54 protein-coding genes (1 of these 54 only partly in view) are annotated in these 57,077 nt (G+C 61.9%); 25 read left to right on the top strand and 29 right to left on the bottom strand.

What is annotated here, in order from left to right; all coding sequences use genetic code 11:
• On the top strand, positions 1-334 hold the 3' portion of the coding sequence (locus QQL24_RS08200) for an MFS transporter (RefSeq protein ID WP_284311481.1). It extends 1,127 nt beyond the left edge of the window; only the last 334 of its 1,461 coding nucleotides appear in the window; its start codon lies beyond the left edge, outside the window; it ends in the stop codon at positions 332-334.
• A 194-nt stretch (positions 335-528) separates the two neighbouring features.
• On the opposite strand, the gene QQL24_RS08195 is transcribed toward QQL24_RS08200, so the two are convergent.
• Positions 529-693, bottom strand: a complete 165-nt coding sequence (locus tag QQL24_RS08195) for a DUF1127 domain-containing protein (RefSeq protein ID WP_284311480.1) — start codon at positions 691-693, stop codon at positions 529-531.
• 334 nt (positions 694-1,027) lie between these two features.
• On the opposite strand from QQL24_RS08195, the gene QQL24_RS08190 reads away from it, so the two are divergent.
• Together QQL24_RS08190 and QQL24_RS08185 are read left to right on the top strand one after the other, a co-directional pair.
• Entirely contained in the window at positions 1,028-1,789 is a 762-nt protein-coding gene (locus tag QQL24_RS08190; protein ID WP_284311479.1) for an ROK family protein, read from the top strand.
• Positions 1,786-4,182, top strand: a complete 2,397-nt coding sequence (locus QQL24_RS08185; RefSeq protein WP_284311478.1) for a glucan 1,4-alpha-glucosidase — start codon at positions 1,786-1,788, stop codon at positions 4,180-4,182. Before QQL24_RS08190 ends, QQL24_RS08185 begins: the two co-directional genes overlap by 4 nt.
• Positions 4,183-4,318: 136 nt before the next feature.
• On the opposite strand, the gene copD is transcribed toward QQL24_RS08185, so the two are convergent.
• The 7 genes from copD to QQL24_RS08150 form a co-directional block, all read right to left on the bottom strand.
• Positions 4,319-5,203 (bottom strand): copper homeostasis membrane protein CopD, encoded by an 885-nt coding sequence (gene copD / locus QQL24_RS08180; protein ID WP_284311477.1) that lies wholly within the window; start codon positions 5,201-5,203, stop codon positions 4,319-4,321.
• Entirely contained in the window at positions 5,200-5,568 is a 369-nt protein-coding gene (copC, locus tag QQL24_RS08175) for a copper homeostasis periplasmic binding protein CopC (protein ID WP_284311476.1), read from the bottom strand. Before copC ends, copD begins: the two co-directional genes overlap by 4 nt.
• Positions 5,569-5,598: 30 nt before the next feature.
• On the bottom strand, positions 5,599-6,387 hold the full coding sequence (locus QQL24_RS08170) for an anti-sigma factor family protein (RefSeq protein ID WP_284311474.1): 789 nt from the start codon (positions 6,385-6,387) through the stop codon (positions 5,599-5,601).
• Positions 6,384-6,935, bottom strand: a complete 552-nt coding sequence (locus tag QQL24_RS08165) for a sigma-70 family RNA polymerase sigma factor (RefSeq protein WP_284311473.1) — start codon at positions 6,933-6,935, stop codon at positions 6,384-6,386. The genes QQL24_RS08170 and QQL24_RS08165 overlap by 4 nt, the downstream gene beginning before the upstream one ends.
• 4 nt (positions 6,936-6,939) lie before the next feature.
• On the bottom strand, positions 6,940-8,382 hold the full coding sequence (locus tag QQL24_RS08160; protein ID WP_284311526.1) for a YncE family protein: 1,443 nt from the start codon (positions 8,380-8,382) through the stop codon (positions 6,940-6,942).
• Positions 8,383-8,406: 24 nt separating this feature from the next.
• Positions 8,407-8,814, bottom strand: a complete 408-nt coding sequence (locus QQL24_RS08155; RefSeq protein WP_284311472.1) for a DUF305 domain-containing protein — start codon at positions 8,812-8,814, stop codon at positions 8,407-8,409.
• 383 nt (positions 8,815-9,197) lie between these two features.
• Positions 9,198-10,073, bottom strand: coding sequence for an aldo/keto reductase (locus QQL24_RS08150; protein WP_284311471.1), 876 nt, complete (start codon positions 10,071-10,073; stop codon positions 9,198-9,200).
• A 323-nt stretch (positions 10,074-10,396) separates the two neighbouring features.
• Here QQL24_RS08150 and QQL24_RS08145 point away from each other — a divergent pair, with 323 nt between their 5' ends.
• Together QQL24_RS08145 and QQL24_RS08140 are read left to right on the top strand one after the other, a co-directional pair.
• Positions 10,397-11,647 carry an aminotransferase-like domain-containing protein gene (locus QQL24_RS08145; RefSeq protein ID WP_284311470.1) on the top strand — a complete coding sequence of 417 codons (1,251 nt, stop codon included), beginning with the start codon at positions 10,397-10,399 and terminating at the stop codon, positions 11,645-11,647.
• Between the two features lie 368 nt (positions 11,648-12,015).
• A complete protein-coding gene (locus QQL24_RS08140) occupies positions 12,016-12,342 on the top strand; it encodes a hypothetical protein (RefSeq protein WP_284311469.1) in 327 nt (108 codons plus the stop codon).
• Between the two features lie 16 nt (positions 12,343-12,358).
• Here QQL24_RS08140 and QQL24_RS08135 read toward each other — a convergent pair whose 3' ends face one another.
• The 6 genes from QQL24_RS08135 to QQL24_RS08110 form a co-directional block, all read right to left on the bottom strand.
• Positions 12,359-12,925, bottom strand: a complete 567-nt coding sequence (locus tag QQL24_RS08135; protein WP_348536439.1) for a transglutaminase-like cysteine peptidase — start codon at positions 12,923-12,925, stop codon at positions 12,359-12,361.
• A gap of 334 nt (positions 12,926-13,259) precedes the next feature.
• Positions 13,260-14,594: a S41 family peptidase gene (locus QQL24_RS08130; protein WP_284311468.1), complete on the bottom strand. Its 1,335-nt coding sequence runs from the start codon at positions 14,592-14,594 to the stop codon at positions 13,260-13,262.
• A 711-nt stretch (positions 14,595-15,305) separates the two neighbouring features.
• A complete protein-coding gene (locus tag QQL24_RS08125) occupies positions 15,306-15,431 on the bottom strand; it encodes a hypothetical protein (protein WP_284311467.1) in 126 nt (41 codons plus the stop codon).
• Positions 15,432-15,757: 326 nt separating this feature from the next.
• Positions 15,758-16,528, bottom strand: coding sequence for an SDR family oxidoreductase (locus QQL24_RS08120; RefSeq protein WP_284311466.1), 771 nt, complete (start codon positions 16,526-16,528; stop codon positions 15,758-15,760).
• A gap of 33 nt (positions 16,529-16,561) precedes the next feature.
• Positions 16,562-17,407, bottom strand: coding sequence for an alpha/beta fold hydrolase (locus tag QQL24_RS08115; protein WP_284311465.1), 846 nt, complete (start codon positions 17,405-17,407; stop codon positions 16,562-16,564).
• A 262-nt stretch (positions 17,408-17,669) separates the two neighbouring features.
• Complete coding sequence (locus QQL24_RS08110; RefSeq protein ID WP_284311464.1) at positions 17,670-18,365, bottom strand: alpha/beta fold hydrolase; 696 nt, start codon at positions 18,363-18,365, stop codon at positions 17,670-17,672.
• A gap of 162 nt (positions 18,366-18,527) precedes the next feature.
• Here QQL24_RS08110 and QQL24_RS08105 point away from each other — a divergent pair, with 162 nt between their 5' ends.
• Both QQL24_RS08105 and QQL24_RS08100 read left to right on the top strand, forming a co-directional pair.
• A complete protein-coding gene (locus QQL24_RS08105) occupies positions 18,528-19,154 on the top strand; it encodes a CGNR zinc finger domain-containing protein (protein WP_284311462.1) in 627 nt (208 codons plus the stop codon).
• Positions 19,155-19,455: 301 nt separating this feature from the next.
• Positions 19,456-20,454: a LacI family DNA-binding transcriptional regulator gene (locus QQL24_RS08100; RefSeq protein WP_284311461.1), complete on the top strand. Its 999-nt coding sequence runs from the start codon at positions 19,456-19,458 to the stop codon at positions 20,452-20,454.
• A 38-nt stretch (positions 20,455-20,492) separates the two neighbouring features.
• Here the strand turns inward: QQL24_RS08100 and QQL24_RS08095 are convergent, their stop codons facing one another.
• Positions 20,493-21,479: an aldo/keto reductase gene (locus tag QQL24_RS08095; protein ID WP_284311460.1), complete on the bottom strand. Its 987-nt coding sequence runs from the start codon at positions 21,477-21,479 to the stop codon at positions 20,493-20,495.
• Between the two features lie 318 nt (positions 21,480-21,797).
• Between QQL24_RS08095 and QQL24_RS08090 the strand changes: the two genes are divergently transcribed.
• From QQL24_RS08090 to QQL24_RS08075, 4 genes are all read left to right on the top strand, one after another.
• Complete coding sequence (locus tag QQL24_RS08090; RefSeq protein WP_284311459.1) at positions 21,798-22,799, top strand: substrate-binding domain-containing protein; 1,002 nt, start codon at positions 21,798-21,800, stop codon at positions 22,797-22,799.
• A gap of 179 nt (positions 22,800-22,978) precedes the next feature.
• Entirely contained in the window at positions 22,979-24,505 is a 1,527-nt protein-coding gene (locus QQL24_RS08085; protein WP_284311458.1) for a sugar ABC transporter ATP-binding protein, read from the top strand.
• Complete coding sequence (locus QQL24_RS08080) at positions 24,502-25,527, top strand: ABC transporter permease (RefSeq protein ID WP_284311457.1); 1,026 nt, start codon at positions 24,502-24,504, stop codon at positions 25,525-25,527. The genes QQL24_RS08085 and QQL24_RS08080 overlap by 4 nt, the downstream gene beginning before the upstream one ends.
• Positions 25,524-26,507: an ABC transporter permease gene (locus tag QQL24_RS08075; RefSeq protein ID WP_284311455.1), complete on the top strand. Its 984-nt coding sequence runs from the start codon at positions 25,524-25,526 to the stop codon at positions 26,505-26,507. The genes QQL24_RS08080 and QQL24_RS08075 overlap by 4 nt, the downstream gene beginning before the upstream one ends.
• A 66-nt stretch (positions 26,508-26,573) precedes the next feature.
• Here the strand turns inward: QQL24_RS08075 and QQL24_RS08070 are convergent, their stop codons facing one another.
• The 6 genes from QQL24_RS08070 to QQL24_RS08045 form a co-directional block, all read right to left on the bottom strand.
• A complete protein-coding gene (locus QQL24_RS08070) occupies positions 26,574-27,596 on the bottom strand; it encodes an LLM class flavin-dependent oxidoreductase (protein WP_284311454.1) in 1,023 nt (340 codons plus the stop codon).
• 180 nt (positions 27,597-27,776) lie between these two features.
• A complete protein-coding gene (locus tag QQL24_RS08065) occupies positions 27,777-28,934 on the bottom strand; it encodes a substrate-binding domain-containing protein (RefSeq protein WP_284311453.1) in 1,158 nt (385 codons plus the stop codon).
• A 65-nt stretch (positions 28,935-28,999) separates the two neighbouring features.
• Positions 29,000-29,992, bottom strand: coding sequence for an ABC transporter permease (locus QQL24_RS08060; RefSeq protein WP_284311451.1), 993 nt, complete (start codon positions 29,990-29,992; stop codon positions 29,000-29,002).
• On the bottom strand, positions 29,989-31,572 hold the full coding sequence (locus QQL24_RS08055) for a sugar ABC transporter ATP-binding protein (RefSeq protein ID WP_284311450.1): 1,584 nt from the start codon (positions 31,570-31,572) through the stop codon (positions 29,989-29,991). Before QQL24_RS08055 ends, QQL24_RS08060 begins: the two co-directional genes overlap by 4 nt.
• A gap of 124 nt (positions 31,573-31,696) precedes the next feature.
• Complete coding sequence (locus QQL24_RS08050; protein ID WP_284311449.1) at positions 31,697-32,428, bottom strand: DeoR family transcriptional regulator; 732 nt, start codon at positions 32,426-32,428, stop codon at positions 31,697-31,699.
• Between the two features lie 286 nt (positions 32,429-32,714).
• Positions 32,715-33,926, bottom strand: coding sequence for an ROK family transcriptional regulator (locus QQL24_RS08045; protein ID WP_431310656.1), 1,212 nt, complete (start codon positions 33,924-33,926; stop codon positions 32,715-32,717).
• A gap of 209 nt (positions 33,927-34,135) precedes the next feature.
• Here QQL24_RS08045 and QQL24_RS08040 point away from each other — a divergent pair, with 209 nt between their 5' ends.
• The 8 genes from QQL24_RS08040 to QQL24_RS08005 all read left to right on the top strand — a co-directional run bounded on the left by QQL24_RS08040 (position 34,136) and on the right by QQL24_RS08005 (position 42,976).
• A complete protein-coding gene (locus QQL24_RS08040) occupies positions 34,136-35,170 on the top strand; it encodes a sugar ABC transporter substrate-binding protein (protein ID WP_284311448.1) in 1,035 nt (344 codons plus the stop codon).
• Positions 35,171-35,269: 99 nt separating this feature from the next.
• On the top strand, positions 35,270-36,352 hold the full coding sequence (locus QQL24_RS08035; protein ID WP_284311447.1) for an ABC transporter permease: 1,083 nt from the start codon (positions 35,270-35,272) through the stop codon (positions 36,350-36,352).
• A complete protein-coding gene (locus QQL24_RS08030; RefSeq protein WP_284311446.1) occupies positions 36,352-37,134 on the top strand; it encodes an ATP-binding cassette domain-containing protein in 783 nt (260 codons plus the stop codon). The genes QQL24_RS08035 and QQL24_RS08030 overlap by 1 nt, the downstream gene beginning before the upstream one ends.
• Positions 37,135-37,981: 847 nt before the next feature.
• Complete coding sequence (locus tag QQL24_RS08025) at positions 37,982-39,265, top strand: ABC transporter substrate-binding protein (protein ID WP_431310655.1); 1,284 nt, start codon at positions 37,982-37,984, stop codon at positions 39,263-39,265.
• A 55-nt stretch (positions 39,266-39,320) separates the two neighbouring features.
• Complete coding sequence (locus QQL24_RS08020) at positions 39,321-40,253, top strand: carbohydrate ABC transporter permease (RefSeq protein WP_284311443.1); 933 nt, start codon at positions 39,321-39,323, stop codon at positions 40,251-40,253.
• Positions 40,250-41,083, top strand: coding sequence for a carbohydrate ABC transporter permease (locus QQL24_RS08015; RefSeq protein ID WP_284311442.1), 834 nt, complete (start codon positions 40,250-40,252; stop codon positions 41,081-41,083). The genes QQL24_RS08020 and QQL24_RS08015 overlap by 4 nt, the downstream gene beginning before the upstream one ends.
• A gap of 3 nt (positions 41,084-41,086) precedes the next feature.
• Complete coding sequence (locus QQL24_RS08010) at positions 41,087-42,190, top strand: ABC transporter ATP-binding protein (RefSeq protein WP_284311440.1); 1,104 nt, start codon at positions 41,087-41,089, stop codon at positions 42,188-42,190.
• Positions 42,191-42,247: 57 nt separating this feature from the next.
• On the top strand, positions 42,248-42,976 hold the full coding sequence (locus QQL24_RS08005) for an SDR family oxidoreductase (protein ID WP_284311439.1): 729 nt from the start codon (positions 42,248-42,250) through the stop codon (positions 42,974-42,976).
• Between the two features lie 12 nt (positions 42,977-42,988).
• Here QQL24_RS08005 and QQL24_RS08000 read toward each other — a convergent pair whose 3' ends face one another.
• Positions 42,989-43,309: a hypothetical protein gene (locus QQL24_RS08000; protein ID WP_284311438.1), complete on the bottom strand. Its 321-nt coding sequence runs from the start codon at positions 43,307-43,309 to the stop codon at positions 42,989-42,991.
• A 222-nt stretch (positions 43,310-43,531) separates the two neighbouring features.
• Between QQL24_RS08000 and QQL24_RS07995 the strand changes: the two genes are divergently transcribed.
• Entirely contained in the window at positions 43,532-43,804 is a 273-nt protein-coding gene (locus tag QQL24_RS07995) for a hypothetical protein (RefSeq protein ID WP_284311437.1), read from the top strand.
• Positions 43,805-44,379: 575 nt separating this feature from the next.
• On the opposite strand, the gene QQL24_RS07990 is transcribed toward QQL24_RS07995, so the two are convergent.
• The 3 genes from QQL24_RS07990 to QQL24_RS07980 form a co-directional block, all read right to left on the bottom strand.
• Positions 44,380-44,559 (bottom strand): hypothetical protein, encoded by a 180-nt coding sequence (locus QQL24_RS07990; RefSeq protein ID WP_284311436.1) that lies wholly within the window; start codon positions 44,557-44,559, stop codon positions 44,380-44,382.
• Positions 44,483-44,767: a hypothetical protein gene (locus tag QQL24_RS07985; RefSeq protein WP_284311530.1), complete on the bottom strand. Its 285-nt coding sequence runs from the start codon at positions 44,765-44,767 to the stop codon at positions 44,483-44,485. The genes QQL24_RS07990 and QQL24_RS07985 overlap by 77 nt, the downstream gene beginning before the upstream one ends.
• A 557-nt stretch (positions 44,768-45,324) precedes the next feature.
• Positions 45,325-45,624 (bottom strand): hypothetical protein, encoded by a 300-nt coding sequence (locus QQL24_RS07980; protein WP_284311435.1) that lies wholly within the window; start codon positions 45,622-45,624, stop codon positions 45,325-45,327.
• Between the two features lie 281 nt (positions 45,625-45,905).
• On the opposite strand from QQL24_RS07980, the gene QQL24_RS07975 reads away from it, so the two are divergent.
• The 5 genes from QQL24_RS07975 to nadC all read left to right on the top strand — a co-directional run bounded on the left by QQL24_RS07975 (position 45,906) and on the right by nadC (position 52,032).
• Positions 45,906-47,450: a Ppx/GppA family phosphatase gene (locus QQL24_RS07975; protein ID WP_284311433.1), complete on the top strand. Its 1,545-nt coding sequence runs from the start codon at positions 45,906-45,908 to the stop codon at positions 47,448-47,450.
• A gap of 190 nt (positions 47,451-47,640) precedes the next feature.
• On the top strand, positions 47,641-48,558 hold the full coding sequence (locus tag QQL24_RS07970) for an NUDIX hydrolase (protein ID WP_284311432.1): 918 nt from the start codon (positions 47,641-47,643) through the stop codon (positions 48,556-48,558).
• 57 nt (positions 48,559-48,615) lie between these two features.
• Positions 48,616-49,599 (top strand): quinolinate synthase NadA, encoded by a 984-nt coding sequence (gene nadA, locus QQL24_RS07965; protein ID WP_284311431.1) that lies wholly within the window; start codon positions 48,616-48,618, stop codon positions 49,597-49,599.
• Positions 49,596-51,152, top strand: a complete 1,557-nt coding sequence (locus QQL24_RS07960; protein WP_284311430.1) for an L-aspartate oxidase — start codon at positions 49,596-49,598, stop codon at positions 51,150-51,152. Before nadA ends, QQL24_RS07960 begins: the two co-directional genes overlap by 4 nt.
• A 1-nt stretch (position 51,153) precedes the next feature.
• A complete protein-coding gene (gene nadC, locus QQL24_RS07955) occupies positions 51,154-52,032 on the top strand; it encodes a carboxylating nicotinate-nucleotide diphosphorylase (protein WP_284311523.1) in 879 nt (292 codons plus the stop codon).
• A gap of 437 nt (positions 52,033-52,469) precedes the next feature.
• Here nadC and QQL24_RS07950 read toward each other — a convergent pair whose 3' ends face one another.
• The 4 genes from QQL24_RS07950 to QQL24_RS07935 form a co-directional block, all read right to left on the bottom strand.
• Positions 52,470-53,303: an alpha/beta fold hydrolase gene (locus QQL24_RS07950; RefSeq protein ID WP_284311429.1), complete on the bottom strand. Its 834-nt coding sequence runs from the start codon at positions 53,301-53,303 to the stop codon at positions 52,470-52,472.
• Between the two features lie 159 nt (positions 53,304-53,462).
• Positions 53,463-54,983: a bifunctional AfsR/SARP family transcriptional regulator/alpha/beta hydrolase gene (locus QQL24_RS07945; RefSeq protein ID WP_284311427.1), complete on the bottom strand. Its 1,521-nt coding sequence runs from the start codon at positions 54,981-54,983 to the stop codon at positions 53,463-53,465.
• A 223-nt stretch (positions 54,984-55,206) separates the two neighbouring features.
• The gene (locus QQL24_RS07940; RefSeq protein ID WP_284311426.1) at positions 55,207-56,652 is read right to left on the bottom strand and encodes a sensor domain-containing diguanylate cyclase; all 1,446 of its coding nucleotides are present in this window, start codon (positions 56,650-56,652) and stop codon (positions 55,207-55,209) included.
• Between the two features lie 190 nt (positions 56,653-56,842).
• Positions 56,843-57,070: a hypothetical protein gene (locus QQL24_RS07935; protein ID WP_284311424.1), complete on the bottom strand. Its 228-nt coding sequence runs from the start codon at positions 57,068-57,070 to the stop codon at positions 56,843-56,845.
• Positions 57,071-57,077 lie beyond the last annotated feature (7 nt).

Below are 57,077 nucleotides of genomic sequence, written 5' to 3'. Positions count from 1 at the left end.
CCCGCTCACCACCACGGTGATGACGGCGACTGAAGACGCCCTCGCCGGCACCGCCTCCGGCGTCAACAACGGCGTTGCCCGCATCGCGGGGCTGTTCGCGGTGGCGTGCCTCGGTGTCGTGGCCTCCCTCGCCTATCGCCTCTGCATCGATCCGGCCTTGGTGCCGGGCGGCTATGGCGAACCGATGGTCCCGATGGATCCGGCGGCACTGGTCATGCGCACATCCGCGCTGATCACGGCCTTCCTCTCGGTCGCGCTTTCAGCCGCCCTGCTGAGCTTCCTCAGTGCCTATATCGGCTGGCGCATGCTGCCCACCAAAGCAAAGCGCAGTTAGGCCTGAACGCGGTGAGGGGCGGGTCTTCAGACCCGGCTCCTTGGTGGCGGGCGCGGTCAAGAGCCGGGTCTGAAGACCCGCCCCCCGAATGCGCCGCTTCCGGCACGTGCGGTAATTCCTAAAGGTCAACAAAGAAAAGACCGCTGAGGTTACCCCCAGCGGCCTGACTTTCCGGTGCTCCGAAGAGCAAATTCTTAGCGGGCGGCGCCGCGAGCGATCTCTTCAATCCGGCCGCGGAAAATACCAAGGTCCGAAAGCTCACGATCATCGAGAGCCGAGAGAGCCTGCAGGGTGCGGCGATAGTTACGATAAGCAGTGAGACGCGAAGTGATCGCAGAGATGAAGCCGAAGAGAACCATGACTTTTACTTTCCAAGTTCGATTGATTTGTTGGGAAGGCTTATACCCCGAATCCGCACCGAACGGTAAAAAATCGCACGCATAAGTGCGTATGCCGGCTATGCGGCGCCTGCATGGATTTCGTGCACGTCGCTTAATAAAAGAGCAACAATCCGCCCCAATTGAGTGCAGGCACCATGGTTAACAACCCTGGGTTTAATGAAAAGCGCCCTGCGCGTAGCATTCCGGCGAATTCGGACGCCCTCTTGCGCTTCAACACAAGTCAGCCACAATTGGACAGTCCCATCGTCACGGAACTGTTACGTAATGGCAGCCTAAAAAGGGGAACGCGGAGTTGGCAAGCGCAAACACGGATATCCTGGCCATCGATATCGGCGGCACAGGCCTCAAGGCGGCGATTATTGACGCTAACGGCAAGATGAAGGGCGACCGCGTGCGCGTGCCCACCCCGCATCCCTGCCCACCTACCCTGTTGGTCGACACGCTGGCGCAGCTCGTCGCGCCCCTGCCCGCCTATGGCCGTGTCTCCGTCGGCTTTCCCGGCGTGGTCCGCCACGGCAAGATCCTCACCGCCCCCCATCTCAGCCCCGAAGGCTGGGACAATTTCCCGCTCGGCGCCAAGCTCTCGGCCAAGCTCGGCAAGCCGGTGCGCGTGATCAACGATGCCGAGGTGCAGGGCCTCGGCCTGATCAAGGGCAAGGGCATCGAGCTCGCCCTTACCCTCGGCACCGGTGCCGGCACGGCGGTGTTCCGCGATGGCGAGCTGATGCCTCACATGGAGCTGGCGCATCACCCGATCACCAAGAACAAGACCTATGACGACTATATCGGCGAGGCCGCGCGCGCGAAGATCGGCAGCAAGCGCTGGAACAAGCGGGTCAAATATATCACCGAGGTGCTCTTCACCCTCTTCCACTTCGATCATCTCTATCTCGGCGGCGGCAACACCAAGCATCTCAAGGTGGAGTTTCCCAAGAACATCACCGTCGGCTCCAATGACGCCGGCCTCGATGGCGGCGCCGCGCTGTGGCGGCTGAAGAACTATTGGTCAACCGAGGAAGCCCCGCCGGCTCCCGCCAAGGGAGCCAAGGCATGAGCCCCGGTGATGTGCCGCCCGGCGCTCCGGGCCTGCAACCGCGCTGGACCTCCGCGGCCAAGAGCGGCATCGGCACCGCCGGCTCCCCCGCCAGCCGGGTGTGGTTCGCCCTCAGCCACGGCATTCTCAACGAGGTCTATTATCCGCGCATCGATCGTGCCTGCACGCGCGATTGCGGCTTCCTCGTCACCGCGCCGGACTATTTCTCCGAGGAGAAGCGCGACGCCGTCTCCGACATCCGCATGGAGCAGGACGGCGTGCCGGTCTTCAAGCTGGTGAACACCGCCAGCGATGGACGCTATCGCATCTCCAAGACCATCCTTGCCGATCCCTTCCACGAGAGCGTGCTGCAGGATATCCACTTCGAGGCCCTGATCGGCGAGCTCGCCGACTACAAACTCCACGTCCTGCTGGCACCCCACATCTTCAACCAGGGTGCCCACAACAATGCCTGGGTTGACGACTACAAGGGCTATGGACTGCTGTTCGCCAGCGGCACCAACAATGTCTCCCTCGCCCTCGCCGCCTCGGTGCCGTGGAGCGCTCGCTCGACCGGCTTCGTCGGCACCTCGGATGGCTGGCAGACGCTGCATCGCGGCCAGGGGCTGGTTACCGACTGGCAGCGGGCCAGCGACGGCAATGTCGCCCTCACCGGCACGCTCGACCTCTCGGACAGCGATGGCCATGCCCTGGTGACGCTCGGCTTCGGCCTTGGGCCCGAAGAGGCCGCGCTCAACGCCATCGCCAGCCTGCAGCAGGGCATCGAGGCTGCTCGCAGCCGCAGCCGCGAAATCTGGCAGGGCTGGCAGGGCAGCCTCCAGGCGCTCGATAGCCAGAGCCTCGGCAAGACCACCAGCTACCGCACCTCCACGGCCATGCTCGCCGCCCATCGCACCGGCGCCTTCACCGGTGGGGCCATCGCCAGCCTGTCGACGCCCTGGGGCTTCAACATGGGCGACAACAATCTCGGCGGCTATCACCTCGTCTGGCCGCGCGATCTCGTCGAGACGGCCGGCGGCTTCCTGGCAGCCGGCAGCCCGGCGGACGCCCGCGGCATCCTCGATTATCTCGCCGCCATCCAGGAGGAAGACGGGCACTGGTCACAGAACAACTGGATCGATGGCCATCCCTATTGGGATGGCATCCAGATGGACGAGACCGCCTTCCCGATCCTGCTCTACGACATGCTCAAGCGCGAAGGCAGCATCAGCGAGGCCGACCGCACCCGCTTCCAGCCCATGCTGGAGAAGGCGGCGAGCTTCGTGCTGCGCAACGGCCCCGTCACCGACGAGGACCGCTGGGAAGAGGACGCCGGCTATTCGCCCTTCACGCTCGCGGTGGAGATCGCCGCCCTTCTTGCCGCAGCTGACGCGATGGACGCAGCTCACAAGCCGGCGGCCGCGGCCTTCCTGCGAGAGACCGCCGACGGCTGGCATAGCGAGATCGACGACTGGACCTTCGCCACCGGCACGGACCTTGCCGCCAAGCTCGGCATCGAGGGCTATTATGTCCGCATCGGCCCCGGGGACGTCGAGGACAGCGCTGGCCTCAGCGAAAATGTGCCGATCAAGAACCGTTCGGCGCAGGAGGCCGTGCTCAGCGCCAAGATGCTGCTGAGCCCCGATGCACTGGCGCTGGTGCGCTTCGGCCTGCGCGAGGCCAATGATCCGCGCATGGTTGCCACCGTGAAGGCGATCGACGATCTCCTCAAGCTCGATCTGCCCAACGGGCCCTATTGGTACCGCTACAACAATGACGGCTATGGCGAGCATGAGGATGGCTCGGCCTTCGACGGCACCGGCGTCGGCCGGCTCTGGCCGCTGCTGACGGGAGAGCGCGCCCATTACGAGATCGCCGCCGGCCGCCAGGAGGAAGCCCGGCGCCTGCTGAAGGCCCTGGAACTTTCGGCCGGCCCCGGCGGCATGCTGCCCGAGCAGATCTGGGACAGCCCGGACCAGCCGGAGGACGAGCTCTTCTTCGGCAAGCCCTCAGGCAGCGCCATGCCGCTGGTCTGGGCTCATGGCGAACACATCAAGCTCTTGCGCTCGCTGCGTGACGGCAAGGTGTTCGACACCCCGCCCCAGACGGTGGAGCGTTATTGCAGGCAGAAGGTCACGAGCAACAAACGCTTCTGGCGCCTCAATCACCAGCGCAAGACGATCGCGCCGGGCGAGGTGCTGCGGGTGGAGTTCATGGACCTCTCTTCCGTCCGCTGGAGCTTCGACAAGTGGGCCAGCCATGACGAGAACCACACCAGCGATCCGGGGCTCGCGCTGCATTACCTCGACTTGCCGACGGCGAACCTGCATGCCGGCGCTGAAATCCACTTCCGGGTGACCGAGATCGGCGAGCCCTGGCCGGATACGGATTTCGTGGTGACGGTGAGGGGATAGGGGCGACGCGCTCCAAGGGAGACGCACTCGGGGGCGGGTCTTCAGACCCGGCTCTTGGCTGTGCCCGCCCCACAAGGAGCCGGGTCTGAAGACCCGCCCCCCGAGTGCGCCCGCTTCCACCTCAGAATTTCACGTCCTAAGCCGGCTCCAGCAGGCCGAAGACCGCCACCAGGGCCAGCACGCTCCCACCCAGCAGGATCTCGACGACAGTGCCGCGCGCAATATTCCTCAGCGCGGCCTCTCCATTTCCGCCGATGCGCGGCGTGAAGACATAGCGGTTGACCAGAGCGGTCGCCGCCATCAGGCCGACCAGCGCGATCTTGGTGGCGAGCAGAAGCTGGTAGAGCGAGCTCCAGTCGAGCGGCCATTGCCCGAGGATCAGCCAGACATTGACGATGCCGGTGACGAGCACGACCGCCACTGCGCCATGGCCGACGCGGGAGAAGCGCTTGAGCGCATCCATCGCCTCCGCTCGAGAGGCACGGTCCCGCAGGGCCGTGAGGGTGACGAGCAGCGGCGGCAAAGACCCCAGCCAAAGGCTCGCGGCGAGGACATGGATCATATGGTTCGCCATGTGGAACCAGCCGATCAGGCCTTCCTGCATGACGGCATGGCCCATGAGGGCGAGGCTGGCGAGCAGCAGCGTGGCAATCGCGAAGGGGCCGGAAGGCCCCGCCAGTCGAAAACAGAGCCAGATCAGCAGCAGTCCGGCCAAGGCGATGCGTGCGACCCAGACCAGCCCGATATTGGGGATGGCAAGGAGAACCGTCAGCGTCGAGCTGTCGACCGCGCCGCTCCAGTCCCCGTCGATCGTCGCGGCCAGAAGAGGCAGCGATGCCGCAATCGAAAGGACGGCCAGAATGGCGGCAGGCAGGATCGGCCGCCGGAACCTTTCCATGACCAGGCCTCCGAGACTGCCCCGCGCAAAGATCACCGGGAAAGCGAAGGCGCCGAACAAGAAGACGAGGGGGGCGTAGAGCCCCAGCCTCGCTGCGGCGGACGCCCAGTCGAGGCCGGTCACGGCTTGACCGTGAAGGTGTAGGCGCCATGCGTGGCATGGGTGTCCTTGGCCACGGCGTGCCATTCGACCGTGTAGGCGCCGGGCCCTAGCGGGCCGGTCAGGGGCACCGTCATCACCTTATCGTCCGTCGGCGAGAGAGCCGGCGTCCCCGTGCTCACGGCCGCGCCGCCCGGGCCGGTGACCTTGACGCCGCTCAGCTTGAGCTCCAGCCCTTCGGAGAAGTCGAGCGTCAGGCTGGCGGGCGCCGCCTGGACTGTGCCGTTGGCGGCCGGCACGGTTGCCTGGAGACGAGCATGGGCGAGTGCGCTGCTCGCAAGGGCCACGCTGAACAGGGCGCCGAGGGGGATTGCTTTTGAAGACTTCATCGCGACTCTCCTCGTACGACTATGAAGCGATCAGATCGCCGCGTCGATCTGCCGGCGGGCATCGTCCGCCAGCGGATGCAGGAGGGCTGGTGGCGCCGGGCCGACCAGGCCATAGCCGAGCCCGTCCTTCGACCAGGCGATGCCGCCGGTGCCGTCGAGGTCGTGCTCGGTCATCGCCGCGTTCTTGTCGACCTCCATCGGCCGCACCAGCATGGCAAGGCGCGTACCGCGGTCGTCGTCATAGAAGAACAGCGCGGCCGGGCCATGCGCCGTCGCCACCAGGCGCCCACCCATGAAGCGATAGCCGGACGTGCTGAGATCCGGCACGGCGATGGGCCGCTGCAGGCGATTGGAGACCCATTTGACCAGTTCGTCGCGGGCATCGGCCTTGAGCTCCACCGGTCGCACATGGTCGGCGCCATAAACGGCATAATTGTCGGCCGCCTCGCGCGCCAGGGCGGCGATGCCCCCGCTCTCGCGCACCGGCACACCATGCAGGAACCAGCCCGAGGCGCCGCCGGCGAGCAGCAGCACAAGGCCCGCGGCCATCGCCCGCCAGTCGGCGAACCAGGGTCGCCTGCTCTCCGCCTGCCCGGCCGCGACGATGCGATCGAGGTCGAGCCGCGGCGGCACCTTCTCTTCGGCGATGGGCCGGAGCACCTGCCGCAATTCGCCGCGCTGGGCGAGATAGTCGGCGATACGCTCGGCCTCTTGGGGGTGGCCGACGAGATAATCCTCGACACGAGCATGGGCAGCCTCGTCGAGCACGCCGTCGATAAAGGCCTGGAATTCGTCTTCCGTCGGACGTTCGCTGTTCATTTCGGCCTCCGGAAGGCGGAAGCGTCGAGCCGGACGACATTGCCGCCATTCATCGCTTCACGCAGTTTCTCGCGGGCGCGCGCCAGCCGCGACATTACCGTTCCGAGGGGGATATCGAGCACGCGCGCCGCTTCCGCGTAGCTGAGTTCCTCCACGGAGACCAGCAGGAGCACGCTGCGCTGCTCCTCCGGCAAGGTGGCGAGCGCCTTGATGATATCGCGCTGCAAGAGGGGGGATTCCTGTGTGGGCTGGTGTGCCAGTGCGGCCTCGTCAGCCGTCTCCAGGCTATCGTGACGGCCGCGGCGCGCCGCCTGCCGCATCTGGTTGACGGCAAGATTGTGCAGGATGGAGAACAGCCAGGTGCGTGCATCGCCATCCTGCCGACGCTGCGACCAGTGGCTGATCGCTCGTTCGAGGCAGTCCTGCACCAGGTCATCGGCGGCTACGGGGTCGCGCACGAGTGCGCGCGCGTAGCGGCGCAAGGCCGGGATCTGCGGCTCGACCAGACGCTTCATGTCATGAAGGGGCGCATCCCGATCGAGCCGCATCGTCTCAGTCCGCCTGGATCTGGACCGGTTTGCCGGTCTTGCCATCTTCGCCCGCCAGGATCACCAGATAGCGCCTGTCGGACGTGCTGTCCCCCTGCACGATCTGGCGGATCGGCCCCACGGCATTGACGATAGCAGCCCCGGCCGGATTGGTCATGAAGCTTGCCAGCGGTTCGATGTCGCCGCTGCCATCGGCCTTGCCGGCAAGAGCCAGCACATAGGGCTGTTTCGGCTCGAGCCCGGTGACGGAGGCCTGCAACACCTGGGCAAGACCCTGGTCGAACAGCGAGACGCTGGTCGGCGAAGCCGCGCCGCCCTTCGCCGCCTTGAGCTGGAGATGGGCGGTCTGCCCGGCAAGGCCGAGCGGTTGCAGGTTCTGCGTTCCCTCACCCTCGGGCACGGCATTGGGCACATAGTTCACTGCCTGTGGCGCCTGGCCGATCGGGATGGTGGCGATCACCTTGTTGGTGGCGGTGTCGATGGCGGTGAGCGCATCGGCATTCTCCAGCCCGACATAGACGCGCGTGCCGTCTCCCGAGGGCCAGACGCCATGCGGCAGCTTGCCGACCGGAATGGTCCCCACCAGGCTGAAATCGGTGGTGTTGAACACCTTCACCTCGTTGAGGCCGCCGATCGAGACATAGGCGAAGCTGCCCTTGGGCGTGCGCACGAGGTTGACATGGTTGGTGATCGGGCCGGTGTCGATCGACTTCAACACGTTGAAGGGCGGCCTGGCGTTGAACACCATGGTCTTGCCGACATCCTTGAGCGTGAACCAGACCTGCTCGCCATCGGCCGATGCGGCGATGTTCGGGCAGAAGGGGCTGTCCTGCTTCACCTTGCCGACGATCTGGCGGTCGGCCACGGACACGACATCGGTCTCCGGATTGAAGGAGGAGCAGACATAGCCATATTTGCCGTCCGGCGAGAAGATCGTCATGCCGGGACCGGCCGGCAGCTTGATGCGAGCCTTCTCCTCATAGGTCTGGGCGTCGATCACAGAGACATAATCCTCCCCGCGCACGGTGACCCAGATTTCTTTGCCATCCGGCGTGAAGAAGGCCTCATGCGGGGCGCGGCCCACATAGGTGGTGTGCTTGACCGCGTTGGTGGCGGTGTCGATGAAGGTCACCGAATTGGAGCCGATGGAGACCACGGCGAGCGTGCGGTGGTCGGGCGAGAAGCCCATGCCGTGCACCAGCACCTGGCCGCGATAGAGCGGGCTGAAATTGCCGGGCTGCGGATCGCCGAGACGGATGACGCCGAGCAGCCGGTTGTCGACCGGATCGGTCACCGACACCGTGTTGGAGAACTGTTCGGCCGCATAGACGCGGTCGCGATGGCTTACCGGACTATCGGGCGAGGAGGCCGCGCCCGGCACCTGGCCGGCAAGGGCGGGCTGCAGTCCACCAAGGGCAGTAGCGGCCAGAAAGGCCAAGATAAACAATGGCTTTTTCAAGTGAGTCTCCTGTTACGGCTGATTGGGCGTGGCTTGGTCGGGGGACGGCTGGGAGGGCGGCAGCGGCGCATTGATCGCCAGTTGCATCGCCGCGATCTCCTGCTGCTGCTCGACGATGATCTCCTGGGCGATGCGGCGCAGTTGCTCGTTGGAGCCGTAGCGAAGCTCGGCCTGAGCCATCTCGATGGCGCCCTGATGATGCGGTTCCATCATCGCCACGAAATCGCGATCGACATCGCCGGTCGGCTTGGCGGCCATGCCGGCCATCATCCGGGCCATGGCGGCATCATTGGCATCGAGAAAGGGCCTCTCGTCCGTGCCGGCCTGAAGGGCGGAAGCAAGGGACAGAAGGAGAGCACCGGCGAGGCCGGCCGCGGCAGGGTGGCGGAGCCGGGGGCGAGGGGGCAAGGAATGGGTCATTGAATCTCCCGAGCGAAAGGCATCGTCAGGGAGATAGACAAGGCAGGGGCGGCTTTATTCCGGACGGCTTTGAACTTTTTTCAGTGCGTCAAGCCGACACGAATCCGCACGCGGAAACGAGGGCCCGCTAGGGCATACGCTCACTTTGTACAAAAGGGCGCGGCCAATCCTTCCCCGACTGCGGGGAAGGTGGCATTGCGAAGCAATGACGGAAGGGGGAGCGTGGCGCGACATCACTAATTTCGGATAGGTATGCGCCACTCTACCCCTTCCGGCCCGCTGCGCCGGTCCACCTTCCCCGAAACCGGGGAAGGATGAGTCGCGCCACTTCCTCTTAGGGTTAGCGATTGTGGGCACCGCAAGATGGTTCCGCAGCCACGGCCTCAAGCAGCCGAAGCCCTCTTGCCCTCGCTGTCGAGCGCGGCGAAATCGGCGTCGGAGAGGGTGACGTTCGCGGCGGCGACGTTCTCTTCCAGATGCGCGACCTTGGAGGTGCCGGGGATGGGCAGCATCACCGGGCTGCGCTTCAGCACCCAGGCGAGCGCCACCTGGCTCGGCGCGACGCCCTGCGCCTTGGCGAGACGGTCGAGCAGCGAGCCAGGCTTGGCGAGATCGCCGGCCGCCAGCGGATACCAGGGAATGAAGCCGATGCCATGCTTCTCGCAGTAGTCCAGCACGTCCTCGCTGCCGCGGTCGACGAGGTTGTAGCGGTTCTGCACGCTCACCACCGTGAAGATCTTGGCGGCGGCCTGGATCTCGGCCACCGAGACCTCGCTAAGGCCGGCATGGCGGATCAGCCCCTCGTCCAGCAGCTCCTTCACCGCACCGAACTGCTCGTCGCGCGGCACCTTGGGATCGATGCGGTGCAGCTGCCACAGATCGATCCGCTCGACGCCGAGCTTCCTCAGGCTCTTCTTGGCCCCGGCCTTGAGATGGTCGGGCCGACCATTCGGCGTCCAGATATTGGGGCCGGAGCGCGTCAGGCCGGCCTTGGTGGCGATGACCAGGCCCTTATAGGGATGCAGCGCCTCGTGGATAAGCTCCTCCGACACGTCCGGGCCGTAGGAATTGGCCGTGTCGATGAAATTGACACCGAGTTCCGGCAAGCGCTTCAGCGTGCGAATGGCCTCCGCGTGATCCGCCGGCGGGCCCCAGACACCCGAACCCGTAATGCGCATGGCGCCGAAGCCGAGGCGATGGACGGGAAGATCACCGCCGATCTTGAAGCTGCCGGACTTTCCGGCATCCAAATCTGACATGGCATTGCTCCTTGTTGTGCGGGGCCAAGCAGGCTCGGCCCGACCGGACGAACTTATGCATGGCGGGCGGGATCGGAAAGGTGGGACGCCGGCGAGATTTTTGAAGCGGAACGGAGTAATGACGGCAAGAACGGCCGGGCGAGATGAGGCATTCGAGAATGAAGCACGCCTTCAAAGTCCCCTCGCCCCGTTCTTATGGGGAGAGGGGACTTCGAAGGCGTTCCTCATCTTTAGTCGCCTCATCTCGCGCAACCCAAGACACTCTGCCGCGCAACAATCCGAAAAATATGTCAGTATTATTGACATATTTTTCGGACGGGCGCATGGTGTCTGCAACAAGCCTTCAGGAGGATACGGCCTTGGACTGGGAAGCGATCTTCGCCACGCGCTCGGGGCGGATGCGGGCGTCGGAAATCCGCGAATTGCTCAAGCTCCTGGAGCAGCCCGACATCATTTCCTTCGCCGGCGGCATTCCCGATCCCGCTCTTTTCCCGAAGGAGGCGTTCCGCGAGGCCTATGCCAGCGTGCTGGCCGATGGCAGCGCCGGTGCCGCCCTGCAATATTCCACCAGCGAGGGCTTCCCGGCCCTGCGCGACTGGGTGATGGGGCAGATGACGGCGCTTGGCGTCGCTTGCAGGCCCGACAACATCCTGATCACCTCGGGATCGCAGCAGGCGCTCGACTATCTCGGCAAGCTCCTGCTTTCGCCCGGCGATACCGCCCTCGTCACCTGGCCGACCTATCTGGGCGCGCTGCAGGCCTTCAACGCCTATGAGCCGCGCTATGACCAGCTGACACCGATGCATGGCAACCGCACGCCGGCCGCCTACCGGGAGGCCGCCGAGAAGGCGGGGGGCCAGGTGAAGTTCGCCTATCTCACGCCTGATTTCGCCAATCCCACCGGCGAGACGCTCGACAAGGCGGCGCGCGAGCGCGTGCTCGACCTCGCCGAAGAGCTCGACATCGTGGTGATCGAGGACACGGCCTATCAGTCGCTGCGCTATGACGGTACCGCTGTGCCCTCGATGCTGGCGCTGGACGTCGTCAGGCATGGCGACATCGACGCCACGCGCACCATCTCCTGCGGCAGCTTCTCCAAGACTCTGTCGCCGGGCCTGCGCATGGGCTGGATCTGCGCCGCCGCCCCGGTGATCCGCAAGCTCGTGCTGATGAAGCAGGCCTCCGACCTGCACAGCCCCACCATCAACCAGATGGCGATGCACCACGTCGCCGAGCACGCCTTCCCGGACCAGGTCGAGAAGATCCGCGGCGCCTATCGCCACCGCCGCGACCGCATGCTCGCCGCCCTCGGGCGCCATATGCCTGATGGCGTGAGCTGGACGCGGCCGGAGGGTGGCATGTTCATCTGGGTCACCCTGCCCGAACGGCTCGACGGGGCCGAACTGCTGGCCAGGGCGATCGAGACGGCGCGCATCGCCTTCGTGCCCGGCCGTGCTTTCCATGCTGACGGCACTGGCGCGAACACCATCCGTCTCAGCTTCTCGCTGGCCGGCGACGAGGCGATCGACCAGGGCATCGAGCGGCTGGGGAAGGTCATCCGGGAATCGCTCTGAACCCATCGCCGGAGCGATCCCGATAGCGGCAGAGCCGGCCAAACTCGTCCATTCCAGGAGCAGGCTCGGCGGGGCAGCGTCAGGCCAGCCAAAGAGCAGAGGGCCGTCCCCGGTCTGTTGTCTTCAGAAAAGCACGTGGAGTCGAGCCCTGACTCAAGATCTCCTCAGTTTCTCATATGAGTGCCCAACTATCACCACACCAAAATGCCATACTTATATGGTGCCTTTACGTCACTCTGTTCGAGGGATGGCGAGACACGTCGTGACTTCCAACTTAAACTGCCGCCAGCTTCGGCTGGCGGACTTTGTCAATCCCGGCATTGGTCCGAATTATTGGTGCTGGCTCGACAAGAGAAGGAGAGTTGGCCATGCCCCTTCGTCTCACCATCCTTGTTCTCTTGCTGGCGGCCGCGCCGATCGGGAGTGCCGCGGCCGCGGTCTTCCTCGACCAGCCCAGCGACGCGGAGGCGACTGCCGCCTATCGGGCCATCCCGGCGGTTGCGCAAGGCAATGCCCAATCGCAGCATGAAACCGCTACGATCAAATCCTGCAAGGCCGCCACCGGCGCGCCCGGCGTGATCTGCTCGACCAGCGTGAAGAAGACGCCGACCGCCTCGGCTGAGGTTGTGACCATCCATTTCGCCCGCGGCCCGGATAGCGCCTGGGTGGCGACCCTGGAGCAGAGAGCGCCCTGACGGCACGGGCTTTCGGTCAATTGGCGCTGTTGGCGAGCCGGGTGGATGCCTCGGGCACGCCCGCGACGCCTGGCTCGATCGCCACCCAGACATTGGGATTCTCCTGGGATTGGCGCGAATAGAACTCGTAGCCGGTCGCGTCCCAGGAGCGAATATTGCCAACCATATTGTCGAGGATGAAATCGCCGCGATCCGTCTTCACGGTGAGGATGGCATGCCCCTCCCCGTTCAGGTCGCGGACGATCGTCATGAGCAGGGCCTGGCGCGGAAACCCCTCTTCCATCAACAGTCTGCGTTTCTCGAGCGCGTAGATCTTGCAGTCGCCCATGCCGTCCACGGGATAGTCCCAGTGATCGACCGTGGTTCCCCAATGGTCGAGATTGCTGATCGGCACGATGGCGGCATTCACCTCGCGGTTGATGCGGTCAAGGATCTGCCAGGTGTGGAGGCTCAGCTTGACGTCGACTGCCGGCAGCGGCGGTACCTTGCATTCCTCGGGCCGGCGTCCGCAAAAATCCACCCAGCCATGGGGAATGCGCGTCGGGCCGCCGATGATCGCATAGGTCGCCGGAGGGATGGTCACGCCGGTCGCCTGGGTGTGGGGCGATGCTCCGGCGCTGCCGGCAATCGCCGTGCAGAAAGACAGAACCCAAGCGGAGAGACTGAACCAGCGCCACATTATCGTTGCCACCGTATTGCCGCCCGCCGCGGGCAATTAGGGACAAGGGAAGGGGCTGGATCAATGCAATCCTTAAGGAAGGGTTAATGTGACATCGGACGAAGCCCGGAAGCTCCGTTCGACGTGACGCACCAAATCGCGCGGTGGGCTCAACCTCGGACAAGACCAACACGCAGACGCACAGCGGCTTCCGGCCCGATCCATGGATCAGGCCGAATCTTTACCATGCCGCGAGATCTTAGTTCGGAATGGCGGCCTTCGTATCCGGCGGGAAGTAGGCGCTCTTCTGCGTGCCCTCGAGCAGCTTGATCGCCGCCTGGAGCTGGGTGTCGTCCTTCTCGTCGGCCGGCACATAGGCCGAGGAGCCGCCCTCCTCCGACTTGTCGTCGCCCGGATTGGCGAGATGGCCCTTGAGGCCGGCCTCGCCATGGGTCTCGTCCTCGCCCTTGAGGTCGGCCGGGACGTTCTCGGTCACCACGATCTCCGGCTCGATGCCCTTGGCCTGGATCGAGCGGCCCGACGGCGTGTAGTAGCGCGCCGTGGTCAGGCGCAGGGCGCCATCGCCCTGCAGCGGGATGATGGTCTGCACCGAGCCCTTGCCGAAGGAGCGCGTGCCGAGGATGGTGGCGCGGCGATGATCCTGCAGGGCGCCCGCGACGATTTCCGAAGCCGAGGCCGAGCCGCCATTGACCAGCACGATCAGCGGCTTGCCGCCGGTCAGGTCGGTTCCGCTGGCGGTGAAGCGCTGCACGTCGTCGGGATTGCGCCCGCGGGTGGTGACGACCTCGCCGCGGCCGAGGAAGGCGCCGGACACCGCGATCGCCTGGTCGAGCAGGCCGCCTGGATCATCGCGCAGGTCGATGACATAGCCCTTGAGCTTGTCCTTGCCGATGTCCTTGTTCAGCTTGTCCAGGCTCTTCTTCAGACCCTCAAAGGTCTGTTCGGTGAACTGGCTGATGCGGATATAGCCGATATCGTCGCCGAGCTTGCGCGAATTCACCGAGGCGACCTTGACGATATCGCGTATCAGCTTGACGTCGAAGGGATCGGTCTTGCCGGGGCGCTGGATCTTCAAGGTGACGGGCGTGTGGATCGGCCCGCGCAGCTTGGCGACCGCCTGCTCCAGCGTCATGCCCTGGATCGAGACGCCATCGACGGCGATGATGCTGTCGCCGGCCAGGACGCCGGCCTTGGCGGCTGGCGAATCATCGATCGGAGAGACAATCTTGATCACGCCGTTCTCAGCCGAGACTTCGGCGCCGATGCCGCCGAACTGGCCGGAGGTCTGCTCCTGCATGTCCTGGAAGCTCTTGGCGTCCATGTAGTTCGAATGCGGGTCGAGCGAGGTGAGCATGCCATCGAGTGCCGCCGCCACCAGCTTGCTGTCGTCGGGCTTTTCGACGTAGTCGTCGCGCACATGCTCGAACACATCGCCGAACAGGTTGAGTTGCTTGTAGGCGTCCGAATCGGCCGCACGCGCATGCCCGACCAGAAGCAGTTGCGGATGCGTCACCGCAACGGTGGCCATCGCGCCCAGGGCGGCGCCGCAAAGAAGAATGGAAAGCTTGTTCATTGTTCGGGGACCCATCGTGCCTACGGCGACTATATAAAGCACACCCAGCTCGACGCGATCCCAGCCTCGGACGTTCGGGGTATACCACCCTCTATGAATAGAGATTGATTTTGGTGTTTTCTAGGTCAATAAGGCTGCCTAATCCAAAAGGTGTTGAGCATTTTTGAGCCGATGGCACGAAAGTGATCGCCCGCGCTCCGCTGCCCCGGTGGTCGCGGCTTGGTGGCCATATCCCAGCACTCCATCATCCGGGCAAGCCCCGGCGGACAAGACGGACAGACTACATCCCACTCACGCGGTTCTGATCGATACGACGCCGCCGATTCTGGCACCGTGCCATCCGCCAGGAAGCGTTCACAAGGGAGAGGCGCGCATGCGCCGGGAAATTTCTTGACGATCCCCAAGCGCCAGCTTCTTTCGCCTCCGCTGTTTTCTCACCGCAATTCCCAAACGCTCTCGTTCCCACGCCCTTTCCGGCTGGGTTGATGAGGAGACCGGGCGATGGCGGCTGCGGAGCAGCCGTGAAAGCAGGATCATGGAAGATGCTGGCCGCACTGTCGGTGCAGGCCGCCATCGCCCTGTTCCGGTTGCCTGGCACGCTGACAAGGCGTGCAAGGCCACCTGTTTTTTCCGCCTTATGAAGGCGGAGGCGAGCCGGGAGCGGATGGCACGGACCATCCGAACCTGAGCCAGCCGGCTCGGTCAAGGGGCTCAGCGCTGCAGTCCTGGCCGGACAGTGGCATGAGCCGTCTTCACCGCATCGGCGGGAGATGGGACGAAGGCGTTGCCGGGCTCAAGCCCTTCACGCTCCGTCCAGGGACCGCGTGGCACTTCCATGGGGTGCCGATCCCTCTGTCCCGCTCGTCACCCCCTGAAGGCCGCTTCGAGAGAAGCAGGACCGCCGCATGCGCCTACCACCTGGATAGGCTGTCGGGGTGGATGGAAGCGTTCGGGGTCGGGTTGTACCTACGCCGGCCGCTGACGCCTCATTCCGTTAGGGAATAAAACATGGGAGCGAACGAAAGTCAACACCAGTTCTGCGTTTGTCCAACGTGATCGGCTGAATGTCCTTATGGTCATGTTCGCGTCACCCTCGATCCCGACGGGTCAAGCCCGGTGATGACAAAAAGTCGAGGTTCCCGCGATTTTTCGTTCAGGCAGCCTCAGATCGACTTCACCTCGCCGCCATCCATGCGCAGCGTCGAACCCGTCATCCAGCGGGCGCCCGGCGAGACCAGGAAGGCCATAAGCTCGGCGATTTCCTCCGGCTCGCCATAGCGGGCAATGCCGGCTTCCTTCGGGAAGTTGGCGGTCGCCTCCTCCACCGTCATGGCGTGCAGCGGCGCCCAGTGCTGGAGATAGGAGCGGCGGCGGCCCGTCATCACCGGGCCGGGCAGGACACTGTTGACCTGTACGCCGTCGGCGATGCCGCGATCGGAAAAGGCCTTCGCCAGCGCCACGATGGCGGCGTTGATCGTGCCAACGGCGGCATAGGGCGCCTTCGGGAACAAAGCGGAGTTGCCCGACATCAGCACCACCGATCCCCGCGCCGCCTTCAGGGCCGGCCAGGCGGCGATGGTGAGCCGCCGGGCGCCGTGCAGCTTTAGGGCGAGGCCGTTCTCCCACTGTTCGTCGGTCATCTCGAAGAGGTCGATCTGCGGCACGGCGCCGGCAATGTTGAGCAGCGCATCGATGCGGCCAAAGGCCTGCAGCGTCTGATCGACCACGGCCTGCGCCACCGAAGGCAGGGCGAGATCGCCGTCGAGGACGAGCGTCCTGGCGCCGGCCGCCTCCACCGCCTTTGCCGTCTCCTCGAGATTGGCGCGGCTGCGCGCCACCAGGACAAGCGCCGAAAAGTCCCGGGCGAGGCGGACGGCCGTGGCCTGGCCGATGCCCTGGCTGGCGCCGGTGACGATTGCAACTGAGTTGGACATCCGAAGTCTCCGTGATTTGAGGGCGTTGCGAACTCAGGGAGCGAAGAAATCACGGATGGCGGTGGCGATTTCCGCGGCGTGGGTTTCCAGTGCGAAATGCCCGGTATCGAAAAAGCGCACGACGGCATCCGGGATATCGCGCTTGAAGGCTTCGGCACCCGGCGGCAGGAAGAACGGATCGTTCCGGCCCCACACCGCCAGGAAGCGCGGCTTGTGCTCGCGGAAATAGCGCTGGAAGGCGGGATAGAGCGCGACATTGCTGCGGTAGTCGCCGAAGAGATCGAGCTGAACCTCCTCCACTCCTGGGCGAGCCATGTAGAAATTGTCGAGCGAATAGCCGTCGGGGGAAACCGCGCTCGGGTCGGATACGCCGTGGGTATATTGCCAGGCGCTCGCCTCGGGCTTGAGAAAAGCGCGCAGCGCCTCGCGATTGGCGGGGGAAGCGTCCTGCCAATAGGCCCGGATCGGGTTCCAGCCCTCGCTCAGCCCCTCCTCATAGGCGTTGCCGTTCTGCGAGATGATCGCTGTGATGCGCTCGGGATGTTTCACCGCCAGGCGAAAGCCCGTCGGCGCGCCATAGTCGAAGACGTAGACGGCATAGCGATCGAAGCCCACCACCTCGGTGAAACGATCGATGGCTTCGGCAATCCGCTCGAAGCTGTGGCCGCGGCCCGGCAGGTCGGATCGGCCGAAGCCCGGCAGATCGGGCGCGACGATGTGGAAGCGGTCGGCTAGCAGCGGGATGAGGTCGCGGAACATGTGGCTGGAGGTCGGGAAGCCGTGCAGCAGCAGGAGCTTGGGAGCGCCCTTCGTTCCCGCTTCCCGGTAGAAGATGTTGAAGCCGTCAACGTCGGCGGTGCGGTAGCTGAGGGTCGTCATGATAGTGTCTCCTTTTGGGTTTATGTAACTGTTTTAAATGATTTTAACAGGTTACTAATGTAGCTCACAATTCGCCCACGCCGGTCATGAGTTGCACCGGACGAAGGGCTACCTTGCGTGCCTGATGAAGGCCTCTGGCCGCAGATAAAGAGCGAGAGCGCAGCAGATCAGGAAGAAGCCCAGCAGGGGCAAGGCCGTTCCGTCGTCATTCGCCGCTTTTGCATCGGCCCCACTCCTCTTCTGTATCCCGAGAGAACCGGTATCAGTCCGCCGCCACCGCGCTGGCTGCCTCGCGAATGATGTCGACGACCACGGCGGGAGCCGTCACCAGCGGGGCGTGATCGACCGGATGGGCGTTGATATGGGCCTTCATCCGCCCGGCCATGAAGCGCTGGGTCTCCTCGACGATCATGCGATCCTGCTCGGCGATCAGGAACCAGGCCGGCCGGTCCTTCCAGAGCGGCCTGTCGACGGCAACCGTGATGCAGGCCGGCGAGATCGGCCGCTGCACCGCCGCCAACAGAACCTGCTCCTCCTTTGACGCATTCTGGGCAAAAGCCGCAGAGAAGGCGTCATCCGGCAGATAGATCAGCCCATGGCTGTCGGGGGCGAGCTTCGGCGCCTGCGGATGCGGCTCGGTGCGATAGAAGACGTCGGCGACCGTCTCGCCCTCCTCGGGAGCCAGCGCTGCGACATAGACGAGCGCCCTCACCTTCTCGCTGCGCGTCGCTGCGATGACGGCGCCGGCATAGGCGTGGCCGACGAGCACCACCGGCCCCGTGACGCGCTCCAGCGTGCGGTCGAGCGCCGCCACATCGTCGGCGAAGGAGGTCAGCGGCAAGGGGGCCGCCGTCACCTTCAGGCCATCGGCCGCCAATGGCACGATGACCTTGGCCCAGCTCGATCCATCAGCCCAGGCGCCATGAACCAGGACAATGCTCAATTCGGTTGCGGGCATCTCTGCTGTCCTCTCGGGTAATTTAGTAACCACTCTAAATGTCTCAATATGGTTACTAACGAGAGGCGTAACTTGTCAAGAGGCTCCGAAGAGGTTATTTACAGTGTCAGGTTTGGAGGGCGGCCGAATCCGTGAGACGGAGGGGCCGGAAGAGGAGTTGTGATGGCGCATCGTGCCCCTGCGATTTTCGTCGCTGACGCGCTCGGCCTGGATTTCCTGAATTCAATCGCAACGCCAGTCGATACCACCATCGAGTGGCTCGATGATGGCGAGGGTTTGTTGAACTGGCTGGAGCAGGCGAAGCTGGTGCCATCGGCTGCGCTCGACGCCATCCGGGCGCAGGCTCTGCCGGGCGAGCTCGACAGAGTTGCCGATCAGGCGCGGAATCTGCGCGAGTGGTTCAGGGGTTTCGTGGGCGAGCACAAGGGCCGGCCGCTGCCGGCCGAAAGTCTCGCCGAACTCGAGCCGCTGAACCGCCTCCTGGAGCGGGACGAGGCCTTCAGCCGGATTGCCCTTCGCAACGCAACCGGCACCACCGGCTTCGAGCTACGATCCCTGCGCAAATGGCGCACGCCCGAGACCCTGCTGCAGCCGATCGGCGAGGCCCTGGCGCGCTTCGTCTGCACGGAGGATTTCACCCATGTGAAAGCCTGCGAAGGCCCGGCCTGCACATTGCTGTTCGCCGACCACACCCGCGGCCACGCCAGGCGCTGGTGCAGCATGGCGATCTGCGGCAACCGAGCCAAACAGGCCGCCCACCGCCAGCGCCTCAAGGCGCAGCAGCACTGAGCGGCCGGGCCACGGCGCTCCCCAATAGCCGGCTAAGCGGCGATCCCGCGACCTGCATGATACAAGGCCAGCGAATCTCACGGCTTCGATATGATCGGGAGACATCCTTGTTTCCCGATCAGACATCCCCCAAGGCTGGTCCACAACTGCGTGTTAGCGTTATCATCCACAGCGCGAAGCCTCTCTTAACTGATCTATTGATATTACGCCACTATTTGTAGATGCTGATCCCGTCGACGGGTTGGAGTTGTGCGATATCCTTCAATTTCTAGATAACGTTATCGCTCAGCGGGAGCCAGCAATGCAAAGACATGCGACTTTGGCCGATGTGGCAGCCAGGGCAGGCGTGTCTCCCATGACCGTCTCGCGCATTATCAACGGGCGGAATGGTGCAAGCGCGGCAACGAAAGAGCGCGTCATGGCGGCTGTGCGTGAACTCGACTATCGGCCGAACACCCTCGCAAAAGGATTGAAGATCGCTCGCTCCGGTATCGTCGGCCTGATCGTTCCCGATATCGTAAATCCCTTCTTCCCGGAAATCATCAGAGGCGCCGAACTGGCGGCACGCCCCGCCGGCTACACGCTGTTGTGCTGCAATGTGGTGGAGGATCCCGCTCGCGAGGAGGAGGTTCTCGAAACGCTGCTGAACAGGCGTGTCGACGGCGTCATCATCTGCAGCGCGCGTATGAGCGACAAGCGGCTCTTCGACACGGTCAAACGCTGCAAGGCCGCCGTGCTGATCAACCGGTCGGCTCCCAAGAGCATCGCCGGCACGATCGAGGTGGACTACCGGCGAGGCATGATTGCGGCCGTCGACCATCTGGTCAGGAATGATCGCCGGCATATTGCCTATGCGGGTGGCCACGCAACCTCCAGAGGGGATCAGCAGCGTCGCCAAGGCATCCTGGAGGCCCTCGATGGCCATGGCCTGGAACTCGTGCTGGATGTGCCCTGCTCTCCGGATATTCAGGGCGGGGTTGCGGGAGCGACGGCGTTCCTCGACAGCGGCAGGCAGATCGATGCGATCATCTGCTACAATGATCTGATCGCGATCGGCCTGCTCGGTGTCCTGAAGGAGCGTTCGATTGCCATTCCCCATGACATCGCGGTGATCGGATGCGACGACATCCTCGCTGCCTCGCTTGTCAACCCTCCGCTCTCGACTTTGCGGGTTGCCAAGGAGGATCTCGGCGCCGCCGCGATGCGCATGCTGATCGATCGCATCGACCAGCGACACATCCAGCAAGGGATCGTCATCGAACCAGAACTCGTGCTGCGCGCCTCCACCGAGGGGCCCTGACGAGCAGAGGCCGGCCTCGGACGAAGGCTTGTCAGGGATCACCAGCGTTGATGAACGAACGGCCTGACGTCGGCATCATAGATCGCGCGGATCTGTGCCATCACCTCGTCGGGAATGGCCGGCAGAGCGGATGCGGCGGCGTTGGACCTGGCCTGCGCAACGGTACGCGCCCCGGGGATGACAACGCTCACGGCGTCGAACATCAGGATCCAGCGCAGCGCGAACTGCGCCATGGTCTCGCTGCCGTTCACCAAGGGGCGGATCTTCTCCACGACGTCCAGGCCCTGTTCGTAGGGCATCCCAGAGAATGTCTCGCCAACATCGAAGAACTCGCCATTGCGGTTGAAGTTGCGGTGATCTTCCTTGTCGAAAATAGAAGAACGGCTGAACTTCCCCGAGAGCAGACCGCTTGCGAGAGGGACCCGAGCGATGACGGCGACATTCTTCTTTTTGGCAAGCTCGAAGAACAGCTCGATCGGGCGCTGCCGAAGTATGTTGAATATGATCTGTACGCTCGTGACGTTCGGATATTCGATCGCCTTGATGGCCTCCTCGATCTTCTCGACACTGACGCCGTAATTGCGGATGAGCTTCTCCTCAACCAGACGATCCAATGCTTCGAACACTTCCTGGTGATAGTAGAGATCCGTCGGGGGGCAATGGAGTTGCACGAGGTCGAGGATATCGGTCTCCAGATAGTCGCGGCTGCGGCTTACCCAGTCGCGCAGATTGGCCAGCGTGTAGCCGGACGTGACCTGCGACGGCAGCCGTTTACCCGCCTTCGTTGCGATATAGGGGCGCTCGCTGCGACCACGCAGCGCTTGCGCTATCAGCTTCTCGGACCGGCCGTCGCCATAAACGTCGGCGGTATCGATAAAGGTAACGCCGAGATCCAGTGAACTCGTTATGGCGTTCATCGCCTCCGTGTCATCGACCGCTGTCCATTGCGCGCCTCCGATACCCCATGAGCCGAAGCCGATCTCGCTGACGAGCCGCCCCGTGCGTCCAAATAATCTCTGCTTCATAGAACCATGTCCCAGCTCTCCGTGAATGAGATATCGATAACATAGCTTGGTGATTTCTCAATGAAGCGATTCCTTCCAGACTTCACGTTTTTCCTCCAAACCTCGCGTTGCGTCACGTCTTTCGGACCCAACTCAAGGAGTTCTCCTCTCTGGTCGCGCGATATTGACACGATAACGATAACGTGCAACCGATTGGAAACGTCAACAAAAGCAATCCGGCGCCCGGCATTCGGGTAAGCCCGTGACGGGATAGGTCGGCGGGCGACTGAAGATGCGCCAGCGAGCTAAATGTCGACCATACAGATGGGAGGAAGGTAGATGTCCAAGAGTCTCAGGCACATCTTGTTGGCGGGAGCGCTCATTGCCTTCGCGCTGCCCACGGCGGTTTTGGCCGATGATTTCAAGTTGGGAATGGTGATCAAGTCCACCACCAACCCCTACTACAACGCGACCCTTGCCGGCGCGAAGATTGCCGCGCAGGAGACGGGCGGAGAGGTCGACAATTACGGACCGACCGAGTCCAGCGCCAAGGCTCAGGTCGACATCATCAATAGCCTCGCGGATCGGCGCGTAACGGCCATCGCGGTTGCGCCGAGCGATCCAGATGCCGTCGTGCCCGCCATGCAGCGGGCGGCGAAGCTCGGTGCAAAGGTCGTTACGTTCGACGCGGACGCGTCAGGTGGCCGATCCTTCTTCGTCAACCAGGCCACCAGCGATTCCATTGGCCGTTTCGGTGCCCAATTGCTGATCCGTGAGCTCGGACCGGATCCCAAGGGCGAGGTTGCGGTCGTCTCCGCCCAGCCGACCGCGGCCAACCAGAACCTTTGGATCGAGGCCTTCAAGGATGAGGTCGCGAAATATCCTGGGCTCAAGGTTGTCGACACCGTCTATGGTTACGACAATGAACAGAAAGCTTTCGATGCCACGGTCGCCCTGACGACCAAGCATCCCAATCTTGCCGGCATCTTCGCGCCGACCTGCCCGGGTCTTCCCGCTGTGGCGAGAGCGCTGGAAAGCGTCGACAAGGGGCACGGCAAGATCAAGCTTTCGGGCAACTGTGTCCCAAGCATTACCTCCAAATACATGCTCGACGGCACCATCGGAGGGTTTTATCTTTGGGATCCCAGCAAACTTGGCTATGTTACCTATTATGCAGCAAAGGCGCTCGTCGACGGAAAGATCACTGGAAAGCCCGGCGATTCATTCGTGATCGACAAGGGAAAATGGCCCGGAACCTATACGATCGGCCAGGATGGGCAGATCATTACAGGCAAGCCTGTCGAGTTTACCAAGGATAACTACAAGGACTTCACTTTCTAGAATGCCGAGAGGGGGCGGGTCTCGCTGGTCCGCCCCCCGCGTCAAATCGCAAAGCGTGTCCTAGAGCAAAAGCGCGTTTAGCTAGAAACGCTCTTTTGCTTTAACTCATTGTTTCGACGCGTCTTTGTGATTCCTGGCGATTCCAGCAAGTCACAGAACGCTTTAAGAGTGCATCTGCCTTGACCGTACCGGTGCTCGATCTGCAGCACGTCAGTAAGCGTTTCGGCGCCATCGATGTACTCGTCGATGTAAGTCTGGCCTTGTGGCCAGGCCGCGTGCATGCCCTCGCCGGCGAAAACGGTGCCGGCAAGAGCACGCTGGTGAAGATCATAGGCGGCGTGCACCAGCCCAATGCCGGGCAGATCCTGAAAGAGGGCCAGCCCCTCAAGCTGCTGTCTCCCCTGGAGAGCCGGCGTCAAGGGATTGCCGTGGTGCACCAGCACCCTGCCCTTTTCCCCGACCTCACAGTCGCTGAAAATGTCTTCATCGGCCACCAGCCCCGGCGCAATGGCAGGATCGATTGGCGTTACATGAACGCCCGCGCCCGGGAACTCCTGGCGCAGCTCGACGTGACCTTCGATGTCGACACACCCGTCAAGCATCTCGGTGTTTCCGAGCGGCAGGCGATCGAGGTTGCACGTGCCCTCGCCATCGATGCCCGCGTTCTCGTCCTGGATGAGCCGACCTCAGCGCTCTCCGGGATCGAGGTGATCAGGCTCTTCGACCTGGTCGGCAGGTTGAAGCAAAGGGGGGTGGCGGTCCTGTTCGTGACCCATTTCCTCGATGAAATCATGAAGTTCAGCGATGACCTGACCGTGCTGCGTTCGGGCCGCCATGTGGTGACCAACCCGACCGAAACCTTCACGCCCGAAACCATCGTAAGGGCGATGATCGGGACGAAGCTGGAGTCCTTCTTTCCCAAGCAGGAGGCCGAGATCGGCGGGCCGGTCCTGAGCGTGCGGGGCCTGTCTGGTGCGGGGTTCGTGGCAGATGTCGACTTCGAGGTTCGCACCGGCGAAATCCTCGGCTTTTTCGGTCTGGTGGGGGCCGGCCGTTCCGAAATCGCCGGCATGCTGTTCGGCATCATCAGGCCAGACGCGGGCACGATCACCTTGGGAGGCGAACAGATCCAGCTCCGTTCTCCGCGCCAGGCCATCCGCCAGGGCATCTCGCTCGTTCCGGAGGACCGTCACAAGCAGGGACTCGTGCTGCCCTTCTCCATCCGCGCAAACGAGACCCTGCCTGTTCTTGGCACCCTTTCCGGTCTGTTGGGCCGCATCGATGGCGCGCGCGAGGAGACGGTTGCACGGGACTACGCCCAGCGCATGCGGGTCGTAGCTTCCGGTGTCGAGCAGGCCGCCGGCACGCTCTCGGGCGGAAATCAACAGAAGGTTTTGCTCGCCAAATGGCTCATGCCCAACCCCCGCCTGTTAGTCCTTGATGAACCCACGCGCGGTATCGATGTCGGTGCAAAGTCCGAGATCCACCGCGCCATCTCGCAATTGGCAACGACCGGCATGTCGATCATCATGATCAGTGACGACGCCGAGGAACTGATCGGCATGGCAGACCGCATTCTCGTCTTTCGTGGCGGGCGGATCACGGCCTCCTTCGACCGCGGCACCTTTGACCGCGAGAAGATACTGTTGGCCGCGGCGCATGAAGTCCCCATCGGGGCGACGGGCAATAAGGCGAGCACCCGATGAGCGAGCAAGCACAACAAGCCTCGGCCGGGCAGAAGCCTCGTTCACTAAGCCGTCTATGGTTTGCCTCGCGGGAAGCCAAGCTCCTGCTGGCACTCCTGCTCATCTGCATCGCGATCTCGGTGCGCGAGCCGCGTTTCCTGGACCTGAACAATCTCGAACAGGTTGCGCTTTCCGGCACGCTCGTCTGCATTGTCGCGCTGGGCCAGGCCCTGCTGATCGTCGGGCGCCAGATCGATTTGTCCGTCGGCGCGATGGTTGCCGCGAGTGCCTTCGTGTCGGCCGACTGGCTCGCTGCCCATCCCGATGGATCGCTGATCGTCGTTTTCCTGATCGGCATCTCGATCGGCGTGTTGCTGGGCGCCGGAAATGCCGTGCTGGTCGCCGGTCTTCGCATTCCGGCCATCGTGGCGACGCTCGGAACGCTTGCCATCTATCGCGGTGGCATCATCGTCTATGCCGGCGGGCGCCAGATTTCGGCGACCGTCCTGCCGGACAGCTACGGCAATATCGCCCAGATGCATATTGGTGGCCAATCACCCCTGGTGTGGACAACGCTGGCCCTTGTGGTGATCCTTGGCTGGCTTGCCCGCTTTACGCGGACGGGGCGGAATATCTACGCCATCGGCAGCAACACCGAGGGGGCGGAGTTTGCCGGCATCGCCGTGCGCCGCCACATCGCCTATCTCTTCGTGCTTTCAGGCGGTCTGTGCGGGTTGACGGGTGTGCTGTGGGGTGCGCGTTTCGGCACGGTCGATGCCATCATTGCGCCCGATCTGCAGTTGCAGACCATCTCTGCGGCCGTCGTGGGCGGCGTCAGCATTTTCGGTGGCAGCGGTTCGGTCTATGGCGCAGCAATCGGTGCAGCGATCTTCGTCGTCCTGCAGAACGGTGTCCAATTGCTGGGCCTTGACCAGTTCTGGATTCCGGCCCTGCTCGGAGTCGCCATTCTGGCCACCGTGATCTTCTACAGCCAGTTGACGCGAAGGTCCGAGACATCCCGGAGCAGAAAGGGAACACCATGAAGGCGCCATCGTGGCTGCTGAGATGGGAGACGTTCCTCCTTGTGACGCTGATCGCAGTCCTGGTGCTTGGCGGCGGCGCCTCCAAATATTTCTTCACGGCGTCGAACTTCTCCATCGCCCTTGCCGGCATGGTGCCCGTCGCGCTCATCGCGCTGCCGATGACATTGGTCATCATCACCGGCGAGATCGATATCTCGGTTGGCTCCATCGTTGGATTATGCGCCTCGGTCATGGCCGTGTGCCTCGAGCACCAATGGCCGGTCGAGCTCGCCATGATAGCCGGCCTCGTGGTGGGGACCTTGGCAGGCCTGTTCAATGGCGCCATCATCGTGGGCTTCGGCCTGCCCTCGCTGGTCGTGACCATCGGCACCTTGGCCCTCTATCGAGGTATCGCGCAGATCATTCTCAAGGAGCGCGGCGTCAACAGCTTTCCGGACTGGTATCAAAATATCGGCTTCGGCACGATCGGCGACACGCCCATTCCCTGGAGTATCCTCATCTTCCTGGCCCTGTTCGCCGGCTTCGGTTTCTTTCTGCACTTCACGCGCGGCGGGAGGTCGATCTATGCAATCGGCAACAACAAGGAGGCCTCGCGCTATTCCGGAATCTTCGTGGAGCGGGCGATGGTCAGCGTCTTCGTCGCGTCGGGCACGGTATCGGCGATCGCGGCGATCGTGTTGACGGCCTACCTCGCCAGCGCTCGATCGGACACGGCAATCGGGCTTGAGCTCCAGGTGATCACGGCCGTGGTGCTCGGGGGCGTCAACATCTTCGGTGGATCGGGCAGTCTCGTCGGCGTGCTGCTCGCCCTGCTCGTCCTCGCCTTCGTCAAGAACGCGCTGGGGCTGATCGGCATGACGCCAGAACAACAGGATATCGTCACCGGAGCGGTTCTCGTCGGCACACTCATCGTCTTCGGTGCCTCGCGCGGGCTGGGTCAACTCGGCTCCCTGATCGTTCGCCAGCGTGACGGCAGATAGATTTCCACCAGCCTGAGCAGGCCTCTCGCTCGCAGCCCGGCGCGGCAGGATCGCAGAGAGGCAGCATCAGCGCCAGCCGAGCGCCGGCGCGACATGGGTGAGGATCGCTTCGATGACATGCGCGTTGTAGGCGACGCCCAGCTGGTTGGGGACGGTCAGCAGCAAGGTGTCGGCTTCGGCGACGGCCTCGTCCTTCTTCAATTGCTCGATGAGGACATCCGGCTCGGCCGCGTAGCTGCGGCCGAAGATCGCCCGGGTCTTCTCGTCGATGAAGCCGATCTGATCCTGCTGATCGCCGTCGCGACCGAAAAAGGCGCGATCGCGGTCGTCCACCAGCGCGAAGATGCTGCGACTGACCGAGACCCGCGGCTCGCGCGCGTGGCCGGCCTCCTTCCAGGCGGTGCGGTACGCCCGGATCTGGGCGGCCTGCTGGATGTGAAAAGCCTCGCCGGTCTCGTCGTCCTTCAAGGTCGAGCTTTGCAGGTTCACCCCGAGCTTGGCTGCCCAGACCGCCGTGGCATTGGAGCCGGCGCCCCACCAGATCCGCTCGCGCAGCCCTTCCGAATGGGGCTCGGGGCGCAGCAGGCCCGGAGGATTGGCGAACATCGGCCGTGGATTGGGCTGGGCGAACCCCTCGCCGCGCAACACGTTGAGGAACACCTCCGCATGGCTTCGCCCCATATCGGCGTCACTCTGGCCCTCGGCCGGGGCGTAGCCGAAATAGCGCCAGCCATCGATCACCTGCTCGGGCGATCCCCGGCTGATGCCCAATTGCAGGCGGCCCCCGGCGATGAGATCGGCCGCGCCGGCATCCTCGGCCATGTAGAGCGGGTTCTCGTAGCGCATGTCGATGATCGCGGTGCCGATCTCGATGCGGCTGGTCTTGGCTCCCACGGCGGCCAGGAGCGGGAAAGGCGAGGCAAGCTGGCGAGCGAAATGGTGCACGCGGAAATAGGCCCCATCCGCCCCGAGCGCCTCTGCCGCGACGGCGAGATCGATGGATTGCAGGAGCGCATCCGCCGCCGAGCGTGTCTGCGATTGCGGCGAGGGCGTCCAGTGCCCGAACGAGAGAAAACCGATCTTCTTCATGAAAAGCCGCCTGGGGAATAATGGATGGAGCGAGGTAGACGATAATGAAACAGGATTAGACGTGGCAATTGCGTCGGCCGACAATAGAAAGCCGCCCTCCCGGCGGCTTTTTCGCGAACCCATGCTGCGACGCGAGCCCGCGCGCGGTAGAAGCAACTGCCTCGCGCGAGCTTCGACGTTTCAGTTGCAGGCTGGCTTGGCGCCATTGCAGGCGTCCAAAAGTTCCTGGGGCGGGTCCTTGTGGAACACCGTCTTGTAGGATTCGAGGACATTCGACTGGACGACCGGCAGCGACTGCACACCAACCCATGCCGGCGGTGCCTGTCCGATGAGCGCCTTCATCATCGCCAGGGCTTCGGCAACCCCCTGATCATAGGGGCGTTGGGAGCCGGTCGCTTTCAGGGGGCCTCCCTTGGCAATCTCGATCGCCGACTGCAGTCCGAGGTCGACAGTGGTGATCGGAATATCGATGCCCTGGGCCCGCATGGACGACAGGGTGTCCAGGGCAGGCTGGTCCCAGACCGCGTACAACCCCTTGATATCGGGATTGCCCGTCAGGAAGTCGCCGGCGATCTGCGATACCTTGGAGGGATCGGTGAAATCCACCTGCTTCATCACGATGTCGGGCCGGTTCGCTTTCATCCAGGCGCTGACGCCCTTGGTGCGCTCATTGGTGCTGAAGTAGTCGACGCCAAAATTCACCAGCCCGATGGTTCCGCCCTTCGGCACGCAGGACGACAGGATCTGCGCGGCAATCTGGCCATTGCCCTGGCTATCGGCCGAGATCATCGATGCGAAATCGTCCGGATGTTTCAATCCAGTCGGAATGCTGTCCATGAACACAAGCTTGATGCCGGCCTGGCCGACTTTCTTGTAGGTCGGCGCGGTGGCGGTAAAGTCCACCGGAATCGAGATGATGCCGTTCGGGTGCTGCTGGATGGTGTTCTCGATATCGGCGATCTGCTTGTCGACCTGATATTCGGCCGATGCAACGCCGGTAACGGTCACGCCATATTTGTTCAGCGTATCGGTGATGCCCTGAACCTGCAGTTGGGACCAGTCGAGATTCACGGTCTGCATGGAGATGCCGACCTTGAAATTCCCCGCCTTGACCTTCGCCGCTTCGTCATCGCTCAGCGCCAGCGCCTCCGGCGAGGCCGCCGTCTCGCCATGCGGTCCCTGCCCGAGGATGCCTTTGGGGCCGAGGGTCGCAAGGTCCACGCCCTTGACGCAGGTATCCGGGACCTGGGCGAGGCTCCCGGAAGTTGAAAAAACGATAGTGCTGGCGGCTGCCATGGCACAGCCAAAGAGTAAGCCGACGCGTTTAGGGGATTTCATGGTCTTCCTCCCTTGAATAAGTTTCTCTGTTTCTTCCAAGAGCCTGCCACCGACAGGGTACGCTACTATCTCCGCGTGAAGGCGACGGCCGCGACGATGATCGCGCCCTTGATGACGAGTTGAAGCGACGAACTCACGCCGAGGAGCACGAGGCCGTTGTTGAGGGTGCCGATGATCAGGCTTCCAAGCAGCGTGCCGAGAACGAAGCCGCGCCCACCGAACAGGCTGCAGCCGCCGAGGATCACCGATGCGATGACGTCGAGTTCCATGCCCTGGACGACATCGGGCCGGGCGGCGTGAGACCGGGCGGAGAGCACGAGGGACGCCAGGCCCGCCAGCATTCCCGTCATCACGAAGGCCAGCGTCGTTACATGCTTGATGTAGACGCCGGAATAGAGGGCCGCCGTCGGATTGCCGCCGGCCGCATAAATCCGCCGGCCGTAGACCGTGAAGTGAAGCAGGAGAATACCGCCCACAACCACCGCGGCCGTCCAGATGATCGGCGCCGGAACCCCCAGCACGGATCCTTCCCCGAAAATGGCGAAGTAGTACTCGTTCGTGATGATCACCGGCTTCGTGTTGGTTACCATCAAGGCAAGGCCGCGCGCGGCGCTCAGGGTGCCGAGCGTCACCAGGAATGAGGGAATGCTGAGCTGGGTGGTCAACAGGCCGTTGATCAGTCCGATCACGGCGCCAGTGCCGAGCCCGGCGACGGCGCCGACGATCCAGCTGTTGTAGAGGAACGACATCGCCAGTGCGGCGGCCATGCCGGAGAGCGCCAGCGTCGAAGCAACCGACAGGTCGATCTGCCGGGCGATGATCACGAAGGTCATTCCCACCGCGATGATCGACACCAGCGTCGTCTGCCGGCCGATGTTGAGGAAATTGTCGACGGACAGGAACCAGGGCGAGGCGAAACTGAACACCACCAGCATGAAGGCGAAGGCGATATACAGCATATAAGGCCGCTCGCCGCGAAGCAAATGCCTCAGGAAAACGCGCCTGCGAGCCTGGGCGCCGCCGGGAGTTCCATCAGTGGCCGGCTGGGTCTGTGTCATGCTGCCTGCTCAGTCGCTTGCTGGGTCTGAAGAAGGTGATGGAGAGCCTCGGCGCTCCCCAGATCAGCACGCGGCAGCGCGCGCAATGTGCGTCCGTTGACGACGATCGAGATGCGATCGCACAAGGCGAGAAGTTCGCTCAGGTCCGACGACACCAGGAGCACGCCCGTTCCTGAAGCCGCCGCATCCCGGATGACGCCATAGATCTCCTCGCGGGCGCCGACATCGACCCCCACGGTCGGCTCATCGAGCAGCAGGATCCGGGGACGAGGCTCGTTCCATTTGCCGAAAACGACCTTCTGCTGATTGCCTCCGGACAGGTTCTTCACATAGGTCGCAGGCCCTGGCGCCTTTACCGACAATTGCGAAACGGCTCTCCGCGCCCGGGCGAGAGCGGCAGAGGCCTGAAACCAGCCCCATTTGGAGAGGGCAGGCAGACGAGGCAGTGTCAGGTTTCGTTCGATCGTGTGTTCGAGCACGAGGCCTTGCACATGCCGATCCTCCGGCACTAGCGCCATGCCGAGGCGAATGGCGGTCGCCGCGTCGAGATTTTCCATGCGCGAGCCGGCAACGAGAAGCTCGCCGCCAACCACCGGCCTCAGTCCGAATATGGTCTCGAGAATCTCGGTCCGGCCGCTGCCGATCAATCCGGCGAGCCCGTGGATCTCCCCGCTGGTGACGGTGAGGTCCACCCCTTTCAAGCGATCGTTTCGAACGCCGCGCAATTCCACCGCCGCAGCCTCCGAGGACGGGAGGTTCGCGTCCCCAGCCGTCCTCCGGCTTTCGCCCTCGCGCAGAGCCTGGCCGGACTTCATCTGCTTGGGCCCGACGATCGCGCTGACCAGCTGGGCCATATCGGTCTTCGCCGTCTCGAAGGTGCCGGCATTGGCCCCGTCCCGGAACACGGTGACGCGATGCGAGATGCGGAAGACCTCGTTCAGGCGATGCGTCACATAGATGACGCCAACCCCGCGCGCCGTCACCGTGCGGATGGCGTCGAAGAGGATCTTCTCCTCATCGTCGGTCAAAGCGGACGTCGGCTCGTCGAGGATGAGCAGCCGCACCTTCCCCATGAGCGCCTTGGCGATCTCGGTCATCTGCCGGTAGGCGAAGGGCAGCGACCCGAGCGTGGCGCGGGCGTTTAGAGGGATCTTGTGGGCTTTGAGGAACGCCTCGGCTTCTGCCAGCAATTTCCGTTTCTTCAGGAAGCCCAAGCGCGTTCTCGGCTCGCGTCCGAGCAACAGATTATCGGCGACCGACAGGGACTCCACCAGGCTCAGATCCTGGTAGACGACCGCGACCCCGGCGTCGCGGGACTGTGCCGTCGAGTCGAACGAAACAGCGTCTCCCTCGATTTCGATGGTCCCGGCATCCTGCCGCTGCACCCCGCTGAGGATCTTGATGAGGGTTGATTTGCCGGCGCCATTCTCGCCGAGCAGCGCATGGACCTCTCCGGGCAACACCTCCAGATCGACGCCGAGCAGGGCACGAACGCCGCCAAAGCTCTTGGCGATGCCGGTCGCCTTCAGCAAGGGCGGCCTCTCGAGAGGCTCGCGCACCATCCGATCCTGTTCAATCATGGTGCGTCCGGCCGCCTCCCGGAGATAAGCGTGCCTCGACGCCGATCTCGAAAATGAGATTTGCCTTACTTTTTTTGTGACTTTTCCATCACGCCAGTCAAAAGTCAATCATTCGGAGCCAGGGTCAATCGCTATCGAGCTTGGTCTCCCCGTGCTCCGTGATGATCGCATCGAACACCTTGAGGTCCGCGAAAAAGGCTCTCTTGATCTTGCCGATCTTGCTGCTGTCGATGACCAGATAGTTTTCGCGGGAGAGGCTGATCGCCTTCTGCTTCACCTCGGCCTCGTGAAAATGCTCGCAGGTGGCGCCACGCTTGGCGTCCGCGCCGGCAGCCGACAGGAACGCCACGTTGATGCCGACGGAATCGAGAATGTCGAAATCGCGTGTTCCCGAAAAGGAAGCGGACGCCGGATGATAGACCCCACCCAGCATGATCGTGGTAATGCCCGGCTTCTTGGTCAGAAGCTGCGCGACGTTCATCGCGTAGCATATTGCGGTTATTTGATAATTGTCCGGTATGAGGTCGACGAGGTGAACAAGTGTCGTGCCGCAGTCCACGAAGATCGTTTCGTCCGGCCGGATCTTGCTGGCGGCATGGGCGCAGGCTTCGCGTTTGGCAGCCGCGTGGCTGTCTGCCGCCGTCGACAATTCGTAGGGCACATCGCGTTCCGCGTGCGACGCCGCCAGGATATGGCCGCCAAGGAAGGCAAACTGCTCAGGGTTCTGGGCGACATCGCGCCGAACGGTCATCTCCGACACGCCCAGAAGCTGGGCCGCCTCGCTCAGATGGATGATCCGGCGCCGATCGAGGGCGGCGATCAAGGCAAAAACCCGCTCTGTCCTTCGTGCGGTCAAAAGCTGCCGTCCAAACTTGTTACAGATTTCACAAGATCTGTTACACCGCCGGTGGATGGTGTCAATCCGTCGCCCCCCGAAATCAGGGGCCAGGGATTCAGCTCAACAAGGAGGAGGCTGCCGCCGAGGACTCGCGCAGCATAAGCGATGGCGAACGTTCTTCTGAGAATCCGGTCCACAACCAATATTATGCGAATCCAGCTTCTCATTCGCCCGCTTCAAGATCTCTCGCTGCGGCGTTCTTGTTCAGCCGCTTCGGCAAATAAATCAGCGGCGCTTTTGTGCGTTATCTTGAAATCGCGACCTGATAACGAGCAGAGAGAGGCAGACTGGCTCCACCAAGTGCTCTTGCATGAATCCCAACTGTACCTTCGCGAACCTCGGGCAGCGTAAGGCCTTCAACGTCGACGCGCGTAAGTGCATCGCGGATCGCGGCAACGAGACGGGCCTTTATCTCGGTCGGCATCCAGCCATCGATTATCGCGACCTCAAAGTCGATTACCGCACAGGCTGAGGCGATCGCGTAGGCCAGCGCCTCGCTCGCATCGGCGATCCAGATATCGACGTCCTCGCCCAGTTCGCCCCAATTCTGGGGTGAGGTCCACAGATGATTGGCATCAATGCCCCGGCGACTGAGCGCCTTCTCAAGCATGGCAATTGAGGCGCGGTCGATGAGTTGGGCGGGCTTTCCGTCTGATGACGGAACTGGCATCGAACCCAACGCCCCGGCATTGCCCGTCACTCCGCTAAAGAGGCGGCCATTCAGGACCACGCCCCCACCGGCAAATGCACCGATGTAAAAATATACGAAATCGCGCAGGCCCTTTGCGCCACCGAACGCGAGTTCCGCTCCGCATGCAGACGTTGCGTCGTTCTGGATGTAGACCGGAAACTCACAACGCGCCTGCAGATCCGCCCTGATGTCACGATCACGCCAATCATCCATCACCGAGGCCGGCGCACCGGCGGCGTCGACCCAGTTCCAGAGTTCAAACGGGATCGCGATCCCCAGCCCCGCGACTCGCTCCCTCAATCCAGCGGGAAGGCCAGCGCGCATAGCTTGCATACTGTCGGCGGCGAAGCCGACGGTATCTCCTGGCGTGGGATACCGATAGGACTGGCTCAGCATCGACCTGACGGTTCCCAGGAAATCGATCAACACGAGTTCAGAACTGCGCCGCCCAATCTTCAGACCGAAGAAGAAGGCCCCGTCCGGATTGAGCGCCATTGGCACTGAAGGTTGGCCGACCTTGCCACGGACCGGCGGTTGCCGGACCAGCAGGGAGGTTTGCTCAAGCTCTCGCATGATGACGGAAACGGTCTGGAGCGTCAGTCCGGTCAAACGGGCGATATCCGACTTGGCAAGCGATCCATGCTCGCGAACAAGCGACAGCACAAGCCGTTCGTTGTGATCGCGCATGTCGCTCTGATTGGTGCCGCGGCGAAGCCTGCTGCCGCCCGCATCAAAAGAGTCCTGTTTCGAGACGTCGACGTCCACCCTGTTCCCCGCATTTGATGGGCCAGGATGTTGTCCACTCTTTCCAAATGCCGTGCAAGGGGGTGAGATAAATAAATAAGAGTTATTTAGTTATTGACGTTTTCACGTTTTCGTGTTGACTCTTTAACACAGCCGACGCGGAGATGCGCGGTGCCGCTCAAGAGGTCGGCATAAGCCGATCAGGCGGTTCAAATCGGGAGGAAGATTGAATGACGCACACTGTCCTAAAATCCGTGCTTATCGGTGCGAGCGCCTTGGCCCTCAGCGCCATGGCCTTGCCAGCGTCGGCCGCCAATGTCGGTGCATGCCTCATCACCAAGACCGATACCAACCCCTTCTTTGTGAAGATGAAGGAGGGAGCGAGCGCCAAGGCCAAGGAACTCGGCATCGATCTCAAGTCTTACGCCGGCAAGATCGATGGAGACAATGAGAGCCAGGTATCGGCGATTGAATCCTGTATTGCCGATGGAGCCAAAGGCATCCTGCTGGTTCCCTCCGACTCCAAGGCGATCGTGGACTCGGTGAAGAAGGCGCGGGACGCCGGTATTTTGGTCATAGCTCTCGATACGCCGCTGGAACCCGTGGAGGCCGCCGACGCAACGTTTGCGACCGATAATTTCAAGGCAGGCGAACTGATTGGAAAATGGGCGAACGCGGCCTTGGGCGACAAGGCCAAGGGTGCAAAAATTGCCTATCTCGACCTCAATCCAAGTCAGCCCACGGTGGACGTTCTGCGTGATCAAGGCTTCATGAGTGGCTTTGGCATCAGCAAGATCGAGAATCCAACCAAAATCCAGGACTTTGGCGATGCTCGCAACGTCTGCCATGATGTCACAAACGGCAACGAGGAAGGCGGCCGTTCGGCGATGGAAAACTGTCTCCAGAAAGAGCCGATGATCGATGTCGTCTACACGATCAACGAACCTGCGGCCGCTGGCGCCTATGAGGCCCTCAAGGCCGTCGGCCGTGAGAAGGACGTCCTGCTTGTCTCCGTCGATGGCGGCTGCCCGGGCGTGAAGAACGTTGCCGAAGGCGTCATCGGCGCGACCTCCCAGCAATATCCGCTCAAGATGGCCGCCATGGGCATCGAAGCGATCAAGAAGTTCGCTGACACCGGCGAAAAGCCCAAGCCGACCGAAGGCAAGAAGTTCTTCGATACCGGCGCGACGCTGGTGACCGACAAGCCTGCTGCCGGTGTCGAATCCATCGACACCAAAAAGGGCAAGGATCTCTGCTGGGGCTAGCCGTCACAGCCAACAAGGCGCTCGTTCTCGCAACGCGGAGGTGGGCCGAAAAGCCCTCCTCCTTGCAGCAGACACCGACGCATGGGAGGAACCCAGAATATGACCGATCCTTCGGCAAATGCGGGGCGGCCACAGGAGTTCGAGAAGGTTCTCTCGGGCAGCGACACGTCCGTGGCCAGTTTCGATACACACAGCAAGTCTTCGCTGGAGAAAGCACAGCACTTTCTGCACGGCAACCCAGCGATGGTACCGTTGATTGTACTCGTCCTGTCGGTTGCTGTTTTCGGAGCAATCCTCGGTACGAAGTTTTTCTCGGCTTTTTCGCTGACCTTGATCTTACAGCAGGTCGCCGTCACAGGCATCGTCGGGGCGGCTCAGACGCTCGTGATCCTTACTGCCGGCATCGATCTCTCCGTCGGTGCTATCATGGTCCTGTCGTCTGTTGTGATGGGCCAGTTCACGTTCCATTACGGTCTGCCTGCACCGATTTCCATTCTCTTCGGCTTCGCCTGTGGCGCGCTTTGCGGCTACATCAACGGCGTCCTCGTCTCAAAAATGAAGCTGCCGCCCTTCATCGTCACGCTGGGCACGTGGCAAATCTTTCTCGCGACCAATTTCCTCTACTCGGCGAACGAGACAATCCGCAGTCAGGATATCTCAGCACAAGCCCCGCTCCTTCAGTTGTTCGGCGCGACGTTCCGCATCAGCGGAGCCGTTTTCACGGTCGGCGTGCTGGCAATGGTACTGCTCGTGGCTGTGTTTTGGTTCGTCTTGAACCACACAGCCTGGGGCAGGCATGTTTACGCGGTCGGCGACGATCCTGAGGCCGCTGAGCTCGCCGGTGTCGGCACAAATCGAATCCTGCTCCAGGTCTATACGATCTCGGGCGTGATCTGTGCACTCGCCGGATGGGTCATCATTGGGCGATTGGGGTCCGTTTCTCCTACCTCCGGACAGTTCGCCAACATTGAGTCGATCACGGCGGTCGTGATCGGAGGCATCTCGTTGTTCGGCGGTCGCGGCTCGATCCTTGGCATGATCTTCGGCGCTCTGATCGTCGGGGTATTCCAGCTTGGTCTTCGGCTCATCGGCACGGACCCGCAGTGGACGTATTTGTTGATCGGCGCACTGATCATCGGTGCCGTCACGGTCGATCAATGGATCAGAAAGGTTGCAGGCTAATGGCACAGGAACCCATTCTATCCGGACGTGGTCTCGTCAAACGGTACGGCCGCGTGACCGCGCTCAACGACTGCGACTTCGATCTCTACCCTGGCGAAATCCTGGCTGTCATCGGCGACAATGGTGCGGGCAAATCATCGTTGATCAAGGCTCTGTCCGGGGCTGTCACCCCGGATGAAGGGGAGATCAAGCTCGATGGAAAGGTCATCAACTTCAAGTCGCCCATCGAGGCTCGGGAAGCCGGCATCGAGTGCGTTTATCAGAATCTCGCCTTGTCGCCCGCACTTTCCATCGCGGACAACATGTTCCTCGGTCGCGAAATTCGTAAGCCCGGCCCCCTTGGAAAATGGCTTCGCATGCTCGATCGCCAGGCGATGGAAAAGCGAGCTCGCGAGAAACTGACTGAACTCGGCTTGATGACAATTCAGAACATCAGCCAGGCAGTCGAGACCCTCTCCGGTGGACAACGCCAGGGCGTGGCGGTTGCCAGAGCCGCGGCATTCGGTTCGAAGGTCATCTTCATGGACGAACCGACAGCGGCGCTCGGGGTCAAGGAAAGCCGTCGCGTGCTCGAGCTTATCTTGGATGTGAAGCGGCGCGGTCTGCCAATCGTGCTTATCTCTCACAACATGCCGCACGTCTTCGAGGTGGCTGACCGCATCCATATCCACCGGCTCGGGCGACGGCTTTGCATCATCAACCCACGAGAATACAGCATGTCGGATGCGGTTGCCTTCATGACCGGCGCCAAGGCGCCTCCTGAGGAATTGCTCGCCTCCTGAAGACGAAAAGAATGGCCGAGACGCCCATGATGGTCTCGGCCACCTTCCTATCGGCGAGAATTATGGGCCTGAACCGATAGCGTGTATCGGGCCATTGTAGTTGGTCACGACCCCAGTCGGCTACCGGGGTGACCCGGCCCGCCTCCGGAAAGTTGTCCTTCACTTGCACTAAAGCAAAATGCGTTCAGGTAGCAGCGGATTTCCAAGTTAGCGAATTGGCATCAAAAGCTTTTTGCGAATCTTGGCGATCCGATCTGAAGGTAAGACGCACAAGCCATGCGCTACTTTTGGCCGCCTTAGCGGGCTCGGCCTGTTTTATTGGACGCATCCGGTCAACAGGGACGTGCACGCACATTCGTGTGCACCGGCAGTGCCGATGCGGCTCGAGGATGTTCCTCGAAAGCCCTGTGCGTCGGGATATCTCCCGGATCGAGAAATAGTCCCGGTAGTGCCAACGTCGAATGACGCTCAACAATCCCATTTAGCGGCAGGGTTGGTCATTTCATGCCCGATGACGCGCCAGGGGGAGCTTCGAAGGCCGTGGCTCAATCCAGCGCCCGCTGAACTCCGCACAATATATTGAAATATAACGACTTTGATGCGGTGTGCGCCGTTCTACGCGAACTTATCTGACATAAATAGATAGATATTGACAGAATTTGAGAAGACGCCCTTACTGTTGTCGTTCAAGGTCTATCCAATATCGGCGTGGATCCGCTCGCTGCTGTTCGACGCCCAAGGCAAACCCAAGCCGTCCGATCAACGAGACGGCAGATAGCCAGACCGACGCGCGGCCGAGCATCCGTGCGTGGGCACGCAAATAAACATTCAAGGAGGAGGAAGTCTCATGCGAGGCAAATTTTTTCTGAGTGCAGGCATTCTTGCGTTTGCGCTGTCGACCTTATCCGCATTCGCCCAGCAAAAGGAAGTAACCGTCTGGTCTTGGTTCGTCCAGAGCACCATGCAAAAGTCCATCGATGCCTTCCAGAAGGCGCATCCGGACATCAAGGTCACCTATACCTATTACAACTACTCACCGGAATACATCACAGCGCTGAAGGCGGCGGCAGCCTCCGACAGCCTGCCGGACGTGATAGGCCTGCAGCCTGGCTCCCTCACGCAGCAATATCGTGATAATCTCGAGCCGATCGACCAGCTCGCCGCCAAGGCTTGGGGCGATGGCTGGCAGGACAAGGTGTTCCCGGTCAATCGCCGGCAGATGCAGATGGGCAATCCGCCCGGCGACAAGAACAACTATATCGTGCCGCAGGAATCGCAGGTTCTCTGCATCTGGTACAACCGGAAGCTGTTCGACCAGCTCAAGATCTCGGTTCCCAAGACCTATGCCGATCTCAAGGCAGCCGCGAAGGCGCTCACCGACGGCGGCTATATCCCGATGTTCCAGGGCGCTGCCGATGGCTGGCAGAACGAGAACGTCTTCCTGATGCTCGCCAACCAGTTCTCCGCCGGCATCGTCGACAAGGCGCAGGCGGGCCAGGCACCTTGGACATCGCCAGAACTGGTCTCGGCCATGAAGGCGTGGAAGGGCCTGTTCGATGACGCGATCTTCCAGCAAGGCGCCCTCGGCGCGCATGCCTATCCGACCGGCGCGCAGTTGTTCGCGCAGGGGCGCGTGGGCATGATGGCGCTCGGCTCCTGGTGGATGCAGGAAAGCAAGTTTCCGCCCCCGCTCTCCGAGTTCGTCCAGAACATGGACGGGTTCGACTTTTTCTACCTGCCGCCCGTCAAGGATGGCGTATCCGCCAGCCCGCCGGTCGGCGGCATCGACATCGGCTACGGCCTGACCAAGAATGGCGCCAAGCATCCCGAATCCTGGACCTTCCTGGCCGAGCTGACCAATGGTGTCGGCCTGCAGGAGGCGCTGAACGATCTCAACGATCTGCCGGCCTTCTCGGGCCATGAGCCGAAGGGCGACATCACCGATCACGTCAAGGAGATGTCGGCGCGCTTCATGGCCGATCTGCCGAAGGCCGAGAACCAGCGCTTCGCTTCCCCTGCCGTGTCCGAGGCCCTCGACAACGCCTTGGCCGGCGTTGCCGCTGGCAGCCTCGAGCCGGAAGCGGCGCTCGCTTCGGTCCAGGCAGCGACCGACAAGGCGCTCGGCAAATAGACCCTATCCCGACCGGGCGCCCCGCGCGCCCGGTCCCTTACCGGGGATGACAGGCATGCAGGCACAAGCCGGGCAAACGATCCTACTTGCGTCGCGACGGCCAGGACGGGGCCGCCTTCTTTCCTATGGCTTCGTGCTGCCGGCGGCGACGCTGTTCATCATTTTCATCGCCTATCCGATACTCTGGGTGATCGGCCAGAGCCTCTACGCCAGGAATGCGGTCGGCGTCCTGGCCCTGAGCGGCTTTGCCAATTATGCGGCCGTGCTTACGGATCCGACCTTCTGGGTCGTCGTGCGCAACATGGCGCTCTGGGCGATCATCACCATCCCGGTGCAGATGCTGATCGGCGGCCTGCTCGCCTATTTCATCGAGCGCCACACCCAGCGCCTGCGCGGCTTCTTCCGCACGGCGTTCTTCCTGCCGGTGGTGACGTCGGTGTCCGTCGTCAGCCTTGTCTGGGTGCAGATCTACGCGCCATATTACGGCATCGCCCAGGAATATCTGAAGCATCTCGGCATGGTGATGGTGAGTTCACCGATCGGCGATCCCAAATCGGCAATCTACGCGCTCATCATCGTCAATATCTGGCAATGGACCGGCTTCTCGATGCTCATGTACATCGCCGGTATCGCCAACATGCCGAGCGAAATACTGGACGCCGCCCGGGTCGATGGCGCGACGGGCTGGCGCCTGGCCGTGCATGTCGTCGTTCCGATGCTGGCACCCGCGACCAAGTCGCTGCTGCTGCTCGGGATCATCGGCACGCTGCAGACCTTCCCGATCGTCCATCTGATGACGGGTGGCGGGCCGAACCACGCCAGTGAAGTCTTCGGCACCTACATCTTCAAGCAGAGCTTCGTTCTCAATGATACCGGAGGAGGCGCGGCGCTCTCGGTCATCGTCCTGCTGCTCGCCCTCGTCCTGTCGCTTGTCCAGATTGTCCTCCTCGGCGCCCGCCTGACGCCCGCCTCGAAGGAGCGCCAATGACCAGCCTCGGCCGAAACCGACTGCATTCGCTGGCTGTCCATATCGTGCTCTTCGCAGTGCTGGCCCTGTGGATGGTTCCGCAGATCTACATGCTTTCCATCGGCCTCCGGACGCCGGCTCAGGCCTTCAATCCCGCGCTCGTGACCTGGCCTGTCACCCTGGACAATTTCGTGACGGTGACAAGGGACAACCCGCTGGGCCGGATCTTCCTCAACAGCCTCATCGTCACGGTCGCGACGGTCGCGATCGTCGTGGCGCTGTCGTCGTTTTTCGCCTTCGCCTGCGCGGTGCTGCGCTTGCGGGGAACCCTCTTCCTCTATGCGACGCTGCTGACGACGCTGATGGTGCCGCTCGCCTCGCTGGTGCTGCCACTGGCGATCCTTCTCAAGAACTTCGGCTGGATCAACACCTATATCGGCCTGATCCTGCCCTATGCCGCGCTCGGCGTGCCTTTCGCCATGGTGATCCTCAAGGCGTTCATGGAGGATTCGCCGCAGGAACTCTTCGAAGCTGCCCGTGTCGATGGTTGCAACCCCTGGCAGATCTATTGGCACGTCGCCCTCCCCCTCGTGCGGCCGGCGCTCGTCTTCGTCACGATCTGGCAGTTCATCGTGACCTGGAACGAGTTTTTCCTGGCCCTGATCGTTCTCACAAGGACCGAGTTGAAGACCCTGACCATCGTGCCGATGCAGTATTCCGGGCTCTATATGGCTAATCCCGGCGCCCTGTTCGCGATCCTGACGCTGATCGCACTTCCCCTGATCCTCCTCTATGTGCTGGTCCAGCGTGCCTTCGTTCGCGGGCTGCTGGCCGGCGCCGTGAAAGGCTGAGCCATGGCCACACTTTCCATCGACAGGATAACCAAGCGCTTCGGGAGCCATGCGGTCATACCCGAACTCTCGCTCACCATTCAGGACGGCGAGTTTTGCGTCCTGGTCGGCCCATCCGGCTGCGGCAAGTCGACTCTCCTCCGGATCATCGCCGGCCTCGAACCCACAAGCTCCGGCCGGATCCTGATCGATGGCGTCGACATGAGCGACGCCGAGCCGCCGGAGAGGGGCGTCGCCATGGTGTTCCAATCCTATGCGCTCTACCCGCATATGGATGTCAGCCGCAACATCGGCTTCGGCCTCCAGATCGCCCGCACGCCGCGGGCCGAGATCTCTGACCGCGTGGCGGCAGCCGCCGAGAAGCTGCGGCTATCCTCCTATATCCGGCGCAAGCCGCGGGAACTCTCCGGCGGTCAACGCCAGCGTGTCGCCATCGGCCGGGCCATCACGCGCAAGCCGAAGCTCTTCCTGCTTGACGAACCCCTGTCCAACCTCGACGCCGCGCTGCGGGTGGGAATGCGCCTGGAAATCGCCCGCCTCAAGGCCGAGCTCGCCTCGACCATGATCTATGTCACGCATGACCAGGTCGAGGCGATGACGCTGGCCGACCGCATCGTGGTGATGGATGCCGGCCGGATCGAACAAGTCGGAACCCCGTTGGATCTCTACGAGCAGCCGGCTAACCTTTTCGTTGCCGGCTTCATCGGTTCGCCTGCGATGAACCTCCTGAAGGGGAGGGTCGAGGCGGTTGGTGAGGCCGAGGTGAGAGTTGCGCTGGCTCTTGGGGCGAGCGTGTCCGTCGCGGTAACGGTGCCCTTGAAACCGGGAGACCCGGTCACACTGGGCATCCGGCCGGAACATCTTTCCTTTTCGCTCGACGGCGGCCACTCGGACTACGTTGGCGCGGCCTACGTGGTCGAGATGCTCGGCAGTGACACCTTCATCTACATGCGGCAGGGGGAGGAATCGCTGGTCATCCGCGACAGCGCAGGGCGTCGCGCCCACGCGGGCGACAAGATTGCCCTCTCCTTTCCGCCAAAAGCCTGCCACCTGTTCAACGCAGCCGGCCAGCGGATCTCGAATGCCGCCGCCATGTCCAGCCCATAACCGCGCCCCGGCGCTCGCGAAACGAACCAATGAAAGAATTCGCCAAGGAGGAAACCCATGACTGATTTCAACGGACGTACCATTCTCGTAACCGGAGGCAGCGGCGGCATCGGCGGCGCCACCGTGCGTCATCTCGTCAAGGCGAATGCCGACGTCATTGCGAGCGGCCGTTCGAAAGAGGCGCTCGCGGCGATCGCCAGGGAAACCGGCTGCCGCACGCTGGCCTTCGATCTGGCGTCCGAGCACGAGATCCGCGACGCGCTGGAGGGGCTCGACCTCTGGGGCGTGGTTAATTGCGGCGGCTTCGGCGGCGAGATCGCAACGCCGATGGACACCGACATCGCAATCTTCGACAAGGTCATCAGCATCAATGCGCGCGGCGCCCTGATCGTCACCAAATATGCGACCCAATCGATGGTGCGCCTGGGAAAGGGGGGCTCGATCGTCAATGTCTCGAGCCAGGCCTCCCTCGTCGCCCTGGATGGGCACATATCCTATGGTTCCTCGAAGGCCGCGCTGGACAACATCACCCGCGTCTCCGCGCTCGAACTCGGCAAATACAACATCCGCGTCAACAGCGTGAATCCCACGGTGGTGATGACGCCGATCTCCTCCGGCCACTGGAGCCAGCCTCACGTCGCCGAGCCCTTCCTCAAGCAGATGCCGCTCGGCCGCTGGGCGACGGAGGACGAGATCGCCGCGCCGATCGTGTTCCTTCTGAGCGACGCCGCCTCCATGATCACCGGCGTTTCGCTGCCGATCGACGGCGGCTATACCTGCCGCTAGAGCGTTTTACTTTCAGATCGAATCACCAAGAATCGCAAAACGCTTTTGATACCAGCAAGTTAATTTCGAAATTCGCTCCTCAATTTCTTCGACGACGTCGGTTTGCACCGACTGGATGAAAGCAAGCGCCTGTATCCGTTCGAGCGGAGGAGTGTTGCTTGATGCTGCCAACTGTTCGATGGCGGCCAGGCGCGCCGCTTCCAGTTTTGCGCGCGGAGCTTGCGTGGAGGGATTTTCGTCCCTGTTCCCAGGGCCGATCTCATAGAAAGCCCGGCGGTGCATTTGGAAAAGCAAGGCCGGGCGAAGTTTGAGTGGCGAGGGGTCGCTCGTCACCTGCAGAGACAACACCGGGGTGCAGGAGAAGTTCCGGGAAAATATGATGTCTCCCTATAAAAATTTTGCAGCCAGCTGGGACCCTCGAGGTGCCGCGAAACCCTCCCCTTGTCTGGGGGTACCTTCGGAATTTCGAGTGGCGTTACCGGGGCGATACAATCGGAACGATAGAGCGAGCGAAGCGTTCAATAAGCAGATGTCCAATTCGCATGGAGGAAAACCATGAAACGATTAGCTCTCATCGGCTTCTTGGCCACCGTGGGCATAGCAGCTATTCCGGCAACTTCTTTCGCTCAGAATGTGGATGCTGGCTGTCCGCGGGCCTATTATCGCACCGTCGACGGTTGTGTTCCCAACACGCAGGGCTTCTTCGCTCCTCGTTATCAGGATGAATCGAATACCGGCCCTCGTTACTATCGTGAGGCGCCCTCCGGCTACGACACGCCCCGGTATTATCCACCGCGCCACTACTACGTCGAGCCCGATGTCTATTAGGCTGGCCGTTTGAGCCACTGAGAAGAGGAAGGGCGAGCTGCCCTTCCTTTTTTGTGCGCAGGGCACCATCAGTGGCCGCGATTATAGCCGGATGATGTCGACACCTATTGGCGATCTCGCTGGCGCCCGTTGAGGCTCGCGTTCCCAAATCGGCTGTATCGGCGGTTGACGCCAATCGGGGGCGGGTGGCTGCGGCACCCAACCCATGGGTGGTGAAGGACGGTCTGGGATACAGGGATCCCAAGCAGAGCCCTGGCAACTTGTTATGGATGTGATCGGGTCAGCATTCGTTTGCGTCGGCGAGGCTTGTATCGCACTCGCTGCGCCTGCCAGGCCAAGGAATGCTGTGCACGCTAACAATCCCATTATTGATTTCATGCATGCCTCCAGCTCGCTGAGGATTTGCACGGTGCGTTGGATTCAACGCGCTATCGATGGGAAGGTTGCGGGCGGTCGGAGCGTGGCGGCCGAGCGGAACCGCGCGTGCCTTTTCGGCTCGGTTACAAGCGGCAACTGCATCGGCGATGAATTTCGCGCCTTCTTCGGCAGTCTCAACAACCTTGGTTCCGATGACGTTATCCGTCCATAAGGATATATCGATCGGCGTCTGCTCCGATTTGGAAGATGCGAGATGAGTGCGCTACGGCTGTTGCTTGGAGATTTAGCTCCTCTTTCAACTCACCGATCATCTTTGATGCATCCGCCTTGGTCAGCCCAACTGGAGGCGATTCTCGCTTCGCCTGCTCGCACAGCATGGTCAGGTATGAAGCCTGGGCGACCGGCAGGAAAAAGCTCCAGCGCAGTCACCAACAGCGGCCGCGTGGACTCACGCCCCGGCACATGACGGAACAGTTTCATGGCTGAAAGAGTTGTCACACGGCGAGCCGAAAATTGAATCATCATGGCGCGCACCGCCGCGAAAGAATTTTCGTAAGAGAGGTTATTAGATGAATAGATATACATTAGTCGCCGCTGCTTCACTCGCAGGCGTCATTGCGTCAGTAGACGTCGCTTCGGCTATGCCCGTTGCGGCAAGTTCTCCTGACAACACGGTTATTCATAATGCGGATTGGCACCACCACGACTACCGTTACCACAACTATCGCGACTACCGTTACCGCAACTATCACGGTTACCGAGACGGATACTATCCGCGCTATGGATACTATCACCACCACCACGGCCCGATCGGGAGATTGTTGCATCACCTGTGAGCGGTGATGGAGAAACAGTCGGTACAAAATCGGTCTCCGTCTTATTCGCCGGATTGTGACCTGTCGGTACAGAGGTAGAATTTGAGCGCCCTTACGGGCACCCTCGACCGGCGTTTCCCCTCCGATCTCCGCCGGTCATCGGGGTTAGGCCCGGCGCTGCCCCAACCCGGCGCCGGGCCACTCCGGGCGTTACGAGGCCTATCTCATGGAAGGCCCTGCCTCGCAGCTTCGCTGACAAGATTGACCGGCGGGCGACTGTCGAGTTGAAGCCCGTGAGGGCGATAGGAGTGATGGCCTAATGATGGCCTAAGCCGCTACTCGGCCCTGCCACCCGCGGTCCCGCTTCGCTGGGAAGTCATCTTGGTCGTAAACCGTTTGAATCGCGCCTAGATCCATCAATGAAGCGCCCTGATCCCTCAGGATCTGGGCGCCCATCTGCCGTCTCGAGCTCGGCGCCCAATCTACAAGCACCATCCGTACGGCTCTCCACAGCGGCATCGGCCCAAGCTTGGTCGCCCGCGTGATTTCCCTGGTTCCGGGCGGCTCGTCGCTGTCCTCGCTTGTGGTGACAATTTCCACCCATTCTTCGTAATCGATCGCGCTCATGGCGTCCCCAGCGGCTCACAGAAAATGATGCCCCTGGAGGTAGTATTTGCCGACCCGTGGGCAAGGGCTGCAAGCGATGCCCCGACCAAATAAATCAATTTAATTCCGGCACCCCGATTTTAGCACCCAGGGACTTTTTCGCATGCCCGAACTATGCATTTTCCGACGCCATTGGCATTGACCCCGAAACCGGCCGGAACCTACCCACAATCGCCGGCAAACTGCTAGTCTCCACCTTGTTAAGACGACCAACTCAATCCGGAGCATCTTGGGGGCGTTCCATGACGACTGGGAAACAATCGGCGCCGGCACATCGTCCGCTCGACCTTGACCCGGAGAGAGCCGGCCGCGTTGATCGAGCTCCCTACGGGATTGTCGATATCGGCTCAAATTCGGTCCGCCTGGTCGTTTATGATCAGCTCGGTCGCGCACCCCTGCCGCGCTTCAACGAAAAGTCGCTCTGCCGCCTTGGAGAGGGGCTTGCCCAGACGGGCATGATTTCGGGGGATGGTTTTCGCCGTACGGTCGAGGCCGTACGACGCTTCCGCGCCATCGCCGACGCCATGGGCGTGACCCGTCTCGACGCCACCGCGACCGAAGCCATTCGCCGCGCCGGTAATGGCAAGGACCTTGTTGAAGCGATACATGCCGAGGCCGGCGTGAAGGTGCGAATCCTTACCGGTGCCGAAGAAGCTCATTTCGCAACGCTCGGCGTGATCTCGGGCTTTTACCGTCCGACTGGTCTGGTCGGGGACATGGGCGGCGGCAGCCTCGAGGTTGCCGAGGCGCTCGACGACCGTGTGGGCGAGCATTGGGTCAGCCTCCCGCTCGGCGCCCTGCCGGTGGAGGCTCTGATGCAGGATGGCGGCGATGCCAAACACCGCATCGATGCCCTGCTGGCGGAGAACCTGCCTTCGACATTCTCCCAGTCCACCTTTTTCGCCGTTGGAGGTGGCTGGCGCGCCTTCGCCAAGGCCCAGATGCACGCTGCCAAGGCACCGGTACAGGTGGTGCATGGCTATCGTATCGCCACAAAGGAGGCCCGTGCCTTTGCCAAGACCATCCTGCGGCTGCCGCCGAACAAGCTGGCGGACCTCACGGGGGTGCCGCGACGCCGCGCTCGCACCTTGCCTGCTGCTGCCCTAGTGCTCGATCGTGTGCTGAGGCATCTGGCCCCCGAGCACGTTATATTTTCCGCCCTCGGTCTGCGGGAAGGCTGGCTTTATTCGCAATTGCCGCATGAAGAGCGCTATCTCGATCCCTTGATCGAGGGAGCGCAGCTCGTGGGATTGCCGTGGTCGCGCGTGCCGAATTTCGCTCATGCGCTCGTGCCGTGGACGGCCGGCCTGTTCCCGGACGAAGGAACCGCCGATACGCGCCTGCGTGTGGCGTTATGCGCCCTCTCTGACCTGGGCTGGCGCGATCATGCCGACGTCCGCGCGGAGGAAAGCTTTCGCCGTGTGCTCCAGTTTCCCTTTATCGGCATCGAGCACGTCGAAAGAGCCTTCCTGGCCGTGGCCCTCAACGCGCGTTACGCGGGGCGCTTTGACGCGCCTTGGCTCTCCCCCGCCATTGGCCTTCTGTCCGGCAAGGCGCGCAGCCGCGCCGAAATACTCGGGCGCGCCATCCTCTTGGCTTATCGCCTTTCCGGAGGAATGCCGGCGGTGTTGGCGGGCTCCCGGCTCGTCATCGGCTCCAAGCGATTGCGCCTCGAGGTCGGGCGTCTGGTCAGGGTCCCAGACAGCGAAGCGGTGAGCGAGCGCCTATCGCTATTGGCGACCGCGGCGGGCCTCCGGCATTTCGAAATCACGGAGCTTGCCGAGTAGCTCTCTTCCACACACGACGTTATGCCAATCCCCCTGCCCGGCTGTCCGTGGCCGAACACCGCATGGAACGAAGGACAGGTTCCGATCCTCGGAGGAACAATGTTCAGTCGCCAATAGAAAAGAGAGTATGGTCGCGGCCATAGAATGATTGACCGGTCAATGATGAAAATGTTGGGCTTTACCCTTGCGAGTGGATCAGGAAAACGCGATCACGGCTGATCTCATTGCCGTGCTCGTCGCCGTATCGGGTAACCGGCCACGAACCCTGACCGTCAAGGACGGGAATGCGCTGCCTTCCGGTCCGTTTGAAGCGGACCACCGCTCACTGCAATCAGGGCTGCGCGCCCGGGTCGAGCGCCAGACTGGGCACGTTCTCGGCTATATCGAGCAGCTCTATACTTTCGCCGATAGGGACCGCGCCGGAGATGCCCAACACCGGGTGATTTCAATCAGCTATCTCGGCCTGACCCGAGAGGGCAGAGATGCTGGAGCGACAAGTTCATGGCGCGACTGGTACGACTATTTTCCATGGGAAGATCATCGCGACGGGCGGCCACCGTTCTTCGACGACCGGATTGCAGTTCCCCTTCTGACATGGGCGCGGGACGGAGCAACGGCGGGCCTGCGCGAGGAGCGGACGCAAAGGGTCAATATCTCCTTCGGCCTTAGTGGCCTGGCCTGGCATGAGGAACTGGTGCTGCAGCGCTATGAGCTTCTCTATGAGGCTGGCCTGGTTCCCAGCACCGGCCCTGCCTCGGGAAGCGCGGCGCTCGTCCCCGGAAAGTCGATGTTGGCCGATCATCGGCGCATCCTTGCGACTGGCATCGGGCGGCTACGTGCCAAGATCAAATACCGTCCCGTTGTCTTTGAGCTTCTCGCGCCGACCTTCACCCTCCTCCAGCTCCAGCGTTGCGTCGAAGCTCTCGCGGGCCAGCGGATCCACAAGCAGAATTTCCGACGCCTCATCGAGCAGCAGGAACTGGTGGAAGAAACTGGAGCCGTGACCTCGGACACCATAGGCCGACCCGCCAAGCTGTTCCGCTTTCGACAGGCGGTGCTGGCGGAGAGGGTTGCCGTCGGAACCAAAATACCGCTCGCCCGGGGTTGACAATCTTTATGCTCAGTTTAAGCATATGCATACGTTATGCTCAAACGGAGTATAAAAATGTCATCTCGCTCCGACGTGCTCCTTCGGACGTTTCCCCTTTACGAGCGTGTGAAAAGCCTCATTCCGCCGATGGAATGGCCAGTCTTCGCCGACGATGTCGACGCCATCCTCGAGCTCAAGCGGCGGCGAAACGCGGTGATCCTGGCGCACAACTACCAAACGCCCGAGATCTTTCACTGCGTCGCCGACATTGTTGGCGATAGCCTTGCCCTGGCCCGCAAGGCCATGACGGTCGACGCCGAGGTCATCGTGCTCGCCGGCGTGCATTTCATGGCCGAGACGGCCAAGCTTCTCAATCCCGAGAAGACAGTGCTCATTCCGGACCTGCGTGCCGGCTGCTCGCTCGCTGACTCCATCCGCCCCGAGGACGTGCGGCTCATGCGCCGGCAATACCCCGGCGTTCCGATCATCACCTATGTGAATACCTCCGCGGCAGTGAAGGCGGAGTCCGATATCTGCTGCACGTCAGGCAATGCCAAGGCGATCGTCGAAGGGCTCGGCGTCGACCGTGTCATCATGCTCCCGGACGAGTATCTCGCCCGGAACATCGCGTCGGAGACCGACGTCGAGATCATTGCCTGGAAGGGGCACTGCGAAGTGCATGAGCGCTTCTCGGCCGCCGAAGTCCGCCAATTGCGGGAAGACCACCCTGGCATCATCATCCTGGCCCATCCAGAATGTCCGCCGGATGTCGTGGCGCTGGCCGACTTCTCGGGGTCGACGGCGGTGATGTCGGACTTCGTCGCCACTAACCAGCCCGCACGGGTGGTGCTTCTGACCGAATGCTCCATGAGCGACAACGTGGCGCTTCACCATCCCGGCGTCGAATTCGTGCGGCCGTGCAATCTGTGCCCGCATATGAAGCGAATAACCCTTGCCAACATCCGGGCGGCTCTCGAGACGAACCAGCACGTAGTGACCATCGACCCGGCTCTGGCCGCGCCTGCCCGCCGGGCCGTCGAGAGGATGCTGTCGCTATGAGCCAGTATCCAAGATGCTTTCAAGGCCAACCGGTTATCGTCGGCTCGGGCCTTGCAGGCCTGATGACTGCTCTCTCCCTTGCTCCGGAGCCGACCGTGCTGCTTTCGCTCGGTCCGTTGGGCGAATACACCTCATCTGCCCTCGCCCAGGGTGGAATGGCAGCGAGCATCGCGGAGGATGACAGCCCTGCCCGGCATCTCGACGATACGGTTGCCGCCGGCAACGGACTGGTGGATGTGCCACCGGCCCGCCGCATCCTGGAGGCGGCCCCTGCCATCGTGAGGAGGCTCAGCGATCTTGGTGTTCGCTTCGATCGCGAGGGCGAGGCGCAGTTCGCGCTCGGACTTGAAGCGGCTCATAGTCGGCGGCGCATCGTTCACGCCGCCGGGGATGGCACAGGGCGGGAGATCGTCCGGGCCTTGGTCGAGGCCATTCATAGGACGCCTTCGATTGTCGTATTCGAGGGCGCCGAAGCACGCCGGCTTCTCGTCGAGAACGGACGGGTCGCCGGCGTGATGATCGCCCTCCCGTCAGGGCCGCTCGTCATTCCCACCTCCCGTGTCGTGCTTGCCACGGGAGGGATCGGCGGGCTGTTCCAGGAAAGCACCAATCCGAGAACCAGTATCGGACAGGGACTGGCGCTCGCTGCTCAAGCCGGCGCAATCCTTTCAAACCTCGAATTCATCCAGTTCCATCCCACGGCGCTCGACACGCCGGCGCGGCCGATGAGGTTGATCAGTGAAGCGGTGCGGGGAGAGGGCGCTGTCCTGATCGACGAAACGGGTGAGCGCTTTCTGAAACACCTGCCGAGAGCGGAACTCGGACCGCGTGATGAGGTTGCGCGAGGGGTCTGGAGCCACCGCATAGGCGGGCATTCGATCTTCCTCGATGCACGCGCCAAGCTCGGGGCGACATTCCCGCAGCGATTCCCGGAGATCGCGCGGACATGCCTTCTGGCCGGCATCGATCCGGCGCGGGTGCCGATACCAGTACGACCGGCCGTTCATTATCATATGGGTGGTATTGCCGTTGACGGTCTTGGCCGCACCTCTCTCCCCGGCTTGTGGGCTTGCGGTGAAGTTGCTTGCACCGGCCTTCACGGCGCCAATCGACTGGCCAGCAATTCCCTCACGGAGGCGGCGGTGTGCGCATCTTGGGTCGCCGAGGATGTCGGCAATTCTGAGCACGGGATCCACGGAAGGCTGACTGACCATGCCCTACCCGTAATGCCTGCGGCGTCCAACGCAACGCCCATACGCCCGATCCTCTCGCGTTGGCTTGGCCTGGTGAGGGATCGAAGCGGACTGGGTCGTGCGGTCAGCGCGCTGCTCCCTCTGGCGATTCGTCGCGGCCCTTCCACGGGACCGGCGCAAGTGGCCCTGATGATGGCTGTCTCCGCGCTGCGGCGCGAGGAGAGCCGCGGTGCGCATTTCCGGTCTGACTTTCCGTCGGCCCACGCCACAGCTTCGCCGTCGACCATGTCCCTCCAGGATGCAATGGCCACGGCCTCGGAGTCCCCCCATGAAACAGTTCATCTCGCCGAGAGTGCCTGACATGACGCTGATTCCCCTGCCCTCCTTTCTGTTCGAGCCGCTTGTCCGGGCAGCCCTGGCCGAGGACCTCGGCCGCGCCGGCGATCTGACGACCGACGCCATTGTTCCGCGCGATCTCACGGCCAAAACGGTCCTGGTCGCTCGTCAGCCAGGCGTGGTCGCCGGTCTCGATGTTGCCGGTGCTGCCTTTCGGCTGATGGATCCCGAAGTCAAAGTCGTCGTCGACAAGCCTGACGGCAGCAAGGTTGCGGCCGGCGCGATAATCGCCTCGGTGAGCGGGCGCGCCCACGCCCTGCTGACCGCTGAGCGCGTCGCGCTGAACTTTCTGTGCCACCTCAGCGGCATTGCCACTGTCACGGCTGGAATCGTCGAAGCCGTCAAGGAGCACAAGGCGCAAATCGTCTGCACCAGGAAGACCACGCCAGGACTGCGTACACTCGAGAAATACGCTGTTCGAGCCGGTGGCGGCGGCAATCATCGCTTCGGTCTCGATGATGCGGTCCTGATCAAGGACAATCATATCGCGATCGCTGGCGGTATCCGGCCGGCGCTCGAGCGAGCGCGCGCTGGTGTCGGTCACATGGTGAAGATCGAGCTAGAGGTCGACACGCTGGCTCAGCTTGAGGAAGCCCTCGCTCTTGGCGTCGATGCCGTGCTGCTCGATAACATGTCGCCCGACGAGTTGCGGATTGCCGTCTCGATGGTGAAAGGGCGAGCGTTGACTGAGGCGTCGGGGCGCGTGACCGCAGCAACGGCACCGGCCATAGCGGCCAGCGGCGTTGATCTAATCTCGATCGGCTGGCTCACGCACAGTGCACCCACGCTTGATATCGGCCTCGACTACGCGACGGAAGAAGAGACACCCTTCGCCGAGGCGTAGCGAGCAAAATTCACGAAAGCTTAGGCGCCCAGCCGAATGTCCGCTTCTGAGTACAGCGGTAGAGGCTGCTGCTGGCTTGTGTGGCGCCACGCCGCAGCCAAATGCACCACCTTCGAAATCCCGGCGCAGCATCAGAATGCGCACCAGTCACATGTGATTCTAGGCGACTTCTCGTTTTCCGCTGCCTACAATCTGCTTACACGATCGGCTGCCACAGGCCTTAGCAAAAAGCCTCCCGAAGGAGGCCTCTTAAGTTATTGATTTCCCGAAGAAAAAATGGAGCGGGCGAAGAGAGCCAAGCTGCTCGCGACTTTTTAGCGCGAGCCCAATCGGCGTAGATGAGGGCGTTGTTCAACGTCGGTACCGCCTGGTACCGGCGGGTGACTGCGATTCCGGTGCCGGTGTTTGAACGTCAAATTTGCATTCGGATAAGCGCATTACAATTGTCTTGCTTTACGCACGAAGTCGGCGAGTTCGCGGTTGAACCGCGGTGTGTCCTCGAGAAAGGGGGCGTGTCCAGTCTCGGGGTACCAAGACGCATTTGCCGTTCGGCATGTTTTGAGGATGTGATCCCCCATTGCCGGGAAGATCACCTTGTCGCTCAGACCCTGAGTCATAAGGACGGGCCGCTCCAATGAGCTCAAGACGTCATCGGAGTCGATCACGCGGGTGACAAGAGCAGCTCGTACCTTTGGCGGCACCACCATGTTCCAGCTGAGGGCGATCTCGCACTCGTCGCGTCGGAGAGGCCGCGCGGTGCAACCGTGCACGAATGCGCGAATTGCCTGGATATTGGCGGGTAGATCGTCGGCGATCGCGCCCGGCACGTGATCGAGGAAGCCGGGCCCGATAAGGACCCCGAACGCGGCCCTGTCGAGCGTTACCGCTGCACCAACGAAGTTGATCCCCGCAATGGCGTCCTGACCGTATGCGCGGATATAGTCACAGATGACGAAGCCCCCATATGACCACCCAACGAGAACAGGATGCGTCAGGCCGAGCTGTTCGATAATGGCGGCAATGTCGTCCGCCCATGCTTGGGATTGCGTGTAGTGTTCACTCGCCTCGGGCGCTTCTGACATGCCGTGGCCGCGAAGATCAAATGCGACGAGATGGAACGAGCTCGCAAGCTCGCTCTCATACTGTTTGAGCCAGCAAAGATGATTCTGTGACCAACCGTGGATGAAGAGGATTGCTGGAGCATCGACTTTGCCCCATTCGCGCACATGCAGTCTCAGGCCATTCCCGCCGTTCACGGAATGAATCTTCATCTCGATGCTCCATTCAAGAAAGCCGATCTCGATGATCGCCGACCTGCATTGGAAGCAGTGTTGTTGCGGGTGTTGAAAAATACGGCTGAAACGTTGGAATACTCGCTGCAGGAGCGCCCTCGGAACATTGCCCAGCGAGAACTTAGCCGAGCCGGTCGGTCATGTTGGATCGGCGACTGAAATGAAGGATGTGACTTCTCGCAGGAAATCGCCGAAGGCCGGCTCGTCGCCGAGGAGAATATGGTTTGCGCTGTTAAGATCTACGAAGCGTGCCCCCGGTATGCCAGCCGCCAGGGCCCTGCCTTCCTCGAACGGGACTGCTGCATCGTTCCTGGCATGCAGGACCAAAGTCGGAACGCTTACTTCTCCCAAGATCGTCGAGACATCCATGTCTCCAAAGGCATAGTGAAGTCGGCTCGCATTGACCGGCGAGGCCGTCTCCTTCTGCAGGTCATTGAACCAAGCCATCTGCTTGCGGCTTGCGCCGGGGATGAAAGCTTCGGTGAACAACTGCCGGAATGCCGGATTGTCCTTGCCCCATCCCTCTCGGATCAATGTCGTCATGGCTTCATGAATGTCGATCTCGCGGCGGTTCCCGCGCTTTCGCCAACCCCTTGCATATCCGCCATAGAGAATCAGGTGAGATACGCGCTCAGGATGCCGGACGACGTAGGCCACTGAGACAGCACAGCTTTGCGAGACACCAAGCAGTGGGAACCCGTTCAGACCGCTGGCATTGGCCACACTCTCCAGATCGGAGACCATCGCGGCAAGGGATAGGTCATCGGCATTCCAATCGGAGAGGCCGTTGCCGCGCTCGTCGTATCGAACCAGCGTGTTCTCTCTCGACAGCGAATCGATCCAGTGTTGCCACACGGGGCTTTCCCATTCGTATTGCAGATGGGACATCCAATGCGCCGCGCGAAGAATGGGTGGGCCCCTCCCTGAGACGGCGTAGGCAATTCGGACGCCGTCCGGGCTCCTGCAATACCGTATCGCCTGGGAATGTCGGTGCTCACTCGGGCCGAGATATTCATCGGATCTCAGTCGCGTGGCATTTTGTCGAGCCGACGTGACGAGCGATTTCAGTTCCAATGACACCTGCACATCGCTCGGTTCCAGAGACTGTAGGGCTTGGGCGTACGGAAGAGCCCGTTCCGGCTCGCCGCGCAGCCGTTCCACAAGCGCCCGCAGGATCAGTGATCTGGTGCGATCCAATGCGTCAGCGTGAAATGTGCGCCAAGCCTCGAACACGGGGCAACGAGGCAGTTCGAGGCCCTCAAGAAACCGCCCTCGGAACCTGGCTGCCAGCGTTTCCAGATCTGAGGTGCCGAGGACGCGCACCTCTTTCGCCGTGATGTGGGCGACGTGTTGCAAATCGACGTCAAGCTTGTCGGCGTCAAGAGATACACTGCTTCGGTCGGTTCCGAGACAGGACTGATCTTCGTCGTCGCTGATAACCCGCCTCAGCTTTGAGAGGCTCCATCTCAGCGAAGCTCTTGGATCATCTGGCGCGTCCCAGAACATTTCACATAGATGGTCACGCCGCTGGCGCCGGTTCACCACAGCAAGGTAGGCGAGGAGTGCGCGCGTTTTCTTTGACGGGGGCAGGAGAATTTCCTGGGCGTCCCTCAGGACCAGCAATTCGCCGAGCACCTTGATCTGCAGCGGGCTCTTCATGTGAAACGCCCAATTGCCTGAAACCAGTTTATCGCAGATGTTGCTTTGTGTGAATTTACCTGATGGGCCGATGTCTGCCTGGGATCGAAGATCGAGCGAGGGGAACGTCGCAACGCCAACACTCCCACACCACCGGGCATAGGGGTCCCTGCCACGGCGGTTCGACTGAGTCTGAGGGAAATCGCGGTTGCAGGTCATTAAGTCGCAACGGCCTATCGCGATCCTAACGGCAGGAGCTGATGCGACGCTTGTGCTTATTCTCGTACATAAGGAGATCAGCTCGCTTGGCGACCGATTCGAGCTTTTCACCATCCTGGCTCGTAGCCACTCCTATGGAGAGGCTAAGCGCCAACGTTGAATAATATTGATTGTTGATCTCAACGAGACGTTCGATGTCTCCTACAACGGTTGCGGCGCCCTGTTGGTCGACATAGGGGAGCACAATGGCAAATTCATCTCCCCCGATGCGAGCCCCGTGGCCTGGCGCCTTGACCGCTTCGTGCAATACCTCGCCAACGCGGCGCAGCAAGCTGTCGCCTGTCGCGTGGCCCCATTGATCGTTTACAGTTTTAAGTCCATTGAGGTCGATGGCAATGATCGACACCGGCAGATGCTGATTGCGTTCGAGCCGGTTCAGCTCATCGACGTAGAAAGCGCGGTTGAACAACTTCGTCAGAACGTCGTGTTTGCCGAGATATTCGAGATAGGCCTCTGCTTTCTTGCGCGCAGTGATATCGGTCAGCGCGACCTGTACCTGAGACCAGTCGGCTTCATGCCCGGGGAGGATAGACAACTGTAGCAGAAGATACCGTTCAGTGCCGTCTAGGGCGTGATTGAGCACCTCCCTGCGCTGAAAAAGAATGCCATTCCACAAATCGATCAACTGTTCGCGAAAATGGGTCTCCATATCGGTTTGGAATACTCGTGGTAGGTTCTGCAAAAGTGTCGGCTTGTCAGGAGCAAGAAAGAGCGTCAGCGTCTCCTTGTTGACGTCCAGGACACGGATTTCGCTCATGCATTGTCGTACGAATTCGGGATGCACATCCGTGAAGACGCGGAAATCGACAATGCCACGAAGTCGCAAATCGTCCATCAATTGCTTGATGCGGCTAAAGTCCTCAACCCAAAGTGAGACCGGCGAATGCTCGAAAAGAGCTGAAGCATATTGTTGCTGTTTTGCCGTCTGCCGGCGCGCGCCTTCGAGGAGCGTGACATCCTCTATGGCTAAGAGGACGCGGTCCCAAGTCTGCTCGTGGCCGGGCAATATAATGCCACGAAGCTGAATGTCTAGCCGCTTACCGCCTAGCGTATAATTGACCGTGTTACTGTAGAATTCCGTCTCACCTTCCCAAAGTTTACACAATTCATCGATATGTGCATCAAGCATGTCGTCACGCAAAACACGCGCCAGATTGGCCACAAGATGATCAACACTGTCCGCTTCATAAAGAGAGAGAGTTTTGCGGTTGACACTGAGCACACGAATGAGCCCCGAACAAAGTCTCAGCTTGTCAGGATCGACCAAAAGAAGCGTGCGTAGATTAGTGACGCCCTCCGCCCGCCAAGCCTGAAATTGCTCACGCAAGGCAGTGTAGTCTTCAAGCCATAGAGACATGGGGACTAGATCGAAGATATTGCCGTCACCCTTCACAAATTCATCAATACCCATTCAAACACTCTTGATGCGAGTCATGCACTTTACGGAACTCAAAACATAATAGACATCACAATTACTTTATATCGACTTCAGCCGGGCGAGCCAAATCCTAAAATCTTCATCACACTTTCAATGATCTTGCCCTCACACCTTGCCAGGGTGCGAGGCCATCCATAGGCTCGGCGGCGCCGGTTTCCTCGACCTACCTCTGACCTAGCCAAGGGCCGCTTTCGAACTTGCCTGAGACCTTCCAAGAAGCAGGCATGCCGAAGCTCTTGTTGCTGCCGAGCCGCTCGACGGTTGCTCGCAAGTCTTCAGCGGCAAAAACTTTAACATCGCCACCGTGGAGGATAGTCGCGACGGTTCCGGGCGGCACCAGGTCGCTGGCGGTGATCCCGAAACCATCCAGAAGGATGACGTCTTTTTCCAAAAGCACG

This window comes from Labrys miyagiensis (assembly GCF_030160835.1).
GTDB lineage: Bacteria > Pseudomonadota > Alphaproteobacteria > Rhizobiales > Labraceae > Labrys > Labrys miyagiensis.
The sequence above is the reverse complement of the archived record's forward strand: the minus strand, read 5'-3'. Positions and strand labels throughout refer to the sequence as shown.

Excerpts from the sequence above, each read along its gene's own strand:
- QQL24_RS08095 (WP_284311460.1), bottom strand. The coding sequence starts at position 21,479 with ATGAAGCAGAGATTATTTGGACGCACGGGGCGGCTCGTCAGCGAGATC.
- QQL24_RS08125 (WP_284311467.1), bottom strand. The coding sequence starts at position 15,431 with ATGGAAGTGCCACGCGGTCCCTGGACGGAGCGTGAAGGGCTTGAGCCC.
- QQL24_RS08155 (WP_284311472.1), bottom strand. The coding sequence starts at position 8,814 with ATGACCCATTCCTTGCCCCCTCGCCCCCGGCTCCGCCACCCTGCCGCG.
- nadC (WP_284311523.1), top strand. The coding sequence starts at position 51,154 with ATGACGCTGATTCCCCTGCCCTCCTTTCTGTTCGAGCCGCTTGTCCGG.
- QQL24_RS08035 (WP_284311447.1), top strand. The coding sequence starts at position 35,270 with ATGACCGATCCTTCGGCAAATGCGGGGCGGCCACAGGAGTTCGAGAAG.
- nadA (WP_284311431.1), top strand. The coding sequence starts at position 48,616 with ATGTCATCTCGCTCCGACGTGCTCCTTCGGACGTTTCCCCTTTACGAG.
- QQL24_RS07980 (WP_284311435.1), bottom strand. The coding sequence starts at position 45,624 with ATGAGCGCGATCGATTACGAAGAATGGGTGGAAATTGTCACCACAAGC.
- QQL24_RS08060 (WP_284311451.1), bottom strand. The coding sequence starts at position 29,992 with ATGACACAGACCCAGCCGGCCACTGATGGAACTCCCGGCGGCGCCCAG.
- QQL24_RS07945 (WP_284311427.1), bottom strand. The coding sequence starts at position 54,983 with ATGAAGAGCCCGCTGCAGATCAAGGTGCTCGGCGAATTGCTGGTCCTG.
- QQL24_RS08120 (WP_284311466.1), bottom strand. The coding sequence starts at position 16,528 with ATGTCCAACTCAGTTGCAATCGTCACCGGCGCCAGCCAGGGCATCGGC.
- QQL24_RS08170 (WP_284311474.1), bottom strand. The coding sequence starts at position 6,387 with ATGAACAGCGAACGTCCGACGGAAGACGAATTCCAGGCCTTTATCGAC.
- QQL24_RS08040 (WP_284311448.1), top strand. The coding sequence starts at position 34,136 with ATGACGCACACTGTCCTAAAATCCGTGCTTATCGGTGCGAGCGCCTTG.
- QQL24_RS07950 (WP_284311429.1), bottom strand. The coding sequence starts at position 53,303 with ATGAAGATTCATTCCGTGAACGGCGGGAATGGCCTGAGACTGCATGTG.
- QQL24_RS08110 (WP_284311464.1), bottom strand. The coding sequence starts at position 18,365 with ATGCCCGCAACCGAATTGAGCATTGTCCTGGTTCATGGCGCCTGGGCT.
- copC (WP_284311476.1), bottom strand. The coding sequence starts at position 5,568 with ATGAAGTCTTCAAAAGCAATCCCCCTCGGCGCCCTGTTCAGCGTGGCC.
- QQL24_RS08075 (WP_284311455.1), top strand. The coding sequence starts at position 25,524 with ATGAAGGCGCCATCGTGGCTGCTGAGATGGGAGACGTTCCTCCTTGTG.
- QQL24_RS08145 (WP_284311470.1), top strand. The coding sequence starts at position 10,397 with ATGGTGTCTGCAACAAGCCTTCAGGAGGATACGGCCTTGGACTGGGAA.
- QQL24_RS08070 (WP_284311454.1), bottom strand. The coding sequence starts at position 27,596 with ATGAAGAAGATCGGTTTTCTCTCGTTCGGGCACTGGACGCCCTCGCCG.
- QQL24_RS08140 (WP_284311469.1), top strand. The coding sequence starts at position 12,016 with ATGCCCCTTCGTCTCACCATCCTTGTTCTCTTGCTGGCGGCCGCGCCG.
- QQL24_RS07985 (WP_284311530.1), bottom strand. The coding sequence starts at position 44,767 with ATGTATATCTATTCATCTAATAACCTCTCTTACGAAAATTCTTTCGCG.
- QQL24_RS08150 (WP_284311471.1), bottom strand. The coding sequence starts at position 10,073 with ATGTCAGATTTGGATGCCGGAAAGTCCGGCAGCTTCAAGATCGGCGGT.
- QQL24_RS08005 (WP_284311439.1), top strand. The coding sequence starts at position 42,248 with ATGACTGATTTCAACGGACGTACCATTCTCGTAACCGGAGGCAGCGGC.
- QQL24_RS08165 (WP_284311473.1), bottom strand. The coding sequence starts at position 6,935 with ATGCGGCTCGATCGGGATGCGCCCCTTCATGACATGAAGCGTCTGGTC.
- QQL24_RS07960 (WP_284311430.1), top strand. The coding sequence starts at position 49,596 with ATGAGCCAGTATCCAAGATGCTTTCAAGGCCAACCGGTTATCGTCGGC.
- QQL24_RS08195 (WP_284311480.1), bottom strand. The coding sequence starts at position 693 with ATGGTTCTCTTCGGCTTCATCTCTGCGATCACTTCGCGTCTCACTGCT.
- QQL24_RS08130 (WP_284311468.1), bottom strand. The coding sequence starts at position 14,594 with ATGAACAAGCTTTCCATTCTTCTTTGCGGCGCCGCCCTGGGCGCGATG.
- QQL24_RS08025 (WP_431310655.1), top strand. The coding sequence starts at position 37,982 with ATGCGAGGCAAATTTTTTCTGAGTGCAGGCATTCTTGCGTTTGCGCTG.
- QQL24_RS08090 (WP_284311459.1), top strand. The coding sequence starts at position 21,798 with ATGTCCAAGAGTCTCAGGCACATCTTGTTGGCGGGAGCGCTCATTGCC.
- QQL24_RS08100 (WP_284311461.1), top strand. The coding sequence starts at position 19,456 with ATGCAAAGACATGCGACTTTGGCCGATGTGGCAGCCAGGGCAGGCGTG.
- QQL24_RS07995 (WP_284311437.1), top strand. The coding sequence starts at position 43,532 with ATGAAACGATTAGCTCTCATCGGCTTCTTGGCCACCGTGGGCATAGCA.
- QQL24_RS08030 (WP_284311446.1), top strand. The coding sequence starts at position 36,352 with ATGGCACAGGAACCCATTCTATCCGGACGTGGTCTCGTCAAACGGTAC.
- QQL24_RS07990 (WP_284311436.1), bottom strand. The coding sequence starts at position 44,559 with ATGCTGTGCGAGCAGGCGAAGCGAGAATCGCCTCCAGTTGGGCTGACC.
- QQL24_RS08015 (WP_284311442.1), top strand. The coding sequence starts at position 40,250 with ATGACCAGCCTCGGCCGAAACCGACTGCATTCGCTGGCTGTCCATATC.
- QQL24_RS08080 (WP_284311457.1), top strand. The coding sequence starts at position 24,502 with ATGAGCGAGCAAGCACAACAAGCCTCGGCCGGGCAGAAGCCTCGTTCA.
- QQL24_RS08115 (WP_284311465.1), bottom strand. The coding sequence starts at position 17,407 with ATGACGACCCTCAGCTACCGCACCGCCGACGTTGACGGCTTCAACATC.
- QQL24_RS07975 (WP_284311433.1), top strand. The coding sequence starts at position 45,906 with ATGACGACTGGGAAACAATCGGCGCCGGCACATCGTCCGCTCGACCTT.
- QQL24_RS08185 (WP_284311478.1), top strand. The coding sequence starts at position 1,786 with ATGAGCCCCGGTGATGTGCCGCCCGGCGCTCCGGGCCTGCAACCGCGC.
- QQL24_RS08055 (WP_284311450.1), bottom strand. The coding sequence starts at position 31,572 with ATGATTGAACAGGATCGGATGGTGCGCGAGCCTCTCGAGAGGCCGCCC.
- QQL24_RS08105 (WP_284311462.1), top strand. The coding sequence starts at position 18,528 with ATGGCGCATCGTGCCCCTGCGATTTTCGTCGCTGACGCGCTCGGCCTG.
- QQL24_RS08020 (WP_284311443.1), top strand. The coding sequence starts at position 39,321 with ATGCAGGCACAAGCCGGGCAAACGATCCTACTTGCGTCGCGACGGCCA.
- QQL24_RS07940 (WP_284311426.1), bottom strand. The coding sequence starts at position 56,652 with ATGGGTATTGATGAATTTGTGAAGGGTGACGGCAATATCTTCGATCTA.
- QQL24_RS08065 (WP_284311453.1), bottom strand. The coding sequence starts at position 28,934 with ATGAAATCCCCTAAACGCGTCGGCTTACTCTTTGGCTGTGCCATGGCA.
- QQL24_RS08010 (WP_284311440.1), top strand. The coding sequence starts at position 41,087 with ATGGCCACACTTTCCATCGACAGGATAACCAAGCGCTTCGGGAGCCAT.